Genomic DNA, 56,450 nt, shown 5'->3' with positions numbered 1-56,450 from the left:
CCGCACGGCCTGGCGCCGACGACATCGACCCTGCTGCAACTGGTGGTCGGCGATGCGCTGGCTATCGCGCTGCTCGAAGCGCGCGGCTTCACGCCCGACCATTTCCGCACATTCCACCCCGGCGGCCAGCTCGGCGCCAATCTCACGCAGATCCACGAGATCATGCATGTCGGCGAAAGGCTGCCGCTGGTGGCTTCCGGCACGGGCATGCGCGAGGCGATCCTCGAATTGTCGAACAAGGGCTTCGGCTGCGTGGCGATCGCGACGGCGGATGGCGCGTTGGTGGGCATCATCACCGATGGCGACATCAGGCGTCACATCGGCAGCAATCTCATGGAAATGAGCGTCGATCAGGTGATGACGAAAAAGCCGAAGACGGCCACACCGGACACGCTGGTGGCGACGGCGCTGCAGATTATCAACAATTCGGCCATTACGAGCCTGATGGTGGTCGAAGGCAGGCGGCTCGTGGGACTGGTTCATCTGCACGACCTGCTGCGCATCGGCGCCGCCTGAAAAAATCAAAGGACGCGTCGCGTTCGGGAAGCCCTAGGCGACGCGGCCTGATTTTCCGGATCGAAAGCGCCATGCGCTTTCGAAATGTCAAACTGCCTCGACGGTCAGTTCCAGATCGGTGTCGGCCGAACTGACGACGCGCACCTGCGTGCCGGCCGGCAGGTCGGGACCGGAGACGCGCCACAGTGTGTCGCCGAGTTTGATGCGGCCGCGACCGTCCTTGATCGGCTCGGCCAGCGTTGCCATCCTGCCGACCAACTGCGCGCCGCGCCGGTTGAGCAGCGGCTGGTCGCTAGGGGTATTACGCCCACCAACCAGCTTCTTTCCGGCAAAGGCCGAGACCAGCGACAGGGCCAGGAAGGCGAGGACCTGGACTTCCCAGGCCCAGAAGCTTGCGTCCCAGACGAGCAGGGAAATCACACCGATCACCAATGCGGCGATGCCGATCCACAGCATGAATATTCCTGGCGCGATGACCTCCATCACCAGGAGGACGAAGCCCAGAACCATCCAGTTCCACGGACCAAGTTCGGAAATGATGCGGTCGAACATGGGAGTGCGCTCCTATGATCTCAGTTCTCAGCTAGCCTCAATTCTCGCTTGGGCGAACCACCGGAGGGCGGGCGGCTTGCCTGGCGGCGCCGGCGGTACCTTCGCTGCGGAACACCTCCCTGGCGATCTCGCTTATGCCGCCGAGCGTGCCGATCAGCGCCGAGGCTTCCATCGGCATCAGCACGACCTTGCTGTTGTTGGCGGTGCCGATCTTGCCCATCGCTTCAGTGTATTTCAGCGCCACGAAGTAGTTGAGTGCCTGCACGTCGCCCTTGGAGATGGCTTCCGATACAACCTGGGTGGCTCGCGCTTCGGCTTCGGCCGAGCGTTCGCGCGCCTCGGCGTCGCGGAAGGCGGCTTCCTTGCGGCCCTCGGCCTCGAGGATCTGCGACTGCTTGAGGCCTTCGGCGGCGAGGATCTGCGCACGCTTGTTGCGTTCGGCGGTCATCTGACGGCCCATCGATTCGATGAGGTTGGCCGGCGGATTGATGTCCTTGATCTCGACGCGGGTAATCTTGATGCCCCACGGATGCGCCGCTTCGTCGACGACGCGCAGCAGCCGTTCGTTGATGGCGTCGCGGTTCGACAGCAGTTCGTCGAGGTCCATCGAACCCATGACGGTACGGATGTTGGTCATCGTCAAATTGAGGATGGCGTTCTCCAGGCCGGCGACCTGGTAGGCGGCCTGGGCCGCATTGAGGATCTGGTAGAAGGCGATGCCGTCGACGCCCACAATGGCGTTGTCGCGCGTGATGATTTCCTGGCTCGGAACGTCGAGCACCTGCTCCATCATGTTCATCTTGGCGCCGATTCGGTCGACGAACGGCACGATGAGGTTGAGGCCGGGGCTTAGTGTTTTGGTGTAACGACCAAAGCGCTCCACCGTATAATTATAGCCTTGCGGGATTGTCCGGATGCCTTTGATAAGAAGCACCAATACCAGAAAGGCAAGCGCACCAATCGCAATACCGAAACCACTGAAGTCCATTTGAATCTCCCTCAGATGCCGGCCATGGCGTTGATTCCATGCAACCGACTTCACCAAACACTTAGGTGTGTTTCAATAATGTTACAATCAGGTGATCGTTGATTATTAGTGCATGGAATAGCGCAACTGCGGCGATCGATCGCCGCAACGTGGCGGCCTCAGACCCAGCCCGACAGCTCGCGCCGCACCATCGCCTCGATCACCGCCATGCCTTCTGCACTGTCGTTGAGGCACGGGATGTGGGCGAATTTCTCGCCGCCGGCGTGATGGAAGGTCTCGGCCGCCTCGCGGCCGATTTCGTCCAGCGTCTCGATGCAGTCGACGGAAAAGCCTGGGTTGACGATGGCGATCGATTTCACGCCGTCCTTCGCCAGTTTCTCGACCGTCTTGTCGGTGTAGGGCTGCAGCCATTCCTGGGCGCCGAAGCGCGACTGGAAGGTGATGATCAGCTTCTTTTCATCCCACCCCAGTCGTTCACGCAACAGCCGTGTCGTCTTCTGGCAGTGGCAGTGATAGGGATCGCCCTTCTCGAAATAGGGCTTCGGGATGCCGTGATAGGAGGTGATGACCACCTCGGGCTCGAAGTCTAGCGTTGCCAGATGCCGTTCGATCGAATGGGCGAGCGCCTCGATGTAGACCGGCTCGTCAGAGTAGGGCGGAACACTGCGCACGGCAGGCGCGCGGCGCATCTTCATCAAGGCGCGAAACAGCTGGTCGTTGGCGGTCGCGGTGGTGGTCGCGGAGTATTGCGGGTAGAGTGGGAACGACAGGATGCGGTCGCAGCCTTGCTCGACCAGCCTTTGAGCGACGCTCGCGGTCGAGGGGTTGCCGTAGCGCATCGCCCAGTCGACCACGACATCGGGTAGGTCGATGAGCGCTGCGGCCAGCTTTTCGCCCTGCGCGCGGGTGTAGGTGCGCAGCGGCGACTCGTTCCTCTCGCGGTTCCATATCCTGGCGTAATTGGCGCCGGACTTCTTCGGTCTGGTGGTCAGCACCAAGCCGTAGAGGATCGGATACCAGATCGCCTTGTTGAGTTCGATGACGCGCGGATCGGACAGGAATTCGCGGAGATAGCGCCACATCGGCTTGAAATCGGTACCGTCCGGCGTGCCGAGATTGACCAACATGACGCCGATCTTGCCTGCCTTTACCGGCGGATGTCCGGCCGGCAGCGGGTCGAGCGCTTTCGCGGCTTTGGGGTCGACAGGCGTGGAAAGCGTCATGAAGGTCTCCCGACACCGCGAAACCGACGATGTCGGGCGAACCTAGCGATGTGGCGCGAGTTTTCAATGCCGCGTCTGGCCGCACCTTACCCTGAAAGCCAAAAACCCGTCCGGTTACCCGGACGGGTTTTGCTGGTCGCAAGTGCGAAGCGAGGTTACTTCGCCGGAATGGTCAAGGTCGCGCCGACAGGAAGCCGGCGTGGTTCGTAGCCTTTGTTGGCCTCGGAGATCACCTTCCACTTGGCGCCGTCGCCGTAGGCCTTTTTGGCGAGATCCCAATAGGTATCGCCGGCGACGATGACATGGCTGGCTTCGGCCGGGGCGGCGTCAGCCGGCTTTGCCGGAGCAGGTGCGGCTTCGGCCGGTTTTGCCGGTTCGGCCGGAGCCGGCGTTGCCGGGGCGGTTTCCGCCGGGACAGTCGGCGGCGTGGTGGTGATGTCGCCGGAGCCTGCCGGCAATGCGGGCATCGCCGGCTCCGCCGGTGCAGCCTCGGCCGGTTTTGCCGGTTCCGCTGGAGCAGGTGCCGGTTCGGCTGGTTTTGCCGGCTCGGCGGCCGGGGCAGCCGCTACGGTTGCGGCAACCTCGGTGATGCGGCCGTCGAGCTTGGGCGTATAGGGCCGGTGCGCGGCGAGATAGTCGGCGACCACCTGTTCGAGGCCCGGGCCGTAATCATAGGCGTTCTTGGCCTTCTCGGCGAAGACCTTGTAGCCGTCGCCGCCCTGGCGGACGTAATTGTTGGTGGCGACCAGATAGTCCTTGTCCGGATTGATCGGCGCCCAGGCACCGTGCTGCATCACCTCGACCGACTTGACTCGGCCGGCATTGGGCGCGACCGACTTGTCGAAGGAGTATTTGAGACCTGCCACCTGCGGGAAGCGGCCGCCGCCGTCCTCGACCTGGCTGACGCCGTTTTCCAGCCCGGCAACCAGATCCTTGCCGGAAATCTGGAAGGTCGCCAGCGTGTTCTGGAACGGCAGCACGGTCAGCACCTCGCCCATGGTGACGGTGCCCTTGTCGATCGAAGCACGCAGGCCGCCGCCATTCGAGACGACGATCTCGACGCCCTGTCCCTTGACGCGGTCGAGGATGGCGTCGGAGACGAGGTTGCCCATCGCGCATTCCTTGGTGCGGCAGCTTTCGCGGCTGCCGTCGATGGCCTCGGTGGTCTCGGCCACTTCCTTGTTCTTCAGCGCCTCGATCGGCGCGCCAAGCTCCTTGATGCGGGCAAGAACGGCGGGATCGGGAGTGATCGACTTGTCGAGGAAGATCGGGTCGCCGCTGGCTTCCTTGACGTTGCCATTGTCGTCGAACACGACCTTGAATTCGCCGAGATATTTCGAATAGGACGCGGCCTGCACCACAGGCACCTTGGAGCCGTCGGGGTTGTCGACCATCGTCGGGTAGGGGCCTTCAGCCTTCGGGTCGGTGTTGGACAGAAGCGAATGGCTGTGGCCGCCGACCACCACATCGATGCCCGGGATCTTGGCGATGACATCGCGCTCGCGCCTGTAGCCGATATGGGTGACGGCAATGATCTTGTTGACGCCTTGCGCCTTCAGCTTCTCGACCTCGGCGGTGATCGACTTGACGTCGTCCTCGATGGTAATGTTGGGGCCGGGAGAGGCGAGTTCCGGCGTGTCGTTGGTCACGGCGCCGACAATGCCGATCTTCTGGCCGCCGACCTCAAGCACAATCGACGGCTTGATCTTGCCTGCGGCGCCGGACTTGTCGTTGGGCACGACATTGGCGCTGACGATCGGGAACTTCGCCTTGTCGAGATAAGGCACCAGCGCGCTCTCGCCATCGTCGAATTCGTGGTTGCCGAGCGTCACCGCGTCGGGCTTGATCTGATTGAGGAATTCCTCCTCCGCCGTGCCCTTGTAGGTGATGTAGAACAGCGATCCCTGAAAGCTGTCGCCGGCATTGAGCAGCAGCACGTTCTGGCCTTCGAGCTTCTTGCGCTCCTGTGCGATCGCGGTGACCAGCCGGCCGGCGCCGCCGATGCACTCACCCTTGGTCTCTTCCTCGGCCGAGCAGGTTGACTCGTATTTGTTGTTGCCTTCGATGCGGCTGTGCCAATCGTTGAAATGCAGGATGTTCAACGTGTAATCGGCAAAGGATGGTGCGGCCGACAGGCCGAGTGTCGAGGCAGAGAGGGCGGCAATGGCGGCGAGCTTCTTCATCTTCGTCTCCCGGATATGATCAAAGGCGTTTAGCGCTCTTGCCCGACTGCAGGATAACAGCCAGCATTTCGGGTATGTTCACATCGCGGTTGTGGCGATGCAAGAAGAATCAGGGCGGATAACCGGCATCGGTTTGCCGGCATAAAAAAGGCGGCGGCATCGCGCCGCCGCCATCCGCAAAGCCGCATGGGAAAGGTTCAGCCGCGCCTGGTCAGCACGAAGTTCTGCCCGGCGGAGCTGGTGCAATTCAGCTGGTTTATGGACACCAGCAGGCAGTTGAAAGCGATTGGCTGCTGTCGGATCAGCGAGGTTCCGTTGATCTCGACCGAGGTGGCGCCGGTCTTGGTGTAGCTGCCGTCAGCGAATTTCTCACCGGTCTCCGCCGAAACGGTGGTGAAGACGCCGCCGTTCAATGTCGAGACCGCCTTGCCTTCGGCGTTCAGCCATGAGCCTTCGACGCCTCGCGCCTGCGATGAGATCGGTGGCCCGTCGGAGCCGCCGGTGGTGCAGGCGGCAAGCATGGTCGCAAGAACGCCCGCCGCGCCCGCAGAAAGAATTTTGCGCGCAATCGTCATATCAAATCCTCTCCTGACGCATCGGCCCAATCGTCAAACGACGTTTTGGGGAACACGATGTGCGTGGCCTCAAGTTTCCAGAGCCGTCCCTCGTGCGTCCAAATGGATGCACACTGCGCTCGTCCGCATCCCTTCAATCGCCCGATTTCCGGGCGATTGCAAGGCAGTGATGCAGGGGTATGGAACCGCTATCGAACGAGGATGTTGCGGAATTGCCACGGGTCGCTTTTGTCGAGGTCTTCGGGAAACAGGCCCGGACGGTTATCGAGCGGCGTCCAGTCGGTGTAGTAGCCCTTGACCGGTCCGAGATACTGGGACTGCACTTCTAGGCAGCGCTTGTAGTCCATCTCGTCGGCCTCGACGATGCCGGCTTCCGGGTTTTCCAGCGCCCAGACCATGCCGGCGAGCACGGCCGAGGTGACCTGCATGCCGGTAGCGTTCTGGTAGGGCGCCAGCTTGCGGGCTTCGGCCAGCGACAGCTGCGAACCGTACCAGTAGGCGTTCTTGGCATGGCCGTAGAGCAGCACGCCAAGCTCGTCGACGCCGTCGACCAGCTCGTTTTCGTCGAGCACATGGTGGACCGGCTGCGGCTTGCCGGCAGCGCCGAACATTTCGTGCAGTGACAACACGGCGTCGTTGCAGGGGTGATAGGCATAGTGGCAGGTCGGGCGGTATTGGACCTTGCCCTTCTTACCGCGCACGGTGAAGAAGTCGGCGATCGAGATCGCCTCATTATGCGTCACCAGGAAACCGTATTGCGCGCCCGGCGTCGGGCACCAGGAGCGCACGCGGGTGTTGGCGCCGGGCTGTTCGAGATAGATCGCAGCCTTGGAGCCATGCTTGTGCTCCTTGCCGTTCTTCGGCATCCATCTCTCATGCGTGCCCCAGCCGAGCTCGGCCGGCTGCAGCCCTTCCGAGATGAAACCCTCGACCGACCAGGTGTTCCAGAACACGTTCATCGGCTTCGGCTTCTTGGTGCGCTGGGTGTCGCGCTCGGCGATGTGGATGCCCTTGACGCCGGCCTTCTTCATCAGCTTCGCCCAGCCGTCACGGTCGTCCTGCGCCGGTTCGGAAAACTCGAGGCCGAGGTCGCCGGCAAGGTTCAGCAGCGCCTGCTTGACGAACCACGAGACCATGCCCGGATTGGCGCCACAGGTCGAAACCGCGGTAGCGCCGCCGGGCTTGTCGTGCTTCTCCTTGATCAAGGCTTCGCGCAGCGCGTAGTTGGTGCGGCTGGCATTGTCGGCCTTGGCGTCGAAATAGAAGCCGCGCCACGGCTCGACGACGGTGTCGATGTAGAGCACGCCGAGCTTGCGGCAGAGCCGCATCAGGTCGACCGAGCCGGTATCGACCGACAGATTGATGCAAAAGCCCTGGCCGCCGCCATTGGTCAAAAGCGGCGTCAACAGTTTCTTGTAGTTTTTCTCGGTCACGTGCTCCTGGACGAAGGCGATGCCGCGCTCGTCGAGCAGCTTGCGGTCGGTGTCGAGCGGGTCGATGACCGTCATGCGCGACTTGTCGAATTTGAAATGGCGCTCGATCAGAGGCAGCGTTCCCCGTCCGATCGAACCAAAGCCGATCATCACGACAGGGCCGGTGATTTCACCGTAAACGGGCCAGTTTTCATTCGCCATTTTATCGAGCACTCCTTCAAGCAACGCGCCAAACGGCCGTTCGACCGCCGCGCGACAAACCATAGATCATTGTCACAATAAAGCGAAAAGCAGGGATAAGGTTAGTTCCCGGCCGTGCAGATACGCCTACGGTTCGAGCAGTTTCGCGAATTCCGGTGTGAACAGCGCTTGTGCTTCGGAGACCGGCATTTCAACGAGATCGCCGCCGCAAGCCTGGATGACGTTGGGCAAACCTTGCAGGCCGAAGACCAGAACCTGCCTGTCGCCATCGCGCTTCAGGCTGGCGCCGAGATAGTCGCCGATCAAATCGTCGATGCCGCATTCGGCCTCGTAATCCACCTCGGTCTGGTCGCTGGGCTTCTTGCGCTTCTCTTTGACGAAGGTGGCCAGCGAGGGGCCTGGCTTGCCGTCGACCGTATCGGAAAACATGTCCTGAAGGGTAAGCAAGGCGCCACGGCGCACGTCCATGACATAGGCGTCGGAATAGTTGTTCGGATGCGCACCGCCGCAATAGAGGCTGCCGGATTCGGACCAACTCATCAGCTTCGGCGTCAATGACGTAACTTTGAACGTCGAGTCTTCATAGCCGCCAAGCGAATCGTCATCCATGCCCTCCATCGGTGGTCCATCGTGGAAGCCGGCGTATTGCAGCGCCGCGCACGTCAAGGCGCTGAGGCTGTCATGCCAATGGCGGTTCTGCAGCAAGGCATTGGCGGCTTCGATCGGCGCGCCGCCGGCGAGATCGACGATGCGCGGCCTGGCGAATTTGGTGCGCGGATCGGTGACATAGCTGTAGGCTGCATCCGGCCAACCTTCCTTGGCGTCTGCCTCGGGCGCGAAATCCAGCTTGAGATAGTCGTAGGGCGATGCCGCCATGGTGATCGGCGCATCGTCACCCGAGAATGTCATGTCGGTGAAATCATAGAGATCGCGTGGCGTCGTCGCCGGCGTCTCTGTCTGGGCACGGCTGGCGATCCTTGTCAGCTTCAGCGGCAGGGTCTTTTTGGCCGTCCAGGTGCCTTCCAGCGTCTTGCCCTTGTCGGCGGGACTCAACCGCCAGACGGCGCCGATGGGTGGAGCCTGGCCGTCGCCGCACTTCTTGGCATCGCAGGCTTCTTCCTCGGCCAATTGAAAGGTGGCGCCCTTGCTCGACTTCGCCTGCAGAGGAATATCGATGCCCTTGGAGCGGTAGAAATAGCGCGCCGCCAGTGCCTCTCCAGCCGTCGCCGGATCGCCGGTAAACTCGACGACGATGTCGATGTTGCCGAGCTTGCCGGCATAGGTGACGGGGTCGGCGAGCGCCGTTGCCGGCAACGCCAGCAATGCACCGAGCAATACGGCTTGCTCCAGGATTTTTCGGATCATCGTCACTCCAGCGTCATGGCTTGCAGGCGTTGCACCAGCCTGTCACGGTCTGACGTCATCCCCTTATAGTCGAGTTGAGCCTCATCCAGCGCCTGCAATTGCGCCGCGAAAGAGGCGGCAAGCGTTGCCCGGTCGGGATGCCGCGCCAGCACTTTCAGCGGGTCGAGATGGATGCGGATGGTGAACAGGATGTCGCGCGACAGAGGCAGTTTGCGCAGCGTCTGGCGCTCGACGCGGATGAAGGCGTGGGCGTTGACGTCGCCGTCGGGAAATCGCGAGGGGCGGTTGGTGGCACGGTCGATGCGCTCGACATTGGAGAGCGGATGATAGAGCGCGTCGCCGGCCTGGATCGACCAGTTGAAGCGTTCGACGGCCTGACCCTGCAGGCCGTCGAACATGCGGTTGATGAGCTCGGCCGGCCTGGTGCCCGGACCGAAGCCCGGCACCGGTGCGTGGATCTGCTGCAGCGGCCGGCCGAATTTTTCGACCAGCGACCAGGATGACGGGAAACACAGCGAGCCGGCGGCGAGCCGCCAGCCGGTGTCGTCACGGCGCATCAGGATCAGGTCTTCCTGAACGAGCAGCGACGCTGCGACCAGCGGGGCATCGGGGAAGGTGGCGTCAGAGTCGGCTTTGGCGCCAATGACCTCAACCCCGGCATTGGTGCGCCGGTACATCCCGGGAAATGTCGACAGCAGATGTGCTTCGATGAGGCCGCCCACTTCGCGCTGGGCGTCGCGCGTGCCGCCTTCCTCGACAAACACCTTGTCGGGAATTTCGGCATACAGCCGGCGCTTTTCGGCGAGATGGTCGAAGAGATACCGGTCGACCTCGATCCACTTGTCGAGTTCGAGCGGCTTCAGCCCGATGGTGAAGAGCTTTGAGGAGCCATCATAGGGCGTGTGCGTGGGCTGACGAGAATTCATGCTTCGCTAGAAAGTGTCCAATGCCGGCGGTTATTCTCGCAGCCGCTTCGTATCAGGCCAATGTTGCCGGGATCAAGCCGCGCAGAGAATTGCCGACGAACAGTGTTTTGGCGGATTTCAACTCGTCATAGCTGTAGATCGCCTCCTGGGCGCGGCCTTCGTCCAGCAACTCGGCGCGCAATACGCCAGGCAGCAGGCCGCAGTCGAGCCTGGGTGTCATCAGCATGCCATCACCGAAATCGGCGAAGACGTTGGTGATGGTGCCTTCGCAGATTTCACTGCGCTCATTTGCGAGCAACACTTCGTCGGCCTGGGTGATCAGATATTCGGAGCGGGCGTGAGTGTAGACTTGCCGCCGGCCGGTCTTGTGGCGCAGCAGCGTGTCGGTGGAGGAGAGCCGGACCCGCGCCAGTCGCAGCCGCCAGACCTTGTCGGCGGCGAGTGGCTCGTAATGCTGAACAGAAGCCGTCACCTCGCCATTGCGCTGCAGGACGAGCCGGGTGCGCAGCGCCGTCTGCTGCGCCCCGATAGTATTCGCCAGCACCTCGCCGATCCGCTGCGGATCGCAGGCAAAGCCGAGTTCTTCCGCCGAGCCGTAAAGGCGTGCGAGATGGCGTTCGAAGCGCAGAAAGCCTTGGCCGGGCTCCCAGCGCATCGTCTCGATCAGCTCGAAATCGGCGGTGTCCCCGTCGCGAAGCGCGCCTTCAGCAGACACTCCTGATACTCCCCTTGCGCCGTCGAATCGAAGACGACGCCGCCGCCGACATTGTAAACGGCCTCGCCACTGGAAAAGAGCGATATAGTGCGGATCGCCACCGAAAAGCGCATCATGCCGCCAGGCGCGATCCAGCCGCTGGCGCCGCAATAGACGTCGCGCGGTGTGTCTTCCAGCTCGTGCAGGATTTCCATCGCGCGGATTTTCGGCGCGCCGGTGATCGAGCCGCAGGGAAACAGCGCGCCAAAGATTTGGCGGATGCCGAGATCAGGCAGAAGCTTCGCCCGCACACGGCTCACCATCTGGTGGACGGTCGGGTAGCTCTCGATGCGGAACAGTTCCGGGACTTCCAGCGTGCCGACCTCGCTGATCAGTGAGATGTCATTGCGCAGGAGATCGACGATCATCCGGTTCTCGGCCTGGTTCTTTTCGTCGCTGCGCAAGAAGGACTTCAACCGCGCGTCCTCGGCCTTGGTCGCGCCGCGCGGTGCGGTGCCCTTCATCGGATGGGTTTCGATCATGCCTTCGGCATTGATCTCGAAGAACAGCTCGGGCGAACGCGACAAGACGATGGGATCGCCGAGCGAAATCAGCGCGCCATACTTGACCGGCTGGCGTCCTGTCAGTGCGTCGAAGGCAGCAAGCGGATCGCCCGACCATTGGGCACGGACCGGAAAGGTCAGGTTGCCTTGGTAGCAATCGCCCTTGCGGATGTGGTCGTGAAGGCGCGCGAAGCGTTTGGCGTAGTCCTGAGCGGACCAACTGGCCCTGGCGTCGAAGATGGGGCCATTGGTGGCCGGCGCATCGTTGCGCGGCACCGCCTCTTCGACCGGAGCATCGAAGACACCCAGACAAACCAGTGGCGCGCGCCGGCCTTCAGGCAGCAGTGGCACGAGTTTCGGTTCGAGCAGATAGCCCGCTTCGTAAGAGAAATAGCCGGCCAGCCATTTGCCGGCATCGCTCGCCGCCTGCGCGGCCGCCAGCGCCGGCAGAAAATCCTTGGCATCATACGCAATGATGATGTCGGCCGGGTGGTCGAAGACCAACTGACGGCCGCTTTCATCGTTGCGGAAAATGGCAGAGGGCAGGGGCATGGGGCTCGGGTACTGCGGTCGATGACGCCAGAACCGCTCTATATGGGGGCCGGGCGGCGTGCAATCGAGGGAGCGGCGTCGCAGGGCGCAAAGACAGTGGCGAATGCAAAAACAAAGACGGCGCCCGAAAGCGCCGCCTTCTGGTTATGTTGCCGATGACGGATCAGCTGTTGTTGGCGGTCCCGGCGCTCGGGAATTGGCGTGCGAACTCCTTTTCGTCGCCGGTGGCAAGCAGCTTGGCCTGCTCGACCCACTTTTCGCGGGCGATGCGGCCGTCGAAATTCAGCGTGTCCTCGATGCGCTTGACGTCGGCCGCGGTCCAGCCGGCGATCTGCGCGTAGGTCGTGACGCCAAGGCCCTTGAGCAGTTTGTCGTTGACCGGGCCGATACCGATCAGGCGGCGCAGATTGTCGGCCTTCCCAGCTGCCGGGGCGGCCTTCTTCGGGACGGCGGCGGGCTTTGAAGCCGCGGTTTTGGGCGCGGCCTTGGCGGCGGCAGGTTTGCTGGCCGCTGGTTTTGCGTCCGCGGATTTGGCCGCAGCTGGTTTGGCCGCGGCGGGTTTGGCGGGGGCCGGTTTCGCGGCCGGGGCGGACTTGGCCGTTGCCGCTGTCGACACCAGCGCGGCCGGCGCCGAACTGGAAGGCTTGGCGGATGGAGCCGATGTTTCACGCAGCCGGCGTTCGAGATCGGCGCGGGTCTTGCCGCAGGCGTCGAGTTCGCCAGTCAGGCGATCGGCGTCGGCGCGCAGTCTGTCACGCTCGCTGCGGGTGCGGTCGAGATCGCCGCGCAAGCTGTCAAGCTCACCGCGCAGCCGGCCCCAGATAAACCAGCCAACCAACACACCTACAAGGAACGCCAGGACAATGTAGAAGAAGGTCATCGTCTCTCTCCAGTCGGATCCGTCCGCCGCCGTCTCAAGTCATGACCTTGGCAGATCGGATCATCCAATGTGGTTCGGCGGTTCATGGAACAGCCGGTCTGTCGTCGAGTGTCGGCGTTCGGCTTTCCGCCCATTGCCAACCGTCGCTGTCGCATTCGTCAGACCGCTGCCATGGGCCGGGATACTGTCCGGCCTTAAGCCGCGCGCCCGGCTGAGCTTCGGTCGAAAAGCTATCATACGGCTTCGGGAAAGCTAACGGAAAATTTCGCCGGAGAGTTATTCAAGAACAGATATTTAGAACAAGAACAGCGCTGCCGTCACATGCATTCCGGCTAAACTGTTCTGCGATTCCGCAAAGTCGAGACCGCTGCTGAACCTGTCACTCTGCGCCATCGGTCCAATGGGTGCGCGCATTAACTGTCGAGCGCTTCCAGCTCGTCGATCAGGCCGCCGATCACGCCAAGCCCGATCTGCCAGAAGGCGGGGTCGGTGGCGTCGAGGCCGAAGGGCGCGAGAAGCTCCGAGTGATGCTTGGTGCCGCCGGCGCGCAACATCTCGAAATACTTGTCCTGGAAGCCATGCTCGGCGTTCTGGTAGACCGCGTACAGCGAGTTCACCAGGCAGTCGCCAAAGGCATAGGCGTAGACGTAGAAGGGGGAGTGGACGAAGTGCGGGATGTAGGTCCAGAAGACCTCATAGCCCTCGCGCAGCTTGATCGCCGGCCCCAGGCTTTCTGCCTGCACCTCGAGCCAGAACTGGCCGAGCTTGTCGGAGGTCAGTTCGCCGTTCTTGCGCTCTGCATGCACCTTGCGCTCGAACTCGTAGAAGGCGATCTGGCGCACGACCGTGTTGATCATGTCCTCGACCTTCTGGGCGAGCATCGCCTTGCGCTCGCGCTTGTCGGTGGTCTGGTCGAGCAGCGAACGGAAGGTCAGCATCTCGCCGAATACCGAGGCCGTCTCGGCCAAAGTCAGCGGCGTCGAAGCCATCAGGGCGCCCTGGCCGCCGGCCAGCACCTGATGCACGCCGTGGCCGAGTTCATGCGCCAGCGTCATCACATCGCGCGGCTTGCCCATGTAGTTGAGCAGCACGTAAGGGTGCGCCGAAGGCACGGTCGGATGGGCGAAGGCGCCGGGCGATTTGCCGGGCCTGACCGGCGCGTCGATCCAGTTGCGGTCGAAGAAGACGCGGGCGATCTCCGCCATATCGGGGGAAAAGCGCTGATAGGCCGACAGCACGGTGTTCCTGGCGTCGTCCCAAGGGATCACGGCCTGCGGCGTCTCGGGCAAGGGGGCGTTGCGGTCCCAGTGGTTCATCACCTCCATGCCGAGCCAGCGCGCCTTCATCGCGTAGTAGCGATGCGACAGGCGCGGATAGGCTTCGCGCACGGCCGACGCCAGCGCATCGACCACGCTGCGCTCGACGCGGTTGGCGAGATGGCGTGAATCGGCGATGTCCTCGAAGCCGCGCCAGCGGTCGGAAATCTCCTTGTCCTTGGCCAGCGTGTTGGTGATCAGCGTGAAGGTGCGCAGGCTCTTGCGGAAGGTTGCGGCCAGCGCTTCGGAGGCGCGGCGGCGGACCTCCCCATCGGCGTCCTGCAGGCGGTTCAGCGCCGGCTCCAGCGTCAGTTCCTCGCCGTCTATGTCGAAGCGCAGATCGGTCATCGTCTCGTCGAACAGCCGGTTCCAGGCACCGCGTCCGGTGATCGATTTCTCATGGAACAGCTGCTCGACCCGGTCCTCGAGCTGGTAGGGCTTGTCCATTCTGAGGTCGAGCACCCAGGGGCGGTAATGGGCAAAGCCGGCGTCGGCGGCGAGGGCTGCTTCTAGCGCCTTATCGTCGATCAGGTTCAGCTCCAGCGCGAAGAACAAAAGATGCGCGCTGGCGTCGGTCATCTTCTCCTGGATGTCGCCATAGAGCTTTGCGCGCTGCGGATCGGCGGTGTTGCCGGCATAGATCAGGCCGGCATAGGAGACGATGCGGCCGATCAGTTCCTCCAGCGCCTCATAGGCTGTCAGCGCCTCGCCAAGCCTGCCGGCGCTGCCGCGCTCGGCCTCCGCAGCCAGCGTGCCCTTCCAGCGGTTCTCGAAGGCGACGGCATCGGCCGCCGCCTTGGCAAGGTCGCGCTTCAGTTCGGGCACCTCCATGCCGGAATAAAGATCGGCGAGATTCCATTCCGGCAGGTCGCCGAGTTCCGCCGCGCCCTGACCGGACGCTACCGCCGCAAGCTGCCGACCGAGAATCCTGCTCATCAACAATTACCTTCTGGAATCAAGGGGAAAGGACAAGCCGGTCAAATCCTAAGGAATTCGTTCACCGGGTTTTTTGAAACCTTGTTTAGAACCCTGTGCCAAGATGATCCATGGGAATTTCCCAGGCGGGCAACTCAAATCAGTCATGACAGGTTCCATTCTTATAGTCGATGACGATCCCGTGCAGCGCCGGCTGCTCGAGGCGGCGGTGACGAAATTCGGCCACAGCGCCATCGTTGCCGATGGCGGCGAGGCCGGTCTGAGCGCGCTTGACGGACCCAATGCGAGGGATATTTCGGCAGTCATCCTCGACCTTGTCATGCCGGGCCTCGACGGCATCGGCGTGCTGAAGGCGATGCGCGAGCGCGGCATCACTGTTCCCGTCATCGTGCAGACTGCGCAGGGCGGCATCGAAACGGTGGTTTCGGCGATGCGCCACGGCGCTTTCGATTTTGTCGTCAAGCCGGCGTCTCCCGACCGGCTGCAGACCGCGGTCGGCAACGCGCTCAAGGTCGAGGCGGTCGAGGACGAGGTCAAGCGCACGTCGCGGCGTCGCGGCGGCCACCTGACCTTCAAGGACATGATCACGCACAGCCCGGCGATGGACCGGGTGATCCGCCTCGGCCAGAAGGCTGCGGCCTCCAACATCCCGATCCTGATCGAGGGCGAATCGGGCGTCGGCAAGGAATTGGTGGCGCGCGCCATCCAGGGCAGCGGCGAACGCCGCACAAAACCGTTCGTCACCGTCAATTGCGGCGCCATCCCCGACAATCTGGTCGAATCGATCCTGTTCGGTCACGAAAAAGGCTCGTTCACCGGCGCCACCGAAAAGCACACCGGCAAGTTCGTCGAGGCGCATTCGGGCACGCTGTTCCTGGATGAGATCGGCGACCTGCCGCTCGACGTGCAGGTCAAGCTGTTGCGCGCCGTGCAGGATGGCGAGGTCGATCCGGTCGGTGGCCGTTCCACCGTCAGGGTCGACATCAGGCTGATCTCGGCCACGCACCGCAACCTTCTGCAGCAGGTCAAGGACGGCAAGTTTCGCGAGGACCTGTTCTACCGGCTCAACGTTTACCCGATCGTCGTGCCGCCGCTGCGCGACCGCCGCGACGACATCCCCTATCTGGTCAAGCATTTCATGGACAAGGTGGCGCCGGCGGGCAATCGCCTGCACGGCATCTCGGATGCCGCACTGGCCATGCTGCAGGCCTATGATTGGCCGGGAAACATCAGGCAGCTGGAAAACGCCGTGTTCAGGGCCTCGGTGCTTGCCGAAGGCGATGTGCTCACGACTGACGAATTTCCGCAGATCCGGGCGCAGGTCGACGGCACCGTCAATCTCGACGCCGATGCGTCCTTGTCGGACCCCGGCATGGCCTTGAGCACCGGATCGCAAGGCGATGGCGCGCAGACTGATGACGCCGGTACGGCAGCTGCCGAGCTCGCCCCTCCGGCCAGGTTGCTTCAGCGTTTCGGCACATTGAGGGCGCTGGACGAGCGTGGCAATGTGCGTGCGCTGGCCGATGTCGAACTCGAAATGATCAAGCTCGCCATCGACCATTACAACGGCCAGATGAGCGAGGTCGCACGGCGTCTCGGCATCGGCCGCTCGACGCTCTACCGCAAGCTCAAGGAATACGGCATCGACCCGGAAACCGGCCGCCTCGACCGCCTTGCCTCCTGAACGCCGAATTCCACAGCTTGCCAACGCAACGCCGGGACCAGCTTGCCATGCCACATCCGGCGCTGCATAAGGGGTTGGGGCGGGAATATGGCTGATGCGACGCCGTTGTTCACGCATTAAGGCCAGCGGTAACAGATCGTGTAGCGGGAAAAGGCTGAATCTTGATCTAAACCAGCAGTTTACCAAGAAATCCTGTGTATTATTTTTGACGGGATATCGCCACGGTGTTACCGCATTTCGGCTTCAATAAGCGATGATTAACCATTAGGATCGATATTCGGATGTGAGAACCACGCATCCGTTTGGACAAATCCGGGGACAAACGGCAGCCTGCAAGGCCTTTTGATTTGAACAAAGTCGAACGACACAGAAACGGGCGGCGCGATCACATGGGCGTCTGGCCGAGATGGCTGGCAGCGTTGATCGTTGCGTTCGCTTTCCTCGCCGCAACTGCTGCCGGCGCCAGCGCTGAAACGCGCTCGCTCAAGCTCTATCACCTCCACACGCACGAAAAGGCCGAGATCGTCTACAAGCGCAATGGCCGCTACGATCCGGCAGGCCTCAGGAAGATCAACATCATCCTGCGCGACTGGCGTCGCAACGAACCGACCAAGATGGATCCGCGCCTGCTCGATCTGGTGTGGGAAGCTTACCGGCAGGCCGGCGCCACCGACTACATCCAGGTCGTTTGCGGCTATCGCTCGCCGTCGACCAATTCGATGCTGCGCAGCCGCAGCCGCGGTGTCGCCAAGGAAAGCCAGCATATGCTGGGCAAGGCGATGGACTTCTACATTCCGGGTGTGCCGCTGAAAAAGCTGCGCAACATCGGCCTGAAGATGCAGGGCGGCGGCGTCGGCTACTATCCGTCGTCGGGTTCGCCCTTCGTCCACATGGACGTCGGCAATGTGCGGCATTGGCCAGGCATCAGCCGCCAGGAACTGGTCAGCCTGTTCCCCAATGGCAAGACGCTGCATGTGCCGAGCGACGGCAGGCCGTTGCCGGGTTATGACCAAGCGCTCGCCTCCTACAAGGCACGCAAGGGCGCCGGTTCTCCTGCCATCATGATGGCCAGCGCAGGCGGCAGCACCAAGAAATCCGGTGGCTTCCTGTCCGCGTTCTTTGGCGGTGGCGGTGAAGACGAAGCCGACGACAGCGCCGATGTCGCTACCGCCGCGCCGCCGCCGAGAAGCGTGAAGCCGGTGCTGGCTGCCACGAGCAACAACAACAGCAATCTGCCTGGCATCGCGATCGTGTCGCCGCAGAACGCCAAGCGCGCCAACATTCCGCAGCTTGCCGACGACAGCGCTGACGATGCGGAGCCGCAGGACACGCCGGAGACGATCATCGCCGCGCTGCCCGCCAAGGAAGTGCCGCTGCCCGCTTTCGCACCGCGGCCGAAGGCCGATGTCGGCGCGCAACAACCTGAGACCGTGCCGTTCGGCGTGGCCGATGCCACCACCGAACAGACGGTGGCGACGGCGCAGGCGCCGGCCAATGTGCCGTTCGGCACGGCCGATGCGAGCAATGCCGACCAGGGGGCCGATCAAGCTGCCGCTCCGGCGCAGGTCGCGGTCAACGTCCCGTTGCCGACCTGGCGTCCCGACCGCTCTTCGCCGCCGGCTGAGCTTGCGCCGCAGGACAAGGGCGTTCTGCTGGCGCTGGCCGATACGGCTGCCCACAAGCAGACCGCAACCGACGCGTTCTCGGTGCTGCCGTCGCAGCGTCCGGACGAGGTCAAGGCGGTTCTCGAACAGGCCAGCGCCGCCGATACAGCCGGTGCTACCGACGACTATCAGGTTGCGTCGCTTGAGCCGCGCTCTGCGTTCAACGATCCGTCAGGTGTCGATGCCGCATCGCCGCGCGGCGCTATTGCTGCCCGTCCCGCCGGTACCGATCCAGCCTCGGTGATCGGCGCCGGCGTCAAGACGACACGCAAGGAAGCCAGGGCTTCGGCCCGCGACCTGAAGCCAGGACCGAAGGCAGTGGTGGTGGCGGCCGAACCGCAGGCGGCCCGCTGGGCGCTGAGCAGCGGCGACAACATCGCCACCGTTTCCAGCCCGACGACAGCGCCGCGCTATGCCTACAACATCGTGCATACGCCGCCGAGCGAGGTCTACACCGCAGGCTTCCAGGCGGACAACCAGATGGCCGATGCCAACCGCTTCACCGGCAATGCCGTAAAATTCCTTTCGGTCGCCCGCTTCCAGACGAAGTAAGGGCGTGACCGGGGCGTTATCGACTCGAAGCCGCGCTGGGCAACCTGTGCGGCTTTTGTTTTTAGCGAGATCTCGAGCACTGGCTTCCATCGCCACAGAATGCTAACCACCAAGCTGCATTCCCGCTTCGTCTAATGGTAGGACAGCGCCCTTTGAAGGCGTGAATCGTGGTTCGAGCCCATGAGCGGGAACCAAAATCTCAACGCGTAGCAAACCCGGTCGGCGCAGCTGGCGGGTTTTTGTGCCGAGTGCAATTCCGGGAACACTGTGATTTTCCCGGAAAAGCGCGGAGCGCTTCCCTTGGGAATTGCGCAAAGACAAAGTAGCGGAGGTTATTTTCCGAGCTTGCTCGCGGTCTGTGCGAGCGCCTCGATCTCATCCCACTTGCCGGCCTTGACCAACTCGTCCGGCGCCACCCACGAGCCGCCGACGCAGATAACGTTGGACAGGCTGAGATAGTCGGCGGCGTTCTTGGCCGAGATGCCGCCGGTCGGGCAGAATTTCACGTCGGCCAGCGGCGAGGCAAAGGCCTTCAGCGAGGCGATGCCGCCGGATTGTTCGGCCGGGAAGAATTTCAGGAACCGCAGGCCGGCCTCGCGGGCAGCCATGATCTCGCCGGGCGTGATGGCGCCGGGCAGCAAGGGAACGTCGCTGTCCTTGGTCGCCGCCAGCAACTCTCGCGTGATGCCGGGGCTGACGATGAATTTCGATCCGGCGGCCGCTGCCTCGTCGAACTGCTTGGCATCGAGAATTGTGCCGGCGCCGACAATGGCGCCCTCGACCTCACCGGCGACGCGGCGGATCGCTTCCAGCGCATCGGCGGTTCTCAACGTGATCTCGATTGCCGGCAGGCCGCCGGCGGCCAGCGCCCGGGCGAGCAGGACGGCGTCCGCGACATTGGCGATCTTCAGCACCGGAATGACCGGCTGGCCATTGAGCAGCGACAGGAGCGTTTCGGTCTTGCTGAGCATTGGCTTGTCTCTCCCTAGGTGATTTCAACCGATTAGCAGAAGGCCGATTCCGAGTCCACGAAACCCGGCCTGCCGCGATGTCACATGTCGGCCAACGAGCCTGCGGGCGAATACCGACGAAGTGTCTTTAGCTCTGCCTTGAATCCGCTTTGACCACGGTTTAGTGGCTTGGCGATGACCAACCGTGAACCCGTGCGCGTTGCCGCGCTCTACAAATTTGCGAGGCTGGGCGACTTCGAGGCGCTGCGGGTCTTGCGCACGCCGCTTGCCGCCTTCTGCTGCGGGCGCGGCATCAAGGGCACGCTGCTTCTGGCGCAGGAGGGCATTAACGGCACGGTCGCCGGCAGCGAAGCCGACATAGCCGACCTGATCGCTTATCTCGAGGCCATCGAGGGTCTTGCCGATCTCGAGGTCAAATACAGCACTGCCGCCGAAATGCCGTTCCATCGCATGAAGGTGCGGCTGAAGCGCGAGATCGTCACCATGGGCGTCGAAGACCTCGACCCGGCGACGGGTGCGGGGACCTATGTCGCGCCGGCCGACTGGAACGCGCTGATCTCGGACCCCGGCACCATCGTCATCGACACACGCAACGCGTACGAAGTGTCGATCGGGACGTTCGAGGGCACGGTGGACCCGCGCACGTCGAGCTTTCGCGAATTCCCGGCCTGGGTGGAAAAACACCGCGACCAACTCGACGGCCGCAAGGTTGCGATGTTCTGCACCGGCGGCATCCGCTGCGAAAAGGCGACGGCCTATGTGAAGTCGCTCGGCTTCGAGGATGTGTTCCATCTCAAGGGCGGCATCCTCAGATATCTTGAAGAGGTGCCGGCCGAAGACAGCCTGTGGCAGGGCGAGTGTTTCGTCTTCGACGAGCGGGTCTCGGTGTCGCATGGGTTGACCGAAGGCGAGGCCGAACTCTGCCGCGCCTGCCGGCATCCGCTGACGCCGGAGAACCGGCTGTCGCCGCATTTTTCCACCGGCGTGTCATGCCCGCATTGCTACGAGGCACGCTCGGATGAGGATCGCACCCGCTATGCCGAGCGCCAGCGCCAGGTCGAACTTGCGCAGGCGCAGGGCAGGGGACATATCGGCAGTTAAGTGCCGCCGACGCCCTGACTGGATCACCACACGACAGAATAGCGGTCGATCACCCACAGCCATGTGCCGTCGGCCTGCCGGCGCGCGACCTCTGAGGTTATCGAGCCGTCGGCAAGCCTGGTCGACGTCAACGCGAGGTCGCCGTTAATGGCCGCCGGGCGCTGCTCGCCGCGCTGGAATTTTCGCCAGCTCGCGGCAAAGGCTTCGAACAAAGCGCGGATCGCCTCATGGCCACGCGTCGATTCGGCTGCTCCGGTGTCGATGACGGCATCGGGTTCGAACAGCGCTACCATGCCCTCAATGTCTCCCGCCCATTGCCGATCAATTAGCAGGCGCTCCAGATCCTGGGGATCTCGTGCTTGGTCGCGGTCTGGCTGATCGGTCACGGCAAAACTCCTCCCTCGCCGACGTTGCGGCGACACTAACCGAAGCCGAGGCGGGTTTCGACACATCGAATTTGATTTGCGGCATTGCCGGCGCCGATAGCAAAGCGCCGGTCCGTCATTGTAATGTCAACAATCGGGACCTACGTCTGCAACGTCCAAAACCTGCCCGTCCACGTTGGCGCGGGCCCTTTTCTGGAGGCACCATGTTCGACCCCAAGAAGCTTCTCGACGATCTGCTCGGCTCGCAAGTTCCCGGCACAACCGGCACCGTTCGCGACAAGGCCGGGCAGGCTGTGCAGATGGCCAAGGACAATCCGCTGGCCGCCGGTGCGCTGGCCGCGGTGCTGCTTGGAACCGGCACGGGACGGCAGGTCACCGGCACGGCCGTGAAGCTCGGCGGACTGGCTGCGATCGGCGGTCTCGCCTACAAGGCCTACCAGAATTACAAGGCCGGCAATGCACCCGAGCAGGCGCCGGCGGCCGGCCAGCCGGAATTGCTGCCGCCGCCCGCCGACACCGGCTTTCATCCTTCACAGGCGCCACAGGGGGAGGACGAGTTCACGCTGACCCTGGTGCGGGCGATGATCTCGGCGGCCAAGGCCGATGGCCATGTCGATGACGCGGAACGCCAAAAGATCGCCGGCAAGCTCAGTCTGGCCGGCATCGGCACGGAAGCGGAAAAGTTTCTGATGGCCGAGCTGGACAGCCCGCTCGACCTCGATACGCTGGTCGCAGGCGCCAAGACCGATGAGCAGAGGCTCGAGCTCTACACGGCGTCCCGACTGACGATCGACCCCGATACGCGCGCCGAACGCGGCTATCTCGACCTGCTCGCCGGCCGGCTCGGCCTGCCGGATGCGCTCGTCGATCATGTCGAGGCGACGGTGTCGGCGGCCAAGGTGCCGGTTCCGTCAGGCACGGCGCCGAACCCGCGCTGGTAGACAACGCAGCCGCGGCGGGAAAAGCGTTAACTTCTCGTTTACCGAGGAAGCGCATGATTTTAGTTAGTCGGATCGGCTTTTCCTCCTCCCAAGCCCGGTTCAGATCAGGGGGCGGTCGCCAATGACCGCCCTTTTTGTCGGACCGATCACATAAAGCGCGTGGCGCTTCATGTTTTTGTCCGGATGCATGTCGTTCTCTCAGAACCGGGGCCACTTTTGAGCGACATGCATTAGTGTCCGGCTTGCCATGATCGCCCTCATTTGCGATGGGTCGGTGCATTCGGATGCACCCCGATCTGTGCCGGGGATGCGCGGCGCGCAGGAGCAAAATCCATGACAGCCCTCACAGAGAAAACCGCCATCGTCACCGGCGCCGGCACCGGCATCGGCAAGAGCGTCGCCACGGCGCTGCTCAAGGCGGGCTGGAACACGGTGTTTTGCGGCCGCCGCAAAGCGGTGCTCGACGCCGCCATTACCGAAGCCGGGAAAGCGGACGCCAAGGCGCTGGCAGTTGCCTGCGACATCAGCAAGGCCGGCGAAGTCGATGACCTGTTCGAGACGGTGGCCGCAGCCTTCGGCCGCGTCGACCTGCTCTTCAACAATGCCGGCATGAGCTACAAGTCGACGCCGATCGACGAGATCCCGGTCGAGGTCTGGAACGATATTGTCGGCGTCAATCTCACCGGATCGTTCCTATGCGCCCGCGCCGCCTTCGGCGTCATGCGCAAGCAAAAGCCAATGGGCGGCCGCATCATCAACAATGGCTCTGTGTCGGCCTATGCGCCACGGCCGGGCTCGGTGCCCTACACCGCGACCAAGCACGCCATATCGGGGCTGACCAAGACGCTGGCGCTCGACGGCCGGCCCTATGACATCGCCTGCGGCCAGATCGACATAGGCAACGCGCTGACCGATATGGCGCACGCAATGACGGTCGGCGTGCCGCAGGCCAATGGCACCATCGCCGCCGAAGCGGTGATGGACGTCCAGCGCGTCGCCGACGCCGTCGTCCACATGGCCAGCCTGCCGCTCGACGCCAACGTGCTGTTCATGACGGTGATGGCGACCAAGATGCCGTTCGTGGGGCGTGGGTGAACAGCCGAAGGCCTACTTCTTCAAAAACGCCTCGATCCGCTCCAGCGCGTGCAAGATGTTCTCTTCGGAATTGGCGTAGGAAAGCCTGATGTAGCCTTCGCCGAGAATGCCGAAATCGGGGCCGCCGATCAGCGCCACGCCGGCCTCCTCGAGCAGTGCCGAGGCGAGCTTCTTGGCCTTCCAGCCGGTCTTCGAAACATTCGGGAAGGCATAGAATGCGCCTTTCGGCGTAATGCAGGAGACGCCGGGCAGCGCGTTCAGCCCCTCGACCACGATCTTCCTGCGGTTGTCGAAGGCGCGCATCATCTTGTCGACATCGTCCTGCGGGCCGTCGATGGCGGCGATGCCGGCGAACTGGCTCGGCGCGTTGACGCAGGACCAGCAATTGACCGCCAGCTTGCGGACCTTGTCGTAGAGATGCCCGCCCTTGTCGCCATTCGGCCAGATCGACCAGCCCATGCGCCAGCCGGTCATCGCCCATGTCTTCGACCAGCCGTTGAGCACGATCAGCCGGTCGCGAATTTCCGGAAAATTGAGCAGCGAAAAATGCGTCTCGCCGTCATAGGTCATGACGTCGTAGATTTCGTCGGAGAGGATAGCGACCTGCGGATGCGCTTGCAGCCCCTCCACCAACTTCTCGATCTCGGCGCGCGGCGTGACGCCGCCGGTCGGGTTGGCCGGTGAGTTGAGGATTAGCAGTCTGGTCTTCGACGTGATCAGCGCCAGCGTCTCTTCTGCCGAGAAGGCAAAGCCGTTCTCCTCGCGGATCGGCACCGGAATGGGCGCGGCGCCGGTGAACTCGATCATCGAGCGGTAGATCGGAAAGCCTGGGTCTGGATAGAGGATCTCGGCGCCGGGTTCGCCGAACATCAAGATGGCCGCGAACATGGTCGGCTTGCCGCCGGGCAGGATCATTACATTCTCGGGCGAGACTTCGACGCCGGTAGTGGTCAGCGTGCGCCGCACCACCGCTTCGCGCGTCGCCAGCAGGCCATTGGCCGGGGTGTAGCCATGGTGGCCGTCGCGCAGCGCCTTGATCGCGGCCTCGACAATGTGCTGCGGCGTTTTGAAGTCGGGCTGGCCGATGCCGAGATTGACGATGTCGCGGCCCTGTTGAGCCAGTGCAGTGGCGCGCGCCAGCACGGCAAAGGCGTTTTCCTCGCCGAGGCGGTCGAAGGCCGAAATCGTGTGGAGCATTTTTCCCGTCCGTGTGGTTCTTGCTGTTAGGCCGCGTTTTTGTGAGCGTCTGCTCACAAAAGTCAAACGGATTGGAGTTTTGCGTGTCGGAAAATCTCAAAGATTGGCAAGCGCGTCCGCGGCCCGAGCGCAAGCCCATTGACGGCCGCTATGTCCGGCTCGAACCGCTGAGCGCCGAAAAGCACGGCGATGGGTTGTACGAGGCGTCGTCCGTGCCCGACATCGATGGACGCTTTGCCTGGCTGCCCGACTACCCGCCGCAAACCCGCGCCGATTTCCAGCCATGGCTGGACAAGGTCGAGGCGAGCGAGGATCCGCTGTTCTTCACCGTCATCGACAAGGCCAGCGGCAAGGTCGCCGGGCGACAGACGCTGATGCGCATCGATCCCACCTATGGCGTCATCGAGATCGGCAACATCTATTGGGGGCCGCTGATCTCGCGCAAGCCGGCAGCGACCGAGGCGCAGTTCCTGTTCATGAAGTATATTTTCGACGGGCTCGGCTATCGCCGCTACGAGTGGAAATGCAACAACCGCAACGAGCCGTCAAAGCGCGCGGCGGAACGGTTCGGCTTCAAGTTCGAGGGCATTTTCCGCCAGCATCTTGTGGTCAAGGGTGAAAACCGCGATACCGCATGGTACTCGATCATCGACAAGGAATGGCCGGCGCTGCGCAAAGCCTATGAGGCATGGCTCGATCCCGCCAATTTCGATGGCGAAGGCCGGCAGAAGCGGCGGCTCGAGGATTTCCGCGCCGAGTTCGGCGCGTAACAGGAGTTTTTTCCGATGGCGCACAGCCATGATCATGGTTCGCATGCTGGGCATGGCGCCGGCCACGTGCATGGCTCGACCGACAAGAAGCGTGTGCTGATCGCAGCCTGCCTGACCGCCGGCTTCATGGTGGCCGAAGTGCTTGGCGGCCTTTTGACGGGATCACTGGCGCTGCTGGCCGACGCCGGCCACATGCTCGCCGACTCGATCGCGCTTGGCCTTGCCTGGTACGCCTTCCATCTTGGCGGACGGCCGGCGACAGTGCGCCTGACCTATGGTTTCGGCCGGGTCAAGACGCTGGTCGCCTACACCAACGGCATCGCCATCTTCGCCATTGCTTTGTGGATCGTCTACGAAGCCTGGGGCCGGCTGATGACGCCGGCGCCGGTGCTGGGCGGGCCGATGCTGGTGGTGGCGATCGCCGGCCTTCTGGTAAACTTCGCCTCGTTCTTCGTGCTGCATGGCGGCGACCACGACAGCCTCAACATGCGCGGCGCCATCCTGCATGTGCTGGGCGACCTGCTCGGTTCGGCGGCGGCGATCGTGGCGGCGCTGGTCATCCTGGCCACCGGCTGGACGCCGATCGACCCGATTCTGTCGGTGCTGGTCTCGGTGCTGATCCTGTCCACCGCATGGTCGTTGATGCGCGAAGCCGCCCACGTCCTTCTCGAAGGCGTACCGGCAAGCCTCGACCGCGACCTCATCGCCAAGGACATTGCCGGCACCGTCAACGGCGTGCGCGAAGTGCATCACATGCATGTCTGGTCGCTCGACGGGTCCAGCAACATGGCGACGCTGCATGCCTGCCTCAACGATGGCGTCGATCCGCACCAGGCGGTCAGCGCCATCAAGAAGCGGCTCGCCGCCGAACACGGCATCAGCCACGCCACGGTTGAACCGGAATTCGGCCAGTGCGCCGACAGCCATGACGAGCACGATCATGACCACGACCATGGTGCGCCACCGCATCACGGCCATTATCACTGACAGGGAATTTCATGGCATTGGCATCCGAGTTGACGAGTTCCCGCTGTGGTGGGACGGCATGATGGACCGCGACACGCGAAACGCGCTGATTGCCGCAGCCTGGATCATGCTGCTGTTCGGCATCGCGGCGTTCTATTTGCCGACCGTGATGCTGGCCGTCGGCAATGTCTCGACCGTACTTGCCGGCATCGTCGGCATCGCCTTCGTGCTGGCATTTTTTCTGGTATTCTGGTTGCGGGGCCGCAACCAGAACAAGGGCAAATAAGAGGCTTTCGAAATGCGCATCCTGATTACTGGCGCCGCCGGCATGGTCGGCCGCAAACTTGTCGACCGGCTGGCCAAGGACGGCACGCTCAACGGCCGCAAGATCACCGGGCTCGACCTGCACGACATCGTGCCGCCGCAGGCGCCGGCGATGGATGGCGTCAGCATCGCCACGCATACGGGCGACCTTGTCGACGCCGGTGCTGCCGAGAGCCTGGTGGCGTCACGCCCCGACGTCATGTTCCATCTCGCCGGCATCGTGTCGGGCGAGGCGGAGGCGAATTTCGATCTCGGCTACCGCGTCAACCTCGACGGCACACGGGCGCTGTTCGACGCCGTGCGGCTGGCAGACTTTGCGCCGCGCCTCGTCTTCACCTCGTCGATCGCGGTGTTCGGCGCGCCGTTCCCCGATGTCATCCCGGACGACTTTCATCCGACGCCGCTGACCTCCTACGGCACGCAGAAGCAGATGAGCGAAGCGCTGCTGGCCGACTATTCCAGGCGCGGCTTCTTCGACGGCATCGGCATAAGGCTGCCGACCATCTGCGTGCGGCCCGGCAAGCCGAACAAGGCGGCGTCAGGTTTCTTCTCCGGCATCATCCGCGAGCCGCTGAGCGGCCACGAGGCGATCCTGCCGGTGCCGCGCTCGGTGCTGCACACCCATGCCAGCCCGCGCTCTGCGGTCGGTTTCCTGATCCATGCCGCTGGGCTCGACGGTGCCGCTGTCGGGCCGCGCCGCAACCTCACAATGCCCGGCGTTGCCGTCACCGTCGGCGAGCAGATCGAGGCGCTGGAGCGCACTGCAGGCGCCGAGGTGGCGAGCCTGATCCGTGAGGAGCCCGACGAAACGATCTGGGCGATCGTCAAGGGTTGGCCGACGCGCTTCGAGGCGCGCCGTGCAAGGGACCTCGGCTTCAGCGCCGAAAACAGTTTCGATGAAATCATCCGCGCTCATATCGAGGATGAGCTGGGCGGAATGATCGCGGGTCAGGCCTGACCCGCCGAGGTCACACAGCTCCGGACAGGCTCGCCGACAACAGCAACAGCCCGAACAGGAAGACGAAGGCGGCGCCGCCGATTTCGACGACTGTGTGGATGCGGTTGCCCATGCGGCCGTCGCCGGCGAAATAGACCGCCCAGTTCTTGGCGGTGACTGCGATCGTTGCCAGCGCCGAGACTGTGATGGCGGTTCCAATCGACATCGCCAGCACCGACAGCAGGCCGCCGAGCCACAGGCCGTTGAGCAAAGCGAAGCTCAGCACAATCAGCGCGCCGGAGCAGGGGCGGATGCCGACGGCGGCTACAGCCGACCAGGCCGTGCGCCAGTCGAAGCGGTCGCCCGACAACAGCGCCGGATCGGGCGCATGTGAGTGGCCGCACGTACCACAGACCTCGCCGGCTGGGTGATCGTGAGCGGCGTGATCGTGATGAGCGTGGTCGTGATGGGAACGATCGTGTGTGTCGTGGTCGTGCGCAGCGTGATCGTGATGATCATGCGAATGGTCGTGATGCACATGCAAGGCGTGCGAATGCGCATGCGCCGCGTGGCTGTGAGCGGCATGCGAATGGCCGCTATGGGAATGACCGGCGTGGGCTGCCGACAGGCTGTAGGCGGGCGCCTTGCCGAACCAGCGCAGGACCGTAGGCCCGAGCTTGCGCCACAGCAGCCAGGCGCCGAACAAAGTGACGAAGACATAGCTCATGATCTCCATGAACCAGGCTGCGTCGGTCATCGAGATCGCGGTGCCGCGCAGGACGAAATAGGCAAGCAGCATCACCAGGATCGCGGTCAGGCCCTGCAGCAGCGCCGAGACGAAGGACAGCAGGATACCGCGCCTGAGCGCCACTTCATTGGCCACCATGTAGGACGAGATGACCGCCTTGCCGTGGCCGGGGCCCGCGGCGTGGAAAATACCATAGGCGAAGGACAGGCCGATCAGCAGCCACATCTTGCTGCCGTCCTCGCGCATCGCCTTCATCGCGGTGGCCAGTGCGCGGTAGAATTCCTGCTGGCGCAGATTGATCCACATCAGGATGTGGGCGAACGGGCCGGTGGTGGGCGCCATGCCGTCATTGACACCGATGCCGAGTGAACTCTGGGCATGGGCCTGCCCGAGAAAGTGCGTCATCAGCAGGGCAGCGGCCACGAGGCCGAATGCCAAACGCAGGGACGGTTTCATCACCGGATCTATCCTTCTGGCGGGCAATTCAGTTCGAGCTTGGTGGCGAAGATCTTGCTCATGTCGGTGCCTGTCGGGTCGTTGAAGAACGCGTCCGTCAAGGTCTTCTGGTTTTCCTTGATCGCCTCGTCCGGATCAGGCCGGATGACGCTCTTGGTGCAGTTCGAGGGCAGGCCTTCCACCGTGATGTTGCTATCCTCGGTGAAGTCGATCGCCGTATAGAAGGTTGGATCGTAGACGCCGAAATCGATCTTGCCGGCGAGCTTGATCGGCACCTTGGGTTCGGATTCGAACAGGATGATCAGCTGGTCGTTTTCGAAATTGGCCATAAGATGCGGTGGCGGCGTCATCGGCACGTCCTTGCCGTCGACGGTGACGAGCTGGAAATAATTGAACTCGGCCAGCGAGGCATGAACGGTGTCGGCGACATCCTTCAGCTCCTTGTCGTCAAGCTTCAGGTCGGAGTTCTTGTCGAACTCCATCATCACCGTACTCGAAAACAGATCATCGAAACGCCAGAGGTGACGCAGCGCTTTCACACTTTGGTGATCCGGCGAGAGGATCACGTCGAGGCGGGCCTCGGCGAAGACATGAGGATGCGCGCCAGCCGCTCCAACGGCGGCAAAAGGCGCCGCCAAGGCCGAAGCCAGCATGATTGCGTGCCGTTTCAGATGCATTCTCGGTCGCTGTTCCATCGGCCTCGGAGAGATTTCGAGAGGTTACCAGAAACGGGGCGAAATTGGGACCGCGGCACGGCAAGACCGGGTCAGGCGCTCTCGCGGTTCTTGAACCACTGCACCAGAAAATCGACGAAGACACGGACCTTGGCCGGCAGATAGCGACGGTGCGGGTAGACGGCGAAAATCCCGCTGCCCGACTGGATGCGGTCGTCGAGCAACGACACCAGCAGCCCGGATGCGAGGTCGGGGGCGGCGATGAAATCGGGCAGGATGGTGAAGCCCAGGCCGGACACGGCGGCGGCTCGCGCTGCCATCGGGCTGTTGACCTCGATGGGACCCGATACGTTGACACTGACTGACTCCTCGCCATCGCCCCTGAAGCGCCAGTTGGCGAGCGAGCGGCCATTGGTGTCGACGATGCAGGGCAAGTTGGCGAGATCCTGCGGGCGCGTCGGCTTGCCGTGCTTGGCGATCAGCTCCGGCGAGGCGCAAAGCTTGATCGAAAACGGCCCCAGGCGGCGGGCGATCAGCGATGAGTTCTCCAGCCGCGAGATGCGCACGGCAAGATCGAAACCTTCCTCGACCAGATCGACAAAGCGGTCGTCGAGATGGATGTCGAGGACGATGTCGGGATGCTGCTTGGCGAAGTCGATGAGCGACTGGCCAATCGGCGCATCGGCGAAGGTGCGCGCCGCCGACAGCTTGATCCTGCCGCGCACGTCGCCGGAGGATTCGCGCACGGCGTCAGCCAGGCTGTCGACCTCGCGCACGATTTCCGAAGCGCGGCTGTAATAGGTATGGCCGGCCTCGGTCAACGAGAACTGCCGCGTGGTGCGGTTGAGCAGCAGCGCGCCGAGTTCGTCCTCGAGTTCGCGCACATATTTCGACAGCAGCGCCTTGGAGCGACCGATCTTGCGCGCGGCCGCCGAAAAGCCTTCGGCCTCGACGACGTCGATGAAGGCGCGCATGCGGGTCAGTGTATCCATCATCAGGCCTTTCGTGCCGCATCGAGAATTCGCCGGCCGAGCCGTATCAGGGCAATGTCGCTGCCGGGAGGGCCGAGCAGCGAGAGGCCGAAAGGGGCACCGTCAACCGAGCCCAGCGGCAGGGTGATTTGCGGAAAGCCTGAAAGACCCGAAAGGCACAAAAGATGCAAGGCCCTTTCGCGGTAGGCCTGGAGCTGCTGCGGCTCGCTTTTGACCAGAGGTGCGGGGCCTGGAACGGTGGGCAGGACAAGAAACCCGTCCTGGCCGAGCAGCGCGGCTAGCTCGGAGCGGAAGGTCAGGCGGCGCACCGCCTCGGCCCGCGCGGTCTTTTCGTCGATCGTGCGGCCAAAACCAAAGCGCTCCTCGACGCCCGGCCCGAGATCGCGCTCGCCAGAAATGATCCAGGCGCCATGCTGCTGCCAGGCCTCGGCGGCCTGGAGGCGGCGAAAGCACCAGTAGAGCTCGTCGGGGAAGGAAGCGAAGCTGTACTCCACCGGCGCCGGCTCACCGACAAGACTGGCGGCCAGCGCTCTCATCCTGGCGTATTCGGCTGCCTCGGCGGGGCCGGCCACGAAAGCGTCCAGCCAGCGGATCGAAAGCGGCCGGGTGAGCGGATACGGATGCGGGTCGCGGCCGAGCAGCAATTTGCCGATCGTCTCATAGGTCTCGATGTCGTCGGCGAACCAGCCGAATGTGTCGAAGCTCGGCGCCAGCTTCATCGTGCCTTCAAGCGAAATGCGGCCATGCGTGGTGCGCAGCCCGATCAACCCGCAAAAGCTCGCCGGGGCACGGATCGAGCCGCCGGTGTCGGAGCCGGTGGCGATATCGGCAAGCTTGCCGGCCACCGCCGCCGCCGATCCGGAGGACGAGCCGCCGGTGACGCGATCGGGAGCGGCCGGGTTCACCGGAAACGGAAAATGCGCGTTCTGGCCCACCAGCGAGAAGGCGAACTCGTCGGTCTGCGTCTTGCCGATGAAGCGCGCGCCGGCGTCGAGAATCACCTGCACGGCCGGTGCCGTGCTGGACGCGGCATGCGCCTCGGCGAACTTCACCGGATTGCCGCAACCGGTGCGGTAGCCGGCGACGTCGTAAATGTCCTTCACAGCCAGGCGCAGCCCGGCCAGTGGCCCCAGTTCCGCATTGGCCACCGGCATTCGACGCAGGTCGAGAAAGGCGTTGAGCGGGCCGTGCGTGCCTGGCATCGTTCGATATCCGTATACAGTAGGCCCAGCATTGTTCGATGCCGGAAATTTTACAACCTGGAGTACGATTTTTATTGATTGTGAAATCTTTCGATCTTATATCGCGCTTGCCCAAAGTCGCACGTGCCTGTGGGTGTCCGCCGATCCTCGAATGGTGAGGGAAATCGGTAAGGTAACTGGAGCTAACCCCTCCAGTCGGTCTAGCGGCCAACCGCCAGCCCGAGGACACCTTGAAGCAACGACGGTGCGGGCCTTTCTGGTGTTCTGCCGGTCGTCCAAAGACCGGGGTTACTGAAGAGGCACACCTTCATTGCCGGCAGTGCGGACGGGTCTCCCATCCAAGCCAAGGCAGACAAAGCGAACCGAGGCCGGGCAAGGCCAAGGTTCACCGCCGCGAGACGGCGTTTCATGGTTCCGGGGTCTCCACCGGCTGGTTCCATGGATTTCCGTCCCGCCTTTGTTTGACCGCGTGTTCGCGAGGCCGAAAGCCCGCGTCCCGCAGCCTTATTGCGCGCCGCAAGGCGTTAATGGAGAGACCCCGATGGCCACCCAGCGCATCCTCGACTTCCTCGCCACCCGACGTCCGTCCGGCCCCTGCCTCGTCGTCGACCTCGATGTCGTGCGCGACAATTTCCGTGCCTTCGAGAAGGCGCTGCCCGATTCCAGAATCTACTATGCGGTGAAAGCAAACCCTGCGCCGGAGATCCTGCGCCTGCTTGCTGCGATGGGCTCGTCCTTCGACACCGCTTCCGTTGCCGAGGTCGAGATGGCGATGGACGCCGGTGCGCCGGCGGACCGCATCTCCTTCGGCAACACCATCAAGAAGGAGCGTGACATTGCACGCGCCTACCAGCTCGGCATTCGGCTGTTTGCCGTCGACTGCGTCGAGGAGGTCGACAAGATCGCCCGCGTCGCTCCCGGCGCGCGCGTGTTCTGCCGCGTTTTGACCGACGGCGAAGGCGCCGAGTGGCCGCTGTCGCGCAAGTTCGGCTGCGTGCCGGCGATGGCCGTCGACGTGCTGCGCCATGCCAGGACGCTCGGCCTCGACGCCTATGGCGTGTCGTTCCATGTCGGCTCGCAGCAGACCGACCTGACGGCGTGGGACCGTGCGCTGGCCGACGCCAAGAAGGTGTTCGCCACGCTTGCCGACGAAGGCATCGTCCTCAAGATGGTCAATATGGGCGGCGGTTTCCCGACGCGCTATCTGCGTGACGTGCCGGCGGCCCAGGCCTATGGCCAGGCCATCTTCTCGGCGCTGCGCAAGCATTTCGGCAATGCGATCCCTGAGACCATCATCGAGCCGGGCCGCGGCATGGTCGGCAATGCCGGCGTCATCAAGTCGGAAGTCGTGCTGATCTCGAAGAAGGCCGAAAACGACAATGTGCGCTGGGTGTTCCTCGACATCGGCAAGTTCGGCGGTCTGGCCGAGACGATGGACGAGGCGATCCGCTATCCGATCGTCACCCGCCATGACGGTTCGGAGACCGCACCTTGCGTGCTCGCCGGCCCGACCTGCGATTCGGCCGACGTGATGTACGAGAAGACGCCGTATCCGCTGCCTCTGTCGCTGACCATCGGCGACGATGTGCTGATCGAAGGCACCGGCGCCTACACGACCACCTACTCGGCGGTCGCCTTCAACGGCTTCGAGCCTCTCCGATCCTACGTGATCTGACGGCTTCGGCCTTCAGATCACCCCAGGCGGACGTTTGCGTCCGCCCGGGTTCGCCTGTGGAACAAGCTCCGCTCGTGAAGGATCGCGGAAATGGACATTGTAAATTACATTGACGGCATTGGATTCTCCCCCCTCGAGGGGGAGATGGCCGGCGCCATTCCCATCGTCGCCGAAACTGCGGCAGACATTGCATCGCGTGAAGCGTTGCTCGATCGCGCTATGGGGCCGATGCGGCGCAAGAAATCGTCGGAGAAGCTGCGGCGTGGCCGCCGGCCTTCCGAAGGCCTCGCTTTTATCGTGCGCGATGCAGCCGGCGCGGTTGCTGGTACGGTGCGGCTGTGGGACGTGCGTCTGGGCGAGGGTGGCCCGGGAGCACTTCTGCTCGGACCGCTCGCCGTCGATCCGGCGCTGAAGAACGCCGGCATCGGCTCGGCGCTGATGCGCCATGCTTTGGCCGAGGCCGCGCGTCTCGGCCATGCCGCGGTGCTGCTGGTCGGCGATGTGCCTTACTATGGCCGCTTCGGCTTCTCGGCGGAGAAGACCGGCGCGCTCGCCATGCCTGGTCCGTACGAGCGGCACCGCCTGCTGGCGCTGGAACTGATCGATGGTGCGCTCGACGGCGCGCATGGCACGCTGAAGGCTGCAGGTCGCAAGCTCAAGGCACAGAGGCTGTCGCTGGCCGCCTGATTGTCCAAAAACAAACGCCGCCGCCGGTCCTTTGCATTTCAGCGAGGGCGGCGTTTTGTTTTTGCGAAGGGCTCAGCCGATCAGTTGGCTGAGCGCCATGGCGACCGACATATCGCCTTCGACCTTTATCTTGCCGGACATGAACGCCATGGTCGGGTTGAGGTCGCCGGCGATCAGCGAATCCAGATCGTCGAGCGACAGCTTTATGGTGCAGTCGGTCGGCGCGTCGGTGGTCGAGACGGTTGCGCCGTCGATGACGATGACGCCGTTGCTGCCGGTATCGAACTTCACGGAATGTTCGAACCCGGCGCTCGCCACGCGCGACCTCATCTTCTCGGCAATATCCTGAACGCTCATGACTGTTCTCCTGGTCTCGTTGCGTTTTGCCGCGCTTCAGTGACCGGCCTCCGCCGAAGTCGCTGTCTCGCGCGTACCGCGATCCTGGTCGCTTGGCGCATATAGCTTCGAGTTGACGTAAACGTCAACGCGCGATGCGTCATCTCGTTTCAGTCGGAAGGAATGCGGCAGAGAACATTCGCCCTGCGACGAAGGTTAGTGTTCAGCAGCGGGCTTCGCCGCCTCGGCCTGGGCCGATTCCGCCGGGGCCGGTTCGGTCGGCGTGGCCGGATCCTTGCGGCGGCGCATGGCGTTGTCGCGGATTTCGTCCTTGGTCAGGAAGTTGACCTGGTCGATCAGCACTTCATGCACCAGGTCGGCGCCGACGCGGGCGTTGACGGTGTCGCGTATGGCCTTGCGGAAGGCATCGAGATCGATGGTTTCCTTCTTGGTGAAGTCGATCTGCGGATTGGAGTAGAGATAGGAATAGACCTGATCGGTCATCAGCGCTTCGGCCGGGATCGACATCTTCTTTATCTCGGCCGGCTCGACCGTGTAGACGAGCTTGGTGAGGAAATAGCCGTCGATCTTGGAATCGCGGATCAGCGGCACCGAGATGATGTCGGTCTTGACGTAGTCGAGGCCACCCAGCATCGGTTTCGGCGTCTCGCCGACGCCGCGCTCACCGGCCGCCTGGAACGAATAGAACACCGCGCCAAGCGTGGCGGCGCAGATCCAGATCGCGGCGGCGATGAATTTGATCACCGGTTGTTCCCGTTTGTTGCCGAGATCATCAGCTCGCCCAACCGAATTCGCCGGCCGAGTATGTGCCGTCGGCTTCGGCGCGCTGAATGGCGTTCTTCAACAGCGTGGCGACTTCGTTGACCGCGTTGAGGTGGGCGAGGATTGCAGCCTCGTTTTTCGCGAGCTTCTGGCGCAGCCGCGCCAGACTGTCGCGATGCTGTTCCAGGAATTCGATCTCGTTGGCGCCCTTCATGGCGCGGGTCAGCTCATAGAGGTAGCGGCTCTTGCGGGCGTTGGAGGCCTTGAGGTCATAGCTGGTGTCGTTCTTCAAACCGGCCGTCTCTTCCTCGACCGCTTCCTCGATGCGGCCGATGATGGCGGCAAGGTTGCCCGGCCGTGCAAACGGGATCGGCGCTTCGGACGTACGCGCCGGCAGGTTGGAAGAGTATTTTGAAAAATCGGCCATTGAAAATCCTGGTCTAGATCTTGATTTCGGTTTTGATGGTCGTCTCGTCGCCGGTCATCGACCGTGCGGCCTTGCGCTGCAATTCCTCGACCAGCGAGGTGGACAGCCGGGTCTGCTGGTCGATCTCGGTCTTGTGCGGCCCGGTTGACACCGGGCCGATCGGCACGGTGCGCTTGCCGTCCTTGTAGTGGTCGGCGAGCAGCGATTTGGCGATGCCGATCCCTCCGCGCTCGGCCATGACGTCGGCGACACGCTCGGCAAGCTGCGATTTCCACATGTCGCCGGCCAGCCCCTTGCCGTAGACGCCCTCTGTGTCCTTGGGCAGCATGTTCTGGATGAAGGTCTGCAAGACCATCGCCTCGAACTTCTTGAACTTGCTGGCGGGATCGGCATTTGCGGCGGCCTTGTCGGCGGTGGCGCGCGACAGAATCGAGCCGGCATCGACCGAAGCAGCCATGTCGACAGAAAAATTACCGCCAACGCCGTTGGCCCGCTTGGCCAGCGCGGCACGGGCAGCCTCGATATCCGCCGGGTCGACGGCTCGGGCAACATCGAGAACGATGTCACTGGGTGGAGAAATCGCCAAGAAAGTCCGCCTCTTTGCCGGGTTTCCTGAGCGACCATGCCGCAACAAGCTTGTGGCAGGCTTGCGAGGGAGAGGGGAGGCGGAATGCTGTCAGCTCGTCTGCTACGCGCCAATAGCGGCCGTCCACACGGGTGGTCTTCAATGACCCCGGACGGTGAAGGCCTGCTTACCGAAGCCTGTTCGACGAGGCGGCTATCCCACTTGTAATCCCGGCCCAATCCTTTACCGCACCCGTTGTGCGGTTTATCACCGCCAGAGTGGCGGATTCAGTGAGATCCCAAAGTGAAAAGAAGACGCCTCTTGTTTGTCGGCGGGAGCGGGGATCCTGGCGGTCTTCATATCCATACCGCCGACGTGGCCCACACCGCCGCTTCGCTTGGGTTTCCCGTCAAGATCATTTCCGTCAACACCGACTATTTTTCCGAGCTCCTTTCCCCTGAGACAATCGATGTAGAGCTTGTCGAGGGCCTTTCTTATCAAAGGCTCATCGTCAAACCGAGACGGTTCCCGATCTCAAGATACATCCTTTGGTGGTCTGTGCTGGTCAGGCATCCCGGCCACGATATCATTTTCTGCCGTGGTGCTTTCGCGGAAACGCCTGTCGTCGAGTTGCTCATGGCCAAGGCCGCGGGCCGGCGAATTTACACCATCGAACACAGGCCGCGCGAGGCCGCGTGGCGATCCATGTTTTCGAAGCGCAGATATGGCGCGGTCATGAATGCCTGCGTCCAACGCACCATCGGCGTGTCGAGCGAATTGTCAGAGATCGCGACGAAAGAGTTTGACATGGCTCCCCATAAGGTCCGTGTCTGTGCCAATTGGGTAGACCCCAACTTCGCACCTCCGACTGCCAATGAAAGGCGCCAAGCGCGCGAACGGCTTGGACTGTCAAACGATGTGCGGACGATCGGCTATGTCGGCCGGTTCGGGCCGGAAAAAAATATCGACGTGCTGATTGATGCTTTCTCGGCTCTTCGCGCGAGTCGGCCCGCCGCCAACGTCGCTCTGATCATCGCCGGGGATGGCTGGTTTCGCTCCGAAGTGGAAAACAAAGTGCGCTCGTCCGGAGCTGCTGACCGGATCAAATTGCTCGGCTGGCAAAACGATCCGCGTGCGATCTACCATGCGCTTGACCTCTTCGTCCTGGCCAGCTCAGTCGAGGGTTTTTCCCTCAGCCTGCTGGAGGCGATGGCCACAGGCCTACCCTGTGTCGCCCATCCCATGGCGAGCGCGCTGGAACTGATCAAGGACGGCAGTAACGGCTTTGTGTCCGACATATCGACGGCGAGCTTGTTGGGCGAAAAGCTGAAGGAATTTCTGGACGCCGAAGCAGCGACGGTGAGCCGTCTTGGTCAGGCTGCCGCGCAGACCGTGGCGACCAGCTTCTCACGCAGCGCACGCTTGCCGGCGGTCCTTAGGGCACTTGACATCCCGCTCGATGGCTCAGGCCTGCCGCAGCCATTTCCGCGCGTTCTCACCTATCGGAACGCACAAGCCCGATCGCCCGCCGCAGGCTCGAAATCCAGTGCTTGAGCCAGAGGGTTTTCCGGCCTGTCCGCCAGGCGGCCCTGGCACAATTTTTGTCAAAATAGTCGAGCCGGTCTTCCATCAGAGCGTTAAGCGCTGGAGAAAGCCGGTATTGTTTTCGAATGCGCAGCATGAGCGCGAGATGGTGCTTCCACTCCGTGTATTCGTCGTGATGTCGTGATTCTGAATGCGTCTGGTAGCGTTCGCCTTCTGCCGTATCGCGCCCAGTGACGTCATAGGTCGCCAATTGCCGGTCGATATAGACGAAGGGTCCGCGCGTGTTGAGCCGCAGCCAAAGGTCGATGTCCTCGGTGCGGGCGAGGCTTTCATCGAACCCTCCCGCCGCCAGTATCGCGTCGCGCCGAACCATCGTCGAGGAGGTGTGAATCCAAAGGTATCCGGCGATGGTCGTGGTCAGCACGACATCAGAGCGGGCCAGCAGGGAACGGTCCGCCTTGAGTTCCCGGCATGGCAGAAGAGATGCGGTCCGATCATAGGTTTCCCACCACGGCATCATGGTACCGAAGATCATGTCGCAGGCGGTCATGGACGTGTCGGCAAGCTCGTCGACCATGCGATAGTCGCTGCCAATCAGGATCGCGTCGGGCCGGGTGTTGGCCGCCGCAATGAATTGCGCCAGCTTGTCGTCGTCCCACCGATCATCGCTGTCCAGAAACGCGATATACCGTCCGCGCGCCTCGCGAATCGCGGCGTTGCGCGCGCCGGCCGGTCCGCTCGTGCCGGGGTTTCGCAAAATGCGCAGACGTGGCTCGGCCAGAGAGAGCGCAGTGATAGCGGCCAAGGTGTCGTCCGTGCTTCCGTCGTCGACAATGAGCAGCTCCCAGTCCCCGAACGTCTGAGCCGTAACCGAGGCGACCGCCTTCAGCAGATAAGGCAGGCGATTGTAGGTTGGAATGATGACCGTACAGGCTCGCTCTGACATAAGGGCTCTTGCGTTGAAAGCCGGTGCCACGACGCGCAGCTGTTGCGCCTTGCAGGCCCTGGACAGCAGGTTCACCGGCAGGCTTGTCACTCCTCGCGCCGCTTTGCAAGCCGCAGCGCCTGCCTACGGACCGCAGCGCTTTCTCCGCCTGCTGCGAAACCACGTTGCAACGGCGGCGGAAACGGGGGACCGCGCCCAGCGCCATCTTTACGAGACAATCGCCTTTCATGGTGGCGCTTCACAGGGTGGCTGGACGGCAGGGACAAGCGTCGCCTTTACTCGGCAAAGAGCCCGTAAACCTCAGTTCCGCAACCGGGCAAATTCGAAGTGACGCAATCAATCAAAACCCTGATCGTGTCGGAGTATTTTCCCCACCTGCCTGACCAGATGGTCCATGGCGTCTTCCAGAGGCTCCGGCGTCACGCCGACGCGCTGGGTAGTATCGGTTCCGTCGATTTCGTTTTCATGTGGCCGTTGCACTGGTCCGAAAACGAAGACCGGCAACGTCAATCCGTCGAGGATTTTCGGCGGTCATGGTCTGTTGCCGGGCGGATCATACTGATTTCACCGCCCGCTCTGCCGTCTCGGTTCCGGCGCTGGCCGCGCGATCTTGGCATCCGCGACGTGATCGCCGCGACGCACGGCGCAGTCAGTTTCACGGAGGGCCGGGTCACGATGCGTTCCAGCCGTATGGCGGAAGTTTCCCGGCTTGAGCGGGCGATCCGCGAATTGAAGCCCGACCTCATCCTGGCGCATCGATTGGCATCGACAGCGGCTCTGATCCGCACGGCCATGGATTTGCCTCCGGTGCTGGTCGACTTCGATGACCTGGAACACGTCGCCCTTGGCAGGTCTCTCCAGATGGAGCGCTCTCCCTCGAAACGCCTTAAACTGAGCCTGGTGTCCGCGGTCGCACGCCGGACAGAAAGACTCGTCGCCGGGTTTGCGACAGTGGGCCTCGTGTGTTCCGAGCATGATCGCAAAATCATCGAAGAGCTTTCGCCGGGCGCCCGCATCGAAGTCGCACCCAATGCTGCCGTGATGACCGGCCGTTCCCCGATGCCTTCCGAGCCAACGGCTCTTTTTGTCGGCTACACCCGATATCCACCGAATGCCGAGGCTATCCTCTGGCTTGTTGGAAAGGTTTTTCCGCTGGTCCGGGCACGGCTGCCGCGAGCGCGGCTCCTCATCGCCGGTGATGGCGGCCGCGAACTTGGAATAGATGACGCCGGCGCAGGGGTAGAGACGCTAGGATTCGTTACGGATCTTTCATCTGCCTATGCGAGGGCAAGGGTTGTTGTCTGTCCGGTCAAGCGTGGCGGCGGCACACGGATCAAGATCATTGAGGCTGCGCTGTACGGCCGACCGGTCGTTTCAACTTCCATCGGAGCGGAAGGGCTCGGTTTCATCGATGGCAAGGAAGTGGTCCTTGCCAATGAGGAAGGGGCCTTTGCCGAAGCGATGGTCGAGTTGATGAGCAGCGATGAAAGGTCGGCCAGCATCGGCGCTGCAGCGGAGGAACGGGCACGCCAACTTTACGGCGCGGAACAGGTGCGATCCAATCTGGCAGCGTTGGCAAGGTCGATGGTCGATCCGGACACTGCGCAGACATCGAAATCCGAACTGGACGTCGATGCAACAGTGAACACGCCGATAGCGTACCTATAAGCCATCGTGTTTCACGCAGTTGGTCGCGATCCACCATTGCATACCGGAGCCCCTCACAAGCCTCGAAAACTCCGAGGTTTTTTCACCAAAGCGTGAACGCTACATTCTTGTTTTTGTCGCATTCCTTGTTTTCAAAGCGTTTCGACTGTGGGGGCCAAATATAGTGTTTTGCCGGGATTACTTCCGTTCCGAGGGCTGGTGAATGCGCTTCGGGATAGCGATCAGCAACCTGTCGACTTTCGGCGGGCTGCAAAGGGATTGCCTCTCTATCGCCAGGAATATCGTGGCGGCGGGGCATGAGGTTACGATCCTGACCACGGAAATACGCGGGTCGATCGCAGACCCCGGCTGTTCGATCCAGATTGTAGAAGCCAACAATCGCACCAATCCCGGAAGGGATATCGCGCTTGGCGCCGCGCTGAAGGCGCATCGCCAGGGGTTTGACCGGATCATCGGTTTCAACAAGCTTCCGATGCTCGACATCTATTATTCCGGCGATCGCTCTTACGCGAAGATCAAGACAGGCGCGTGGCGCCCTTTTTCACCACGCCACCGAACCCAGATGCGGCTGGAGCAGCTTTGCTTTTCGCCAAGTTCGCGCACCAGCCTCATCATGCTGACCGAGCGCCAGCAAAATGAGTATCAGAGCGTCTGGAAAACGCCGGAGAGTCGGTTTCGACGCATTTCGCCCAATCTCGATCCGGCGAGGCGCATGCCGCATCTACGCACCGACGGAACGCGCGAACGCATCCGGGCTGAATTGGGCATTGCGCCAAACAGCAAGGTATGGCTGTCGATCGGCTCCTCGGCTTGGGTAAAGGGCTTCGACAGGGTGGCGGCCGCGCTGGAGGCATTTCCCGACTCGGTCTGGGTGGTGGTGGGCGTCGTGCCTGTCAGCGGCATGGGCAGCCGCCTGATCCAGAAGGTGACAATACACGCCCGGGGCCGAACAAAGATCATTGGAATCCGAGACGACATACCGGCTGTTATGGCTGCGGCGGATCTTCTCATTCATCCTGCCCGAATCGAAACCACGGGAACGGTCATCGTCGAAGCCCTTGCCAATGCACTTCCGGTGATCACCACCGATACGTGCGGGTTTGCTCCCTTGGTCGAAAAGGCCGATGCCGGCGTCGTCATCGCCGGCGCGTACTCTTTTCGGGCGCTCGTCGAAGCCATCGCCATGGCACGAGCACCGGGCCAGCAAGCAGCATGGTCGTCACATGCCAAAGCTTTCGGCGGCGATCCTTCCTTATCCCATGGGCACGAGGAAGCGGCGCGCCTGTTTGTCGGAGAGCTTTGGTAGACACGGCCACATGCGCCGAGCCGAGGCAGTTGCTTTCAGCGGCTGGGCATTGGAACAGAAGCCTGACTATTTCGGGGTGCATGGCCGGCAAGATGAAAATCCCACGCTTCTCATCACCGTTTGACGCCCGGAAGCGTGACGCCGGGAAATTGCCGAAGCGCGTCTGGCTTACGCTCGACGATGGTCCGGAGCCCGGTCATACCGAGCAGATTTTGAAGGTGCTCGACCTTCATCGGATCAAGGCTACGTTCTTCGTGATTGGAGAAAAGGTGGCCGCTCATCCGGCCATCGTCCAGCGCGTCTTCGATGCGGGACACCGGATCGGAAACCATACGTTTTCGCATCGCCGTCTGACCGAGCTTAAGCCAGCGGAAGTTCGCCAGGAGATCGAGAGCACCGGTAGTCTGATTTCCGCATTCACGCCGGGAGGGAAGATTTTTCGTCCGCCTTTCGGGGCTTTGAGCCGGGTCGTTTCAGAGATTGCGGATGAACTCGGGCATCGCACCCTTCTGTGGGATGTGGATCCAAACGATTGGGATCCTCACCGCCAGCCGAAGGGGTGGATCAGGAGCGCGCTTCGCGAAGTTCGAGCGAAGCGGGATTGCGTTATCCTCACCCACGATAGCCTGCCCACAACCGCTGAGAATTTCGACCTGTTCATCACGCTCCTGAAGAAAGCCGGCCCGATTACGTTCGAAGATCCAGCGACTCTTTGTGCGACCCACCTGGCCCTTCAGGCGTTCTCGTCGACCGATTGAGCCATAGCTTGAGCCGATACCGCCAGAACCGCCATTGCGTCCTTGCGGTCTTCGGCAAAGGCCTGGCGATCATGAGAAATCGTTCGGCTGTGCGGAAACTGCCGTGGAGGTAATGGACGCGGGCAATCTTGATGGCCAGAAGAGCTTCCCGCCTGCGCAATGTATCCTCGTCGATCCGAACAGTGCCAAGCTCGCGCAATGCCTTGCGCCAAATGAAAAACTGCGTAGCGGGCTGGACCAAAAGCCGATTGTCGGCCCGCTCTGTCGATATCTGGTAGGTCAGCACCGGGTCGGGCACCTTGTCGACGCCGGCCTGGGTCAACAGCCTTGCCCAGAACAGTGTGTCCTCCTCGTAGGCGACGCCTTCGGGAAAGCGGACTGTGCCGATCGCCAGGCTTCTGATCAGGGCAGCGCCGACATTGATCGTCTCGCATTTGTCGATGAGATAATTGCCTGCGTTTTCGAGCTTTGATGGACCATATCCGGCTGGCGCGTCGATGAGCCGGTCAACGCCATCTGTGCGCCTGATATAGGAGCCGACCACTATTCCGGTGCTCCCATGCTCGGTCCCCTTGCGCAGCAAGTTGCGCAGCCCATCCTTCATATGGATGTCGTCGGCGTCGATGAAGTAGAGCCATGGCGAGACGGCCATCTTTATGCCGACATTGCGGGCGGCGCCCGCCTGAAATCGGGCCACCCGTTTGACCAACACCGGAAGCCCGCTTTGCCGGCCGGTCTGCTCGGCGATTTCAGCGGTCCCGTCCGTCGATCCGTCGTCGACGATCAGGATTTCCTCGATGAGGTCGGCTTCCGAAGCCAGCGACCGGATCGTCGAAGCGATCGAACGCCCTGCATTGTGTGCAGGGATGATCACTGAAATGTCTTTCATCCGTATGCCCCCCACCCGACATCAGCAGTTGCGATTTGCAGGTTCGGGTCAAGCCGCAGTTTGGCGCGGGCGCCTTCTTGCGGCAACTTTCCGGTGAACAGGAGCGCGCCGGTTCGCTTGCTCGCCGGCCGGCGACTGTTTTTCGGGCGTTCGGCTTTGCCTAGCGGCAAATTGAGATTTGTTCTGCGAGGAACGCCGTTATAAACCCATTGCTGTTGGAGGAGATACTCTTTGAAGGGCGTTGCGCTTTTAACCGTACCGAGAAGCGGCTCCGAATGGCTTGGAAGCCTTGCGAATGCCACAGGTTCCATGGGGTGTTTCGGGGAATGGCTGGATCCAGACCATCTCAAATTCGTGGCCCGCTCTTATGACGAGCTGGAAAGCGCCGTCCTCAAGGCCGGATTGTCAGAAAACGGGCGTTTCGCCATCAAGCTGTTCCCTGGCCATCTGCGTGAAACGCGAGAAAAGTTTGAGAAAGACTTTCTGTTTGAAACGCTGAAGAAGCACGAAATCGGGTTGATTTTCCTTGAACGGCGAGACCGGCTCCGGCAGGCCATTTCGTACTATCGCGCCAGTGTTTCCAGGCAATGGACCAACAGAGCAAGGGGAACGGGAGCGAAAGCCGCCTACGATTTCGCGGAGATCTCCCGAGCCTGCATTTCTCTTGAAGATGGGTACTCGTTCTGGTCGAAATATCTCGACATGCTTGGGCTGCCCCACAAGCATGTCGTCTATGAGGAGATGTTTGAGGATCCGACACCTTTTTTGGAAGCGGTCGCTGAGCATATGGGTGTTGGAGCTCCAGCCGAGAGACCAGCTTCTTCGATTCAGATCCAGCGCGATGGCCTGACAGAAGAATGGGCAGAGCGTTTTCGATCGGATGCCGCAGCCAACGGGATTATTGATCTGCTGCTTGAGGAGAGACCAGCTGTAAGGACGCTGTCCAATCTTCGGCGGTTCTTCAAAAAGCGGCCACTAACCAAAGCCTATTCGTAGGACATCGAGCTGCGCAGCTGCAGAGGTCATCTCGCTCGAAGCTGACGCGTTTAAAATCGCGGTAAGCCGCGGAACGTGCAATGCGCGCAAGCCAGCCTGTCGACAGACCGCCGGAAATGCTTGCATTTACTGGAACGCAGCTACTCGCCGCCTCGCCTCTGCGCGATCAGATCGAGCCGGTCGCGGTCGGAGCGTTCGCGTTCGTCCTGTCGGCGCACGTCCTTGTAGGCGCGCTCCACCATGTTGGTGCGCGCCGTCGCAGTGGCGATGAGCGTGACCTCCTGCCTGGCGCTTTCCAGGCTCGCTTCCTGCCGGACCAGCGCATTGGCGATGCGGCGATGGTAGAGGTCAGGGAACAGCACCGCCATCGACTGGTCGGCGTCGAAATGCTGGACAAGTTCCTTGGCCTCGGTTTCGGCGGTTGCCGCTGCCGCCAGGAAGGCCGCATGGCGCGTCTCGTGCAGGGCCTTCAGCTGCTCCTGCACCTTGACCAGTTTCTTCAGCCGTTCCTTGCGCGTGCTCATCTCACCTCGCCAGCGTCAGATCGACAAAGCCGTCGACGAACAGCGACAGCATGGTGCCGATGGCGAAGTAGAAGATGATCATGCCGCCGGCGATGACGAAAGGCAGCGAGATGAAGTAGACCGGGATCTGCGGCGTCAGCTTGTTGACGAAGCCGATCGTCAAATTGACCAGGATGGCATAGGCGATGAACGGGCTGCCGAGCCGGATGACCAGGAAGAAGGCGTCCGACACCGTGTCGGTGAGATCGACCAGGGCGGCCTGGGGATTGAAGAAGACGTTGACCGGCGCCACCGTGTAGGAGGCGACCAGAGCGCGGATGATCTCGTGGTCGAAATCGAAGACGAAGAGCAGCAGCAACGCTGAAAACGAGATGATGGCGGCGAGGGCCGCCTGCGGCTCTGGCTCCTCGATCGCCGGGCCGCCGGTGCCACCATAGCCGATCAGCATGGCAATGGCCGAGCCCATGAAGCGCAGCGCTTCCATGTAAAGCCTGGTCATGGCGCCGATCAGCCCGCCGACCAAAAGTTCCGAAATGATCATCGGCGCCAGCACCTGCGGACGCGCATCGACGAAGGGAAAAATCTTGTCCCACAGGAAGGCGAGCAGGCCACCGGTGGCGGCGATCGACGCGAACAGCCGAACCTGGATCGGCACGCGGGCGCTGGACAGGCCCGGCATCAGCATGAAGCAGGCGCCGATGCGACAGAAGGCGAGGAAGGCGGCGATGACGACGCCTTGCGACAGTATGTTCACGAGATCGTCCCGAGCACCTTGATCTCGACGCCCTTGGCGATTTCGACATGGGAGAGAACGGGAAGCGTCGTGAACAGGCGCTCGATGATCATGCGCACATAGGGGCGAGCATCGGGCGCGGTGACGAGGACAAAACGCTCGCCGGCCTCGAGATGCTTGCGGATCGCCTTGGTCGCGTCCTGGCCGAATTCCTCCAGCTGGCGCGGGTCGATGTCAAATTCGCGCACCTCGCCCTTGGCGTCGCGCTTGAGGCTCTGGTGGAAGGCGAGGTCCCAGCGGTTGCCGAGCCGCAGCACCTTGAGCATGCCGCCTTCGGAGAGATCGCCGCAGATCTGCTGGGCCATGCGGATGCGGACATGCTCGACGATGTGCTCGGTGCGGCGCACATGCGGTGCGATCTCGGCGATAGCCTCGATGATCAAATGCAGGTTGCGGATCGACACGCGTTCGGCCAGCAGCAGTTTCAGCACCGCCTGCAGGCCGGGGTAGGAGATGTGCGAGGTGCATATCTCGTCGGCCAGCTTGCGGTACTCCGGATCCTGGCGCTCGAGCAGCGCCTTCATGTCCTTGTAGGACAGAAGCTGCGGCAGGTTGTTGCGGATCACCTCGGACAAATGGGTGAGCAGCACCGACATGTTGTCGGCAAAGGTATAGTTCTCGCGCTTCAGATCCTCGGCGAAGGTTTCCAGCACCGAGAAGGCGCGCATGCCGAAGGCCGGCTCGCGGATTTCCTCGCCGGGAACGTCGGGCAAATCCCGGTTCCCCAGCAGCACCATGATCTCGCCGACCCGCATCTGGTATTCGGCGACGACGGTGCCGTGGACCTTGATCTGATAGCTTTTCGGCGGGATGCCGAAATCGTCGGCGACGCGCACTTCCGGCACGACGAAGCCGTATTGCGTGGCAAATTTCTTGCGCATCTTGGCCATGCGGAACACCAGTTCCTGATGCGACACCAGCAGCCGCGTCGACAGCTGCTTGCCGATCAGAAGCTCGATCTCGGCGGTAGTCAGCGAAGCCTTGACCGAGTTCTTCTCTTCCTCGACTTTGTTCGCCTTCTCCAGATCCTTGATCGCTTCGGCGGCGGCAGCCTCGCGGTTGGCGCGCATCGGGATGACGTAGCCAAGGCCGGCCATGCCGGCGGCTAGCGTGAAGAACGGGAAGAACGGCAGGCCGGGCATCAGGCCGAGCAGGACGAGCAGCGAGGCCGCGACATAGAGCGCGCGCGGATGCGCACCGAGCTGGCCGAACACCGCCTGGTTGGTCGAGCCGCGCGTGCCGCCCTTGGACACAAGCAGGCCGGCGGCGAGCGAAACGATAAGCGCCGGGATCTGGGTGACGAGGCCGTCGCCGACCGACAGTTTGATGAAGACATCGGCGGCTTCGCCCATGCCCATGCCGTGCCTGATGTAACCGATGGCGATGCCGCCGAGGATGTTGATGGCGGTGATGATGAGGCCGGCAATGGCGTCGCCGCGGACGAATTTCGAGGCGCCGTCCATCGAGCCGAAGAAGGAGGATTCCTCTTCCAGCTCGCGGCGGCGCAGTTGCGCTGTCTTGTCGTCGATCATGCCGGCGGACAGGTCGGCGTCGATCGACATCTGCTTGCCGGGGATGGCGTCGAGGGTGAAGCGGGCGCCGACTTCGGCAATACGGGTGGCGCCTTTGGTGATGACGATGAAGTTGACCACAATCAGGATCATGAAGACGATCAGGCCGATGACGAAATCGCTGGCCATCACAAGTTTGGAGAAGCCGGCGATGACATAGCCGGCGGCGTGCGTGCCCTCATTGCCGTGCGACAGGATCATGCGCGTGGTGGCGATGTTGAGCGAAAGCCGTAGCATGGTGGCGATCAGCAGCACGGTCGGGAAGGACGAGAAATCGAGCGGCCGCTGGATCCACAGCGCCACCATCAGGATCAGCACCGACAGTGCGATCGAGAAGGCGAGGCCGATGTCGATGAGGAAGGCCGGGATCGGCAGGAATAGCACGGCCAGGATGATGACGATGCCGATGGCGAAGAAGACATCGCGGCCGTTCTTGGCCACTGTTCCTGTCGCTAAGCTTTCGCTGACCGCCATGTCGTCCCCAATCACAAGCCTGCCGAGCACGCGACAGCCCTTCGAGCCTAACCGGTCAAGCTTGCGCGAGGGTGGGAGGACTGGTTACTTGCCGGGACGACAGAGGCCTTGAGGAGAGAGATCATGCTGGTGATCATCGGCACCATTCGCCTGCCGGCGCAACGGCTCGACGAGGCAAGGCCGGCCATGCGGCGCATGATACTGGGCAGCCGTGCGGAGCCCGGCTGCATCGAATACTCCTACGCGCAGGACGTGCTCGACGTCGGGCTCATCCATGTAACCGAGGTGTGGAGCGACAGGGCCGCGCTCGACGCGCATTTCCGCTCGCCTCACATCGCCGATTGGCGGGCGAGCTGGGCATCGCTCGGCATAGGCGAGCGCAACCTCATGCTCTATGAGGCCGGCGAGCCGAAGCCGATCTGAGGACCGGGCACAGTCAAGAAGGCGTGGGCCCAAGAAAGTCTAGCAGGCGTTGACCTGTCTGCAGGACCATCCGCCGCCATCGGTATCGTGGCAGTCTTCATAGCTGCCGTAGCAGGTGTTCGTCGAATTGCGATACCAAGGGTAGCCGCCAGGACAGCAAACATCTTGTTGTGCAGTCTGGATAAATTCCTTTGCCGGCCGGCTTTGGTTTTCCGGATTGCCTCCCGCCAAAAAAGAGACATCGAGTGTGACACAACAGACCTAACCGGCATATCCATGCTTGAATTGCTCACCGCAGACGAGCTCAAAAAAATCATGCCAACAGCTAATGAAAAAATCCCCGCGCACTCATCTTCTCCTCCTTGAGGGAAATAGAGACGGGCAAAAATAACACAGCTGCGTCGATTGCGTAAGCGATCGCTCATATACCTCGACACGCTCGCGGGGAATTGAAGCGGGGCGGCAAGCCTGACTGCTCCTCAGCGCCAGAATGGCGCCGCAAGCAGCCGGCATTATGTCGGCGTGCTGATCGTCGCCGAACTGCACAGCGATCCGTCCGATGGTGACACGCCGGTGCTGGCGCTGGCCAAGTTCACGGATGCGGTGCTGGTACCGAGCATGAACGTCCAGTCCGCCGCCGGAACCTCCAGCGCGCCGTCGCCGAGGAACTGGCGGTGGTCGAGAATTTCGACAACCGGGCCGTTGTCGGCTTTTGACCGAGGGCCATCTGATGCGACGCTACGCCGAGGAACTCGACAAGGCGCGGCGCGACCTGTCGGGCGAAGAACAGGCCTCGGCCGGCATTTTAAAATGTCCCGGCGCTTGCCACGTGTACAGTGTCACTGTACAAATTGTTCAGTGGGAGAAAAAGACGGGATGAGCACCGACCAGGCTCCGGTCAAGAACGGCGTCGCCTCGACAGCGACGCATGCCCATCAGATGCTGGGCCAGCGGCTGAAGAGCCTGCGTCTCGGCCGCCGGCTTTCGCTGCGTGAGCTCGCCGAGCTGACCGGGACCAGCGCCAGCTTCATCAGCCAGCTCGAGCGCGGCCTGACCGGCGCCAGCACCGCCTCGCTCAACCAGATGGCCTCGGCGCTTGGGGTGAGCGTGGCGATGCTGTTCGAGGATAGTGCCGCCGGGCAGCGCGGGGTCTTGCTGCGCAGCGAGCGGCCGAGCCTGCCGCCCAGCGACGGCTGCCGCAAGATGCTGCTCTCGCGTCCCCCTTTAAGCGACATGGAAGTCTATGTCGGCGAGTTCGAAATCGGCGGCTCGACCGGCCCAGCGCTCTACACCCATGGCGACGCGCACGAGATGCTCGTCGTGCTGCGCGGCATCGTCGAGGTTTCGATCGGCGATGTCAGGCATGTGCTGGAAGAGGGCGACAGCATCGAATACGCGACATCGACAGCACATCGCTCAGAGAACATCGGCAGTGGCCGAGCCGAGGTGATGTGGATCATTGCGCCACCGACTTCGGTGCGCGCCGAACTCGATCAATACAGGGCCTGGAAACCGCTCGCAGCCAGGTAGGTTCAATCCATGCGGGTCAAATGGGAGAACAATAATCATGCTGAAAACAAGACATCTTGGCCTTGGCGCCGTGCTGGCGCTCGGCGTTCTGGCAACCGCAGCGTTCGCGCAGGAAAAGCCTGTCGCGGGTGAGGTCAAGGAAGGCTCGCTCAAGGGCAAGACGCTGACGCTCGTCTCCTATGGCGGCATCTACCAGGACGGCCAGGCCGCCGCGCTCAAGGAGTTCGTCGAAAAGTCCGGCGCCACGCTGCTCAATGACGGGCCGACAGAGATCGCCAAGCTGCAGGCGCAGGTCGAATCCGGCAACGTCACCTGGGACGTCGTCGACACCGCCGACCTGCCGCCTTACGTCTATTGCGGCAAGCTGTTCCAGAAGCTTGATTTCAGCAAGCTCGACGTCTCCAAGGTGCCCGAGGGCCAGGTTGGCGAATGCTCGGTGCCGGCCATGAACTACGGCGTCGTGCTGATGTACAACAAGGAGAAGTATGGGGATAACCCGCCCAAGAACTGGGCCGATTTCTTCGACACGGCAAAATTCCCCGGCACGCGCGCGCTCGACGGTTCGGGCGACCCGACGGGCGGCCTGCTGGAGCAGGCGTTGAAGGCGTCTGGCGGCGACCCGAAGGCGATGACGGTGGCCGACATCGACAAGGCCATCGATGTCATCCGCAAGCTCGGTCCCGACACGATCTATTGGAAGACCGGCGCTGAATCGCAGCAGCTTGCCGAATCTGGCGAAGCCGACATGCTGATGATGTGGACCGGACGTGCCATGACGGCGGTGAAGAACGGCGCCAAATATGCGCCGGCCTGGCAGGACTGGCTGGTGGTGATGGACCAGATGACCATTCCGGTCGGCGTCAAGGATACGGATGCGGCTTATGCGCTGCTCAATGCCTATCTCGGCAAGGGGGCGCAGGAGATCCTGGCGCAGCAGACCTCCTATACGCCGATCAACAATGACGCGCAGCCCAAGGTCGATGCGTCGGTCGCCGCCTTCCTGACCAACACGCTCGAGCGCCAGAAGCAGGGTTACAAGCAGAACATCAAGTTCTGGGTCGAGAACTTCCCGGTGGCGCAGGAGAAGTGGTCGGCGCTGATGGCCGGCAACTGAACAGCCAAGTGAGAGCCAGGCCGTGAGCGCGTCCGAACCCATCGCCCAACCCGCCGCCCATGCGCGGTCGGGTCGGGCATGGCGGCCGTTCGCGCTCACGGCGCCGGCGCTCATCCTGCTCGTCGCGGTGATCGGGTATCCGCTGCTCACCATCGTGCTGCGCAGCCTGTCGGAACCTGAGTGGGGGCTGCAGAACTATGCCTGGTTCTTCGGCGCGCCGGTCAACCTGACAGTGCTGCAGCGGACTTTCGTCATTTCGGCCTGGGTGACGCTGGTCTGCGTCATCGCGGCCTATCCCTATGCCTATCTGATGACCGCGGTCGGGCCGCGCGTCCGGCTGGTGCTTGTGCTTTGCGTGCTGATCCCGTTCTGGGTGAGTGGTGTGGTGCGAACGCTGTCATGGGTGATCCTGCTGCAGGATTCGGGCGTCATCAATTCGTTGCTGCGCTCGGTCGGGTTCGGCGGCGTCAAGCTGATCCGCACCCAGACCGGCGTGGTCATCGGCATGGCGCAGGTGCTGTTGCCGTTCATGATCCTGCCGCTCTATTCCGTGATGCAAGGCATCGACCTCAGGCTGATGCGTGCGGCGCAAAGCCTCGGTGCGCGGCCGTCGCGCGCGTTCTTCACCGTCTATCTGCCGCTGTCGCTGCCCGGCGTCTATGCCGGCGCGATCATCGTCTTCATCCTGTCGCTCGGCTTCTACATCACGCCGGCTTTGCTCGGCGGCCCGCGCTCGACCATGCTGTCGACGCTGGTGCAGACGCAGGTGCTGAGCCTGCTGCAATGGGGCAGGGGCGGCGCCATGGGCGTCGTTCTGCTGGTCACCACCTTCGTGCTGCTGGCGCTGGCAGCACCCGTGATGCGGTCCAGGCATCGGGAAGCGGGGCGGCGCTGATGGAGATGAAGCCGCTCACCCGCGTTCTTCTCGGGCTCGTCTGCCTGCTGGTGGCGATATGGCTGGTGGCGCCGACGCTGGTCGTGGTGCCGATGTCGTTCAACGAAAACAAATCGCTGGCGTTTCCGCCGCAAGGCTTTTCCTGGCAGTGGTACCAGAATTTCGCCACCAATCCGGACTGGTCGAACAGCTTCCTGAACTCGCTGAAAGTCGCCTCCATCGTTGCCGTCCTGGCAACGGTGCTCGGCACGCTTGCCGCCTTCGGCCTCGACCGCATGAAGGCGCGGCCGGCGAACCTTTTGCGTATGCTGATGCTGACGCCGATGGTGGTGCCGGGCGTGGTGCTGGCGATCGGCATCTATGCCGTCTATCTCGACACGCAGCTCGTCGGGACGCTGCTCGGCTTCGTGCTGGCCCACACCATCCTTGCGCTGCCCTTCGTGCTGATCGCGGTCTCGGCCAGTCTCGAAGTGTTCGACCGCCGGCTGGAGACAGCCGCAGTCAGCCTGGGCGCCGGCGCACTGACCACGTTTCGCACGGTGACGCTGCCGCTGATCGCGCCGGGCGTGCTCTCCGGCCTGCTGTTCGCCTTCGCCACGTCGTTCGACGAGATTGTCGTGTCGCTGTTCATCACCAACCCCTACCTCAAGACATTGCCGGTGCAGATCTTCGCCTCGATCACGCGCGACGCCGACCCGACGGTGGCGGCTGTCGGCACGATCCTGCTTTTCGCGACCACGATCCTGATCGGCGGCGGCATGCTCCTTCTTGGCCGCGAGCGGAAAGGACGCCAATGAATCCGAAGCCGACAAGCAAGGGCGTGGCGATCGATCTCGAAGCGATCAGCAAGGCCTATGGCGGCTTCAAGGCGCTGGACGGCGTGTCGCTGCGCATCGAGCCCGGCGAGTTCATGACGCTGCTCGGCCCAGCGGCTCGGGCAAGACGACGACGCTCAACGTGATTGCCGGTTTCACCGATGTCACCAGCGGCAAGCTTCTGGTCGGGGAAAAAAGCGTCGTCGGCGTGCCGGCGCACAAGCGCAACATCGGCGTCGTCTTCCAGCACTACGCGCTGTTCCCGCATATGAGCGTCGGCCGCAACGTCGCCTATCCGCTGACGCTGCGCGGCGTCGACCAGGCGACGCGACAGACACGCGTGGCAAGGGCGCTCGACATGGTCAGGATGGGCGATTTCGCGCATCGCTATCCCAGCGAATTGTCGGGCGGCCAGCAGCAGCGCGTGGCGTTGGCACGCGCCATCGTCTTCGACCCGCCGCTGCTCCTGATGGACGAGCCGCTCGGCGCGCTCGACAAGAAGCTGCGCGAATGGCTTCAGCTCGAGATCAAGCGCATCCATCGCGAACTCGGCACCACCTTCGTCTATGTCACGCACGACCAGGAAGAGGCGCTCGTGCTGTCGGACCGCATCGCCGTGTTCAACCGCGGGCGCATCGAGCAGGTCGGCACCGGCCGCCAGCTCTATGACGAGCCGGCAACGCTGTTCGTCGGTCGCTTCATCGGCGATTCCACCGTGCTGCGCGGCAAGGCGCGCAGCGATGGCAACAGCACCGCGCTGAGCATCGCCGGCGAGACGGTGACGGTACCGCGTAAGCTGTCGGGAGAAGCCAGTCCGGTGATGCTGCTGCGTCCCGAAAAGCTCGCGATCCGAAGAGCCGGCCAAAGTGCTGCCAATGGCGCCAACCGCCTGTCGGGGACGATCGCGGAAGCCATCTATCTCGGCTCGGAATCGAAATACGAAGTTAAGCTCGCCGACGGCTCGGCCGCGATCGTGCGCTCACCGCTGACCGGCGAGAGTTTTGGCCTCGGCGACAAGGTCGAGCTCTGCTTCGACGGCAGCGACGCCAAGCTGCTGGCGGACGACGCAAGCGCCGACACCACACTCACCTGATTCCAATCTGGCCTGATCCCATCTGAAAGTCATTCCATGCAAGCCAAGCGCAACGGCGACATATCGTTCTGGTATGCGGATCTGGGGGCGGTTCCCGTTCCGCGCCCGCACTTGCCTGGAAACATCGAGGCCGATGTCGCCATTGTCGGCGCCGGCTATACTGGCCTGTGGACCGCCTACTATCTGAAAAAGGCGAAGCCATCGCTGCGCGTCGTGATCGTCGAGCGCGAATTTGCCGGCTTCGGCGCTTCGGGGCGCAATGGCGGCTGGCTGTCGGGCGGCTTCAGCTGGTCGCGCGAAAAATATCTCAAGACATCGAGCCGGCAAGGCGTGATGGCGATGCAGGCGGCGATGGCAGGCTGCGTTGATGAAGTGATCCGGGTCGCGACCGAGGAAGGCATCGACGCCGACATTCGCCGCGTCGACAATCTGACGGTGGCCACCAACGCAGCGCAGTTGGAGCGCGTGCGCGAAGAATGCGAGACGATCCGTTCCTGGGATGTCGACCCGAACCGCGTCGAGATGCTGGACGCCGCCTCAACGCGCACGCGCATCAACATCCGTAACGTCATGGGCGGCTTCGTCGTCCATGGCCAGGCGCGGGTGCAGCCGGCCAAGCTGGTGCGTGGGCTTGCCGATGCCGTCGAGCGGCTGGGCGTGCCGATCTATGAGAAGACGACGGTGACAAGCATCGCCAAGGGCAGTGTGACGACAGACCGCGGTACGGTGCAGGCGGAGACGATCATCCGCGCGACCGAGGGTTTTACATCAGGCATCCCCGGCGAGGAGCGGACCTGGCTGGCGCTCAACAGCGCGCAGATCGTGACTGAGCCGCTGCCGCCCGACCTGTGGCGCGACATCGGTTGGGAAGGGCACGAACTGCTCGGCAATGCGGCGCATGCCTATTGCTATGCCCAGCGCACGCGTGAGGGACGCATCACGATGGGCGGACGCGGCGTCCCTTATCGCTACGGCTCGCGCACCGACGTCAACGGCCAGACGCAGCAGGCCACGATCGACCAGCTGCACACGATCCTGACGACGCTCTTGCCGCAGACCAAGGGATGCCGCATCGATCACGCCTGGTGCGGCGTGCTCGGCGTGCCGCGCGACTGGTGCACCACGGTCGGTCTCGATCCCGCGACCCGCATCGGCTGGGCCGGCGGCTATGTCGGCCTCGGCGTGTCCAGCTCCAACCTTTCGGGGCGCACGCTGGCTGACCTTGTTCTCGGGGCAAACACCGAGCTGACGAAGCTGCCCTGGGTCAACCGCAAGGTCAGGCCATGGGAACCGGAGCCCTTCCGCTGGCTGGGCGTGCATTCGATGTACCAGCTTTATCGCATTGCCGATGGCCGCGAGGCGGCAGGGCTTGCGCACACCTCGAAGCTGGCCGCGTTGGCCGACAGCATCACCGGCCACTAAAGCCATTTGTTCTCACGCATTTCCGGGGCAGACCCCTTTCCTGGAATTGCTCTTATCCATGGAGCTAGACTTGATCGATCTTTCGACCTTCCACGATCTCGCCAAGGCCGAGATCGGCGCGTTCTCTCCTAAGCCAACGTCGATTGAAGGGGATCAGGTCGAGGCCGTGCGCTCATTCTTTCAATCGCCGGACGGGACTGTCGATGTCGGCATCTGGGAATGCACGCCCGGCCGCTTCACCGCCGATCGTTCGGACTCGTCGGAGATCTGCCACATCATTTCGGGGCGCGTGGAACTGAGCCGCATCGATGGCAAGGTGCGGGAACTCGGTCCGGGCGATCTCCTCGTCCTGCCGCAGGGCTGGAAGGGCGAGTGGCTGATACGCGAGACCACGCGCAAGCTCTACATGATCCAGAGCGCCGGCTGACCGGCGCTACGGCTATGGCGAGCTCAGTGATCGATCGGCCCCTTCGGCGAGACCAGCGCGGTGCCGGCGGTCGTCGGGCGCTCGATCAGGCGGCGCACGCGCGGCGGTTCGTCGCCGCTGTGCAGCGCCCGCACCCGCTCGCCGACGACGCCGTCGGCATGGGTGGCGCGCCGGTTGTGGCGGATGTATTCCAGCCAGGTCGGCGTGTGGTAGTGCTCGATCCAGACTGCGGGATTTTCTAAGTCCCGAGCCAGCGTCCAGTTGCGGGCGCCGTCGCGGCGGCGGATGCGCCCGCGCTCGGCCATGGTGGCGAGGAATTCGGGTACATCTTCGTCGCGGATAATGTACTCTATCATGATGGCGATGGGGCCGCTGCGCGGCTTCAGGTCGAGGCCGAGATGCGGCTCCTTGAAGCGGTTGAGCGGGTCGAGGTTGAGAGTCGTCTGCTGCGGCAGCGGCAGGAACAGGCCGATGGCGCCGCCAACAAGCATCGCGATGGCCGCCGCAATCAGCGCGGTTTCGGCGCCATGCGCATCGGCAACGACGCCCCAGATCCAGCTGCCCAGCGCAATGCCGCCGAAGGTCGCCGTCTGGTAGACCGACAGCACCCGGCCGACGACCCAGCGCGGCGTCGACATCTGCACCGTGACGTTGAAATGCGACAGCGCGATCACCCAGCAGGCGCCGCCGATGAGCAAACCCGCCGCAGTCTGCCAGGCATTGAGGCTGATGGCGGCATTGAAGGCGCAGACGGCAAAGCCGGCGAAGGCCATCCGCACCATCGTCTCGCTGGACAGCAATTGTCTGAGACGCACGCTTATCAGCGCGCCGCCGACGGCGCCGATGCCGAAGGCGCCGAGCATGATGCCGTAGGTCAAGGCATCGCCCTTGACGACGTCGCGCGCCACCAGCGGCAGCAGCGCCAAAACCGCGCCGGCGCTGAAGCCGAAGGCGGAGCCCCTGACCAGCACCTTGCCGATGTTGGGCGACATGGCGACATAGCGCAGGCCGGCGCCCATGGCGGCGCCCAGCGTCTCGCGCGGCAGCGTCGAGACCGGCAGCTCCGGCTTCCAGCGGAAGAGCACGATGATGAGACCTATATAGCTCAGCGCATTGGCGGCGAACGCAGCAGCCGCACCAGCGGCGGCAACGATGATGCCGCCGATCGCCGGGCCGACGCTGCGTGTCAGGTTGAAGCCCAGTGAATTGAGTGCAACCGCGGCCG

55 protein-coding genes, 1 tRNA gene and 1 pseudogene (2 of these 57 only partly in view) are annotated in these 56,450 nt (G+C 62.9%); 27 read left to right on the top strand and 30 right to left on the bottom strand.

What is annotated here, in order from left to right:
- Window positions 1-516, top strand: partial view of a KpsF/GutQ family sugar-phosphate isomerase gene (locus NLY44_RS16480; protein ID WP_023671954.1) — the 3' portion only. Its footprint begins 480 nt before the window's first position; the window shows 516 of its 996 coding nt (coding positions 481-996); the start codon falls outside the window, past its left edge; the stop codon is at window positions 514-516.
- A gap of 87 nt (window positions 517-603) precedes the next feature.
- Here the strand turns inward: NLY44_RS16480 and NLY44_RS16475 are convergent, their stop codons facing one another.
- The 12 genes from NLY44_RS16475 to NLY44_RS16420 all read right to left on the bottom strand — a co-directional run bounded on the left by NLY44_RS16475 (window position 604) and on the right by NLY44_RS16420 (window position 14,903).
- The gene (locus NLY44_RS16475; RefSeq protein ID WP_023671953.1) at window positions 604-1,068 is read right to left on the bottom strand and encodes an NfeD family protein; all 465 of its coding nucleotides are present in this window, start codon (window positions 1,066-1,068) and stop codon (window positions 604-606) included.
- Between the two features lie 37 nt (window positions 1,069-1,105).
- Window positions 1,106-2,056, bottom strand: coding sequence for an SPFH domain-containing protein (locus NLY44_RS16470; protein WP_023671952.1), 951 nt, complete (start codon window positions 2,054-2,056; stop codon window positions 1,106-1,108).
- A 158-nt stretch (window positions 2,057-2,214) separates the two neighbouring features.
- Entirely contained in the window at window positions 2,215-3,279 is a 1,065-nt protein-coding gene (gene hemH, locus NLY44_RS16465) for a ferrochelatase (protein ID WP_023804712.1), read from the bottom strand.
- 155 nt (window positions 3,280-3,434) lie between these two features.
- Window positions 3,435-5,462 (bottom strand): bifunctional metallophosphatase/5'-nucleotidase, encoded by a 2,028-nt coding sequence (locus NLY44_RS16460; protein ID WP_023804713.1) that lies wholly within the window; start codon window positions 5,460-5,462, stop codon window positions 3,435-3,437.
- 197 nt (window positions 5,463-5,659) lie between these two features.
- Window positions 5,660-6,037, bottom strand: a complete 378-nt coding sequence (locus NLY44_RS16455) for an Omp10 family outer membrane lipoprotein (protein ID WP_023671949.1) — start codon at window positions 6,035-6,037, stop codon at window positions 5,660-5,662.
- A 188-nt stretch (window positions 6,038-6,225) separates the two neighbouring features.
- Window positions 6,226-7,671 (bottom strand): homospermidine synthase, encoded by a 1,446-nt coding sequence (locus tag NLY44_RS16450; RefSeq protein ID WP_023804714.1) that lies wholly within the window; start codon window positions 7,669-7,671, stop codon window positions 6,226-6,228.
- Between the two features lie 126 nt (window positions 7,672-7,797).
- The gene (locus NLY44_RS16445; protein WP_023701039.1) at window positions 7,798-9,036 is read right to left on the bottom strand and encodes a hypothetical protein; all 1,239 of its coding nucleotides are present in this window, start codon (window positions 9,034-9,036) and stop codon (window positions 7,798-7,800) included.
- A gap of 2 nt (window positions 9,037-9,038) precedes the next feature.
- Entirely contained in the window at window positions 9,039-9,962 is a 924-nt protein-coding gene (locus NLY44_RS16440; protein WP_023804715.1) for a heme-dependent oxidative N-demethylase family protein, read from the bottom strand.
- Between the two features lie 52 nt (window positions 9,963-10,014).
- The gene (locus NLY44_RS16435) at window positions 10,015-10,677 is read right to left on the bottom strand and encodes an aminotransferase class IV family protein (protein ID WP_031201345.1); all 663 of its coding nucleotides are present in this window, start codon (window positions 10,675-10,677) and stop codon (window positions 10,015-10,017) included.
- A complete protein-coding gene (locus tag NLY44_RS16430) occupies window positions 10,626-11,771 on the bottom strand; it encodes an aminodeoxychorismate synthase component I (protein WP_023804717.1) in 1,146 nt (381 codons plus the stop codon). Before NLY44_RS16430 ends, NLY44_RS16435 begins: the two co-directional genes overlap by 52 nt.
- Window positions 11,772-11,934: 163 nt before the next feature.
- On the bottom strand, window positions 11,935-12,651 hold the full coding sequence (locus tag NLY44_RS16425; protein ID WP_023804718.1) for a helix-hairpin-helix domain-containing protein: 717 nt from the start codon (window positions 12,649-12,651) through the stop codon (window positions 11,935-11,937).
- Window positions 12,652-13,064: 413 nt separating this feature from the next.
- A complete protein-coding gene (locus NLY44_RS16420; protein ID WP_023804720.1) occupies window positions 13,065-14,903 on the bottom strand; it encodes a M3 family oligoendopeptidase in 1,839 nt (612 codons plus the stop codon).
- A gap of 145 nt (window positions 14,904-15,048) precedes the next feature.
- Between NLY44_RS16420 and NLY44_RS16415 the strand changes: the two genes are divergently transcribed.
- The 3 genes from NLY44_RS16415 (at window position 15,049) to NLY44_RS16405 (ending at window position 18,997) form a co-directional block, all read left to right on the top strand.
- Window positions 15,049-16,587 carry a sigma-54-dependent transcriptional regulator gene (locus tag NLY44_RS16415; RefSeq protein ID WP_023671940.1) on the top strand — a complete coding sequence of 513 codons (1,539 nt, stop codon included), beginning with the start codon at window positions 15,049-15,051 and terminating at the stop codon, window positions 16,585-16,587.
- Between the two features lie 389 nt (window positions 16,588-16,976).
- Window positions 16,977-18,803: a peptidoglycan L,D-endopeptidase MepK gene (gene mepK / locus NLY44_RS16410; RefSeq protein WP_023686395.1), complete on the top strand. Its 1,827-nt coding sequence runs from the start codon at window positions 16,977-16,979 to the stop codon at window positions 18,801-18,803.
- A gap of 120 nt (window positions 18,804-18,923) precedes the next feature.
- Window positions 18,924-18,997: transfer RNA gene (locus NLY44_RS16405), tRNA-Gln, on the top strand.
- A 138-nt stretch (window positions 18,998-19,135) separates the two neighbouring features.
- Here NLY44_RS16405 and NLY44_RS16400 read toward each other — a convergent pair.
- Complete coding sequence (locus tag NLY44_RS16400; RefSeq protein ID WP_023804721.1) at window positions 19,136-19,774, bottom strand: 2-dehydro-3-deoxy-phosphogluconate aldolase; 639 nt, start codon at window positions 19,772-19,774, stop codon at window positions 19,136-19,138.
- Between the two features lie 174 nt (window positions 19,775-19,948).
- Here NLY44_RS16400 and trhO point away from each other — a divergent pair, with 174 nt between their 5' ends.
- Entirely contained in the window at window positions 19,949-20,875 is a 927-nt protein-coding gene (gene trhO / locus NLY44_RS16395; RefSeq protein ID WP_023804722.1) for an oxygen-dependent tRNA uridine(34) hydroxylase TrhO, read from the top strand.
- A 23-nt stretch (window positions 20,876-20,898) separates the two neighbouring features.
- Here the strand turns inward: trhO and NLY44_RS16390 are convergent, their stop codons facing one another.
- Entirely contained in the window at window positions 20,899-21,261 is a 363-nt protein-coding gene (locus NLY44_RS16390; RefSeq protein ID WP_023804723.1) for a YybH family protein, read from the bottom strand.
- Between the two features lie 203 nt (window positions 21,262-21,464).
- Between NLY44_RS16390 and NLY44_RS16385 the strand changes: the two genes are divergently transcribed.
- Window positions 21,465-22,202, top strand: coding sequence for a tellurite resistance TerB family protein (locus tag NLY44_RS16385; RefSeq protein WP_023671935.1), 738 nt, complete (start codon window positions 21,465-21,467; stop codon window positions 22,200-22,202).
- 333 nt (window positions 22,203-22,535) lie between these two features.
- Window positions 22,536-23,297, top strand: coding sequence for an SDR family oxidoreductase (locus tag NLY44_RS16380; RefSeq protein ID WP_023671933.1), 762 nt, complete (start codon window positions 22,536-22,538; stop codon window positions 23,295-23,297).
- A gap of 12 nt (window positions 23,298-23,309) precedes the next feature.
- On the opposite strand, the gene NLY44_RS16375 is transcribed toward NLY44_RS16380, so the two are convergent.
- Window positions 23,310-24,494, bottom strand: a complete 1,185-nt coding sequence (locus NLY44_RS16375; RefSeq protein WP_023701048.1) for a pyridoxal phosphate-dependent aminotransferase — start codon at window positions 24,492-24,494, stop codon at window positions 23,310-23,312.
- Window positions 24,495-24,577: 83 nt separating this feature from the next.
- On the opposite strand from NLY44_RS16375, the gene NLY44_RS16370 reads away from it, so the two are divergent.
- Genes NLY44_RS16370 through denD form a run of 4 tightly spaced genes read left to right on the top strand, consistent with a single transcriptional unit; the run spans window position 24,578 to window position 27,512 of the window.
- A complete protein-coding gene (locus NLY44_RS16370; protein WP_023701049.1) occupies window positions 24,578-25,264 on the top strand; it encodes a GNAT family N-acetyltransferase in 687 nt (228 codons plus the stop codon).
- 15 nt (window positions 25,265-25,279) lie between these two features.
- The gene (locus NLY44_RS16365; protein ID WP_023695719.1) at window positions 25,280-26,251 is read left to right on the top strand and encodes a cation diffusion facilitator family transporter; all 972 of its coding nucleotides are present in this window, start codon (window positions 25,280-25,282) and stop codon (window positions 26,249-26,251) included.
- Between the two features lie 58 nt (window positions 26,252-26,309).
- Window positions 26,310-26,516: a hypothetical protein gene (locus NLY44_RS16360; RefSeq protein WP_023701051.1), complete on the top strand. Its 207-nt coding sequence runs from the start codon at window positions 26,310-26,312 to the stop codon at window positions 26,514-26,516.
- 12 nt (window positions 26,517-26,528) lie between these two features.
- Complete coding sequence (denD, locus tag NLY44_RS16355) at window positions 26,529-27,512, top strand: D-erythronate dehydrogenase (RefSeq protein ID WP_023804724.1); 984 nt, start codon at window positions 26,529-26,531, stop codon at window positions 27,510-27,512.
- A gap of 10 nt (window positions 27,513-27,522) precedes the next feature.
- Here the strand turns inward: denD and NLY44_RS16350 are convergent, their stop codons facing one another.
- The 4 genes from NLY44_RS16350 to NLY44_RS16335 form a co-directional block, all read right to left on the bottom strand.
- Window positions 27,523-28,695 carry a nickel/cobalt transporter gene (locus NLY44_RS16350; RefSeq protein WP_460221795.1) on the bottom strand — a complete coding sequence of 391 codons (1,173 nt, stop codon included), beginning with the start codon at window positions 28,693-28,695 and terminating at the stop codon, window positions 27,523-27,525.
- A gap of 8 nt (window positions 28,696-28,703) precedes the next feature.
- Entirely contained in the window at window positions 28,704-29,372 is a 669-nt protein-coding gene (locus tag NLY44_RS16345) for a DUF1007 family protein (protein WP_023804726.1), read from the bottom strand.
- Between the two features lie 89 nt (window positions 29,373-29,461).
- Complete coding sequence (locus NLY44_RS16340) at window positions 29,462-30,361, bottom strand: LysR family transcriptional regulator (protein WP_023671925.1); 900 nt, start codon at window positions 30,359-30,361, stop codon at window positions 29,462-29,464.
- A gap of 2 nt (window positions 30,362-30,363) precedes the next feature.
- Window positions 30,364-31,563: an amidase gene (locus NLY44_RS16335; protein ID WP_023804727.1), complete on the bottom strand. Its 1,200-nt coding sequence runs from the start codon at window positions 31,561-31,563 to the stop codon at window positions 30,364-30,366.
- Between the two features lie 541 nt (window positions 31,564-32,104).
- Between NLY44_RS16335 and odc2 the strand changes: the two genes are divergently transcribed.
- Window positions 32,105-33,238 carry an ornithine/lysine decarboxylase gene (odc2, locus tag NLY44_RS16330; protein WP_023671923.1) on the top strand — a complete coding sequence of 378 codons (1,134 nt, stop codon included), beginning with the start codon at window positions 32,105-32,107 and terminating at the stop codon, window positions 33,236-33,238.
- Between the two features lie 144 nt (window positions 33,239-33,382).
- Window positions 33,383-33,925, top strand: coding sequence for a GNAT family N-acetyltransferase (locus NLY44_RS16325; protein ID WP_023804728.1), 543 nt, complete (start codon window positions 33,383-33,385; stop codon window positions 33,923-33,925).
- 72 nt (window positions 33,926-33,997) lie between these two features.
- Here the strand turns inward: NLY44_RS16325 and NLY44_RS16320 are convergent, their stop codons facing one another.
- The 4 genes from NLY44_RS16320 to NLY44_RS16305 form a co-directional block, all read right to left on the bottom strand.
- Entirely contained in the window at window positions 33,998-34,282 is a 285-nt protein-coding gene (locus NLY44_RS16320) for an SCP2 sterol-binding domain-containing protein (RefSeq protein ID WP_023683274.1), read from the bottom strand.
- A 195-nt stretch (window positions 34,283-34,477) separates the two neighbouring features.
- On the bottom strand, window positions 34,478-35,026 hold the full coding sequence (locus tag NLY44_RS16315) for a hypothetical protein (RefSeq protein WP_023683275.1): 549 nt from the start codon (window positions 35,024-35,026) through the stop codon (window positions 34,478-34,480).
- A gap of 28 nt (window positions 35,027-35,054) precedes the next feature.
- A complete protein-coding gene (locus NLY44_RS16310; RefSeq protein ID WP_023671919.1) occupies window positions 35,055-35,471 on the bottom strand; it encodes a hypothetical protein in 417 nt (138 codons plus the stop codon).
- Between the two features lie 13 nt (window positions 35,472-35,484).
- Complete coding sequence (locus tag NLY44_RS16305; RefSeq protein WP_023671918.1) at window positions 35,485-36,057, bottom strand: rod-binding protein; 573 nt, start codon at window positions 36,055-36,057, stop codon at window positions 35,485-35,487.
- A 282-nt stretch (window positions 36,058-36,339) separates the two neighbouring features.
- Between NLY44_RS16305 and NLY44_RS16300 the strand changes: the two genes are divergently transcribed.
- Window positions 36,340-37,590, top strand: coding sequence for a glycosyltransferase family 4 protein (locus NLY44_RS16300; protein ID WP_084012950.1), 1,251 nt, complete (start codon window positions 36,340-36,342; stop codon window positions 37,588-37,590).
- On the opposite strand, the gene NLY44_RS16295 is transcribed toward NLY44_RS16300, so the two are convergent.
- Window positions 37,532-38,617 (bottom strand): glycosyltransferase, encoded by a 1,086-nt coding sequence (locus tag NLY44_RS16295; RefSeq protein ID WP_023804730.1) that lies wholly within the window; start codon window positions 38,615-38,617, stop codon window positions 37,532-37,534. The two genes, NLY44_RS16300 and NLY44_RS16295, sit on opposite strands and share 59 nt — an antisense overlap.
- A 237-nt stretch (window positions 38,618-38,854) precedes the next feature.
- Here NLY44_RS16295 and NLY44_RS16290 point away from each other — a divergent pair, with 237 nt between their 5' ends.
- Entirely contained in the window at window positions 38,855-40,195 is a 1,341-nt protein-coding gene (locus NLY44_RS16290) for a glycosyltransferase (RefSeq protein WP_156940975.1), read from the top strand.
- 82 nt (window positions 40,196-40,277) lie between these two features.
- Here the strand turns inward: NLY44_RS16290 and NLY44_RS16285 are convergent, their stop codons facing one another.
- On the bottom strand, window positions 40,278-40,625 hold the full coding sequence (locus NLY44_RS16285) for a hypothetical protein (protein ID WP_198028933.1): 348 nt from the start codon (window positions 40,623-40,625) through the stop codon (window positions 40,278-40,280).
- Between the two features lie 42 nt (window positions 40,626-40,667).
- Between NLY44_RS16285 and NLY44_RS16280 the strand changes: the two genes are divergently transcribed.
- Both NLY44_RS16280 and NLY44_RS16275 read left to right on the top strand, forming a co-directional pair.
- On the top strand, window positions 40,668-41,501 hold the full coding sequence (locus NLY44_RS16280; RefSeq protein ID WP_198028935.1) for a glycosyltransferase family 4 protein: 834 nt from the start codon (window positions 40,668-40,670) through the stop codon (window positions 41,499-41,501).
- A gap of 80 nt (window positions 41,502-41,581) precedes the next feature.
- Window positions 41,582-42,259, top strand: a complete 678-nt coding sequence (locus NLY44_RS16275; protein WP_023804733.1) for a polysaccharide deacetylase family protein — start codon at window positions 41,582-41,584, stop codon at window positions 42,257-42,259.
- On the opposite strand, the gene NLY44_RS16270 is transcribed toward NLY44_RS16275, so the two are convergent.
- Window positions 42,189-43,148, bottom strand: a complete 960-nt coding sequence (locus NLY44_RS16270) for a glycosyltransferase family 2 protein (RefSeq protein WP_023804734.1) — start codon at window positions 43,146-43,148, stop codon at window positions 42,189-42,191. The two genes, NLY44_RS16275 and NLY44_RS16270, sit on opposite strands and share 71 nt — an antisense overlap.
- A gap of 231 nt (window positions 43,149-43,379) precedes the next feature.
- Between NLY44_RS16270 and NLY44_RS16265 the strand changes: the two genes are divergently transcribed.
- Window positions 43,380-44,144 carry a Stf0 family sulfotransferase gene (locus NLY44_RS16265; RefSeq protein WP_023686376.1) on the top strand — a complete coding sequence of 255 codons (765 nt, stop codon included), beginning with the start codon at window positions 43,380-43,382 and terminating at the stop codon, window positions 44,142-44,144.
- A gap of 140 nt (window positions 44,145-44,284) precedes the next feature.
- Here NLY44_RS16265 and NLY44_RS16260 read toward each other — a convergent pair whose 3' ends face one another.
- From NLY44_RS16260 to flhA, 3 genes are read right to left on the bottom strand one after another with little or no spacing between them, the layout of a single operon-like run.
- Complete coding sequence (locus NLY44_RS16260; protein WP_023686375.1) at window positions 44,285-44,668, bottom strand: hypothetical protein; 384 nt, start codon at window positions 44,666-44,668, stop codon at window positions 44,285-44,287.
- A 1-nt stretch (window position 44,669) separates the two neighbouring features.
- On the bottom strand, window positions 44,670-45,422 hold the full coding sequence (fliR, locus tag NLY44_RS16255) for a flagellar biosynthetic protein FliR (protein WP_023686374.1): 753 nt from the start codon (window positions 45,420-45,422) through the stop codon (window positions 44,670-44,672).
- Window positions 45,419-47,506 (bottom strand): flagellar biosynthesis protein FlhA, encoded by a 2,088-nt coding sequence (gene flhA / locus NLY44_RS16250; RefSeq protein ID WP_023804735.1) that lies wholly within the window; start codon window positions 47,504-47,506, stop codon window positions 45,419-45,421. The genes fliR and flhA overlap by 4 nt, the downstream gene beginning before the upstream one ends.
- Before the next feature lie 123 nt (window positions 47,507-47,629).
- On the opposite strand from flhA, the gene NLY44_RS16245 reads away from it, so the two are divergent.
- From NLY44_RS16245 to NLY44_RS16205, 9 genes and pseudogenes are all read left to right on the top strand, one after another.
- Complete coding sequence (locus NLY44_RS16245; protein ID WP_023683279.1) at window positions 47,630-47,929, top strand: putative quinol monooxygenase; 300 nt, start codon at window positions 47,630-47,632, stop codon at window positions 47,927-47,929.
- Between the two features lie 730 nt (window positions 47,930-48,659).
- Window positions 48,660-48,809 (top strand): hypothetical protein, encoded by a 150-nt coding sequence (locus NLY44_RS33220; protein WP_245263705.1) that lies wholly within the window; start codon window positions 48,660-48,662, stop codon window positions 48,807-48,809.
- On the top strand, window positions 48,806-49,459 hold the full coding sequence (locus NLY44_RS16235) for a helix-turn-helix domain-containing protein (RefSeq protein ID WP_031201349.1): 654 nt from the start codon (window positions 48,806-48,808) through the stop codon (window positions 49,457-49,459). The genes NLY44_RS33220 and NLY44_RS16235 overlap by 4 nt, the downstream gene beginning before the upstream one ends.
- A 37-nt stretch (window positions 49,460-49,496) precedes the next feature.
- The gene (locus tag NLY44_RS16230) at window positions 49,497-50,573 is read left to right on the top strand and encodes an extracellular solute-binding protein (RefSeq protein ID WP_023804738.1); all 1,077 of its coding nucleotides are present in this window, start codon (window positions 49,497-49,499) and stop codon (window positions 50,571-50,573) included.
- A gap of 22 nt (window positions 50,574-50,595) precedes the next feature.
- Window positions 50,596-51,468: an ABC transporter permease gene (locus tag NLY44_RS16225; RefSeq protein WP_023686367.1), complete on the top strand. Its 873-nt coding sequence runs from the start codon at window positions 50,596-50,598 to the stop codon at window positions 51,466-51,468.
- The gene (locus NLY44_RS16220) at window positions 51,468-52,265 is read left to right on the top strand and encodes an ABC transporter permease (protein ID WP_023804739.1); all 798 of its coding nucleotides are present in this window, start codon (window positions 51,468-51,470) and stop codon (window positions 52,263-52,265) included. Before NLY44_RS16225 ends, NLY44_RS16220 begins: the two co-directional genes overlap by 1 nt.
- Window positions 52,262-53,376, top strand: a pseudogene (locus tag NLY44_RS16215) (ABC transporter ATP-binding protein). Before NLY44_RS16220 ends, NLY44_RS16215 begins: the two are co-directional and overlap by 4 nt.
- Before the next feature lie 36 nt (window positions 53,377-53,412).
- Entirely contained in the window at window positions 53,413-54,798 is a 1,386-nt protein-coding gene (locus tag NLY44_RS16210; RefSeq protein ID WP_023686364.1) for an NAD(P)/FAD-dependent oxidoreductase, read from the top strand.
- A 58-nt stretch (window positions 54,799-54,856) separates the two neighbouring features.
- Window positions 54,857-55,225 (top strand): cupin domain-containing protein, encoded by a 369-nt coding sequence (locus tag NLY44_RS16205; RefSeq protein WP_084012952.1) that lies wholly within the window; start codon window positions 54,857-54,859, stop codon window positions 55,223-55,225.
- Window positions 55,226-55,248: 23 nt separating this feature from the next.
- Here the strand turns inward: NLY44_RS16205 and NLY44_RS16200 are convergent, their stop codons facing one another.
- On the bottom strand, window positions 55,249-56,450 hold the 3' portion of the coding sequence (locus tag NLY44_RS16200; RefSeq protein WP_023804741.1) for an MFS transporter. The gene runs 442 nt beyond the window's last position; 1,202 of the gene's 1,644 nt are visible here — the last part of the coding sequence; the start codon falls outside the window, past its right edge — the gene reads right to left on this strand; it ends in the stop codon at window positions 55,249-55,251.

Origin of the sequence: Mesorhizobium sp. C089B, assembly GCF_030323125.1 — a bacterium.
Taxonomy (GTDB): Bacteria; Pseudomonadota; Alphaproteobacteria; order Rhizobiales; family Rhizobiaceae; genus Mesorhizobium.
Note: the sequence above shows the minus strand (reverse complement) of the source record. Positions and strands in the feature narration are given on the sequence as shown.

Coding starts and splice junctions, on each gene's coding strand:
- NLY44_RS16475 (WP_023671953.1), bottom strand. CDS start 1,068: ATGTTCGACCGCATCATTTCCGAACTTGGTCCGTGGAACTGGATGGTT.
- NLY44_RS16470 (WP_023671952.1), bottom strand. CDS start 2,056: ATGGACTTCAGTGGTTTCGGTATTGCGATTGGTGCGCTTGCCTTTCTG.
- hemH (WP_023804712.1), bottom strand. CDS start 3,279: ATGACGCTTTCCACGCCTGTCGACCCCAAAGCCGCGAAAGCGCTCGAC.
- NLY44_RS16460 (WP_023804713.1), bottom strand. CDS start 5,462: ATGAAGAAGCTCGCCGCCATTGCCGCCCTCTCTGCCTCGACACTCGGC.
- NLY44_RS16455 (WP_023671949.1), bottom strand. CDS start 6,037: ATGACGATTGCGCGCAAAATTCTTTCTGCGGGCGCGGCGGGCGTTCTT.
- NLY44_RS16450 (WP_023804714.1), bottom strand. CDS start 7,671: ATGGCGAATGAAAACTGGCCCGTTTACGGTGAAATCACCGGCCCTGTC.
- NLY44_RS16445 (WP_023701039.1), bottom strand. CDS start 9,036: ATGATCCGAAAAATCCTGGAGCAAGCCGTATTGCTCGGTGCATTGCTG.
- NLY44_RS16440 (WP_023804715.1), bottom strand. CDS start 9,962: ATGAATTCTCGTCAGCCCACGCACACGCCCTATGATGGCTCCTCAAAG.
- NLY44_RS16430 (WP_023804717.1), bottom strand. CDS start 11,771: ATGCCCCTGCCCTCTGCCATTTTCCGCAACGATGAAAGCGGCCGTCAG.
- NLY44_RS16425 (WP_023804718.1), bottom strand. CDS start 12,651: ATGACCTTCTTCTACATTGTCCTGGCGTTCCTTGTAGGTGTGTTGGTT.
- NLY44_RS16420 (WP_023804720.1), bottom strand. CDS start 14,903: ATGAGCAGGATTCTCGGTCGGCAGCTTGCGGCGGTAGCGTCCGGTCAG.
- NLY44_RS16415 (WP_023671940.1), top strand. CDS start 15,049: ATGACAGGTTCCATTCTTATAGTCGATGACGATCCCGTGCAGCGCCGG.
- mepK (WP_023686395.1), top strand. CDS start 16,977: ATGGGCGTCTGGCCGAGATGGCTGGCAGCGTTGATCGTTGCGTTCGCT.
- NLY44_RS16400 (WP_023804721.1), bottom strand. CDS start 19,774: ATGCTCAGCAAGACCGAAACGCTCCTGTCGCTGCTCAATGGCCAGCCG.
- trhO (WP_023804722.1), top strand. CDS start 19,949: ATGACCAACCGTGAACCCGTGCGCGTTGCCGCGCTCTACAAATTTGCG.
- NLY44_RS16385 (WP_023671935.1), top strand. CDS start 21,465: ATGTTCGACCCCAAGAAGCTTCTCGACGATCTGCTCGGCTCGCAAGTT.
- NLY44_RS16380 (WP_023671933.1), top strand. CDS start 22,536: ATGACAGCCCTCACAGAGAAAACCGCCATCGTCACCGGCGCCGGCACC.
- NLY44_RS16375 (WP_023701048.1), bottom strand. CDS start 24,494: ATGCTCCACACGATTTCGGCCTTCGACCGCCTCGGCGAGGAAAACGCC.
- NLY44_RS16365 (WP_023695719.1), top strand. CDS start 25,280: ATGGCGCACAGCCATGATCATGGTTCGCATGCTGGGCATGGCGCCGGC.
- NLY44_RS16360 (WP_023701051.1), top strand. CDS start 26,310: ATGATGGACCGCGACACGCGAAACGCGCTGATTGCCGCAGCCTGGATC.
- denD (WP_023804724.1), top strand. CDS start 26,529: ATGCGCATCCTGATTACTGGCGCCGCCGGCATGGTCGGCCGCAAACTT.
- NLY44_RS16350 (WP_460221795.1), bottom strand. CDS start 28,695: ATGAAACCGTCCCTGCGTTTGGCATTCGGCCTCGTGGCCGCTGCCCTG.
- NLY44_RS16345 (WP_023804726.1), bottom strand. CDS start 29,372: ATGCATCTGAAACGGCACGCAATCATGCTGGCTTCGGCCTTGGCGGCG.
- NLY44_RS16340 (WP_023671925.1), bottom strand. CDS start 30,361: ATGGATACACTGACCCGCATGCGCGCCTTCATCGACGTCGTCGAGGCC.
- NLY44_RS16335 (WP_023804727.1), bottom strand. CDS start 31,563: ATGCCAGGCACGCACGGCCCGCTCAACGCCTTTCTCGACCTGCGTCGA.
- odc2 (WP_023671923.1), top strand. CDS start 32,105: ATGGCCACCCAGCGCATCCTCGACTTCCTCGCCACCCGACGTCCGTCC.
- NLY44_RS16325 (WP_023804728.1), top strand. CDS start 33,383: ATGGCCGGCGCCATTCCCATCGTCGCCGAAACTGCGGCAGACATTGCA.
- NLY44_RS16320 (WP_023683274.1), bottom strand. CDS start 34,282: ATGAGCGTTCAGGATATTGCCGAGAAGATGAGGTCGCGCGTGGCGAGC.
- NLY44_RS16310 (WP_023671919.1), bottom strand. CDS start 35,471: ATGGCCGATTTTTCAAAATACTCTTCCAACCTGCCGGCGCGTACGTCC.
- NLY44_RS16285 (WP_198028933.1), bottom strand. CDS start 40,625: ATGCGCCTTCAGCGCGGCGCCAAGCGCGATATCCCTTCCGGGATTGGT.
- NLY44_RS16280 (WP_198028935.1), top strand. CDS start 40,668: ATGCTCGACATCTATTATTCCGGCGATCGCTCTTACGCGAAGATCAAG.
- NLY44_RS16275 (WP_023804733.1), top strand. CDS start 41,582: ATGGCCGGCAAGATGAAAATCCCACGCTTCTCATCACCGTTTGACGCC.
- NLY44_RS16270 (WP_023804734.1), bottom strand. CDS start 43,148: ATGAAAGACATTTCAGTGATCATCCCTGCACACAATGCAGGGCGTTCG.
- NLY44_RS16260 (WP_023686375.1), bottom strand. CDS start 44,668: ATGAGCACGCGCAAGGAACGGCTGAAGAAACTGGTCAAGGTGCAGGAG.
- flhA (WP_023804735.1), bottom strand. CDS start 47,506: ATGGCGGTCAGCGAAAGCTTAGCGACAGGAACAGTGGCCAAGAACGGC.
- NLY44_RS16245 (WP_023683279.1), top strand. CDS start 47,630: ATGCTGGTGATCATCGGCACCATTCGCCTGCCGGCGCAACGGCTCGAC.
- NLY44_RS33220 (WP_245263705.1), top strand. CDS start 48,660: ATGCGACGCTACGCCGAGGAACTCGACAAGGCGCGGCGCGACCTGTCG.
- NLY44_RS16235 (WP_031201349.1), top strand. CDS start 48,806: ATGAGCACCGACCAGGCTCCGGTCAAGAACGGCGTCGCCTCGACAGCG.
- NLY44_RS16230 (WP_023804738.1), top strand. CDS start 49,497: ATGCTGAAAACAAGACATCTTGGCCTTGGCGCCGTGCTGGCGCTCGGC.
- NLY44_RS16220 (WP_023804739.1), top strand. CDS start 51,468: ATGGAGATGAAGCCGCTCACCCGCGTTCTTCTCGGGCTCGTCTGCCTG.
- NLY44_RS16210 (WP_023686364.1), top strand. CDS start 53,413: ATGCAAGCCAAGCGCAACGGCGACATATCGTTCTGGTATGCGGATCTG.
- NLY44_RS16205 (WP_084012952.1), top strand. CDS start 54,857: ATGGAGCTAGACTTGATCGATCTTTCGACCTTCCACGATCTCGCCAAG.